We start from the raw sequence: 56,379 nt of genomic DNA, 5'->3' as shown, positions 1-56,379 counted from the left end.
ACAGCCTGTCCAAGCGCTCCAACCTGCCCGGCCTGCGCTCCGGTTTCGTGGCCGGCGACGCCGACATCCTCAAGGGCTTCCTGCTGTACCGCACCTATCACGGCTGCGCGATGCCGGTTCAGACCCAACTGGCAAGCATTGCCGCGTGGAACGACGAAGTGCACGTACGGGCCAACCGCGCGCTTTACCGGGAAAAGTTCGATGCGGTGCTGGAAATCCTCAGCCCAGTGCTGGATGTGCAACGCCCCGATGGCAGCTTCTACCTGTGGCCGAACGTGGCGGGCGATGACGCAGCCTTCTGCCGCGACCTGTTCGAACAGGAACACGTGACGGTCGTGCCCGGCTCTTACCTGTCCCGCGAAGTAGATGGCGTCAACCCAGGCGCCGGGCGCGTGCGCATGGCCCTGGTCGCGCCATTGGCTGAATGCGTGGAAGCGGCGGAGCGAATCCGCGCGTTCATCCAGCGTCGGGGTTGATGGCTGTATCGGGGCTGTTGTGGCGAGGGGATTTATCCCCGCTGGGCTACGCAGCGGCCCCAGCAAGTCAACTCAATTTGCCTGATAGAACCGGGCCCCCTGGGTTTTGGGCCGCTTCGCGCCCCAGCGGGGATAAATCCCCTCGCCACAGGTTCAGTGCTTCACAGGTATTTTTGTATTTGCCTTTCGATTTATCGCGAACAAGCTTTGCTCCCACCGTGGAGTTGTGTGGCTCACACAACCTATGATCGATACCGGATCCTGTGGGAGCAAAGCCTGCTCGCGATGAGGCCGGCACTTATTGCATCAAGTCCGAAGCTCTACCCGATCCAGGCACTTGTTCGCCAACAACATCCCCAACTCAATCATCTGGGCCACCCCCAACGCTACATGCCGTCGCGAGCCGTCCTGATCGAAGGCGAGGTCGTTGAGCATTGCATTGGCCGAAGCCAGGGTTTCGCTGAGATTGGCCAGCAACACTTCCGTGTCGATACCGTCAGCCACAGTGAATAACTGTACTGAGGGTTTGGGTTCCGACTTGCTGTCGTCATCAGGCTTGAGATATTGATCCAGCACACGGTCAGCTGCCTCTTGCAGCTTTTCGGGAGCATAGTCGCCGTAGGGAAAAGTGGAGGCAGATTTTGGTGGGTTTGGAGTTTCTTTGATCATTTGGATGCTTCTTGGGTGTTGGAGCCGCCACAAAGCCTTCTCACGGACTAGAGAGTGGCAGCCGTACGCGGGGTGAGAATCCGGGTCAAACACCCACTAAATACCCGGCCATGTCGAAACATGCCCGCGCACAGCCGCCATAACATGATGTATGGACGAAACGCGCCTGCACTTTATATGGCGGGCGCTTATGCGCATAGTGGGTATTCGGATTCTCACGTCCGGCCGCTGAATTGGCAGCGACACCCAGAGGCTAGAGCCCTCGCTTCCGACGGACAACCTTAAAAACTTGTCGGAAACTTCGGCGCGTCTGACAGACGACAATCTGTCTGCTCAGACAAGAAAAGACATAAAACCTACCGCGGACGCCAAGCCTTTGATTTCGCTAAAGTTGTACACCGAAAGACCTCATTTAACCCTGTGACGAGGGTTCAAGCTGGCTTGAATTCGCTATTGCCGGTAGCCATAATCGACCCCGTCACCAGCGAGAGCTGGCAGGAGTCTGGGTCCCTCTCGGGGTTGACCCAGCGGCGCAGAAAGGGCGAAGCAAGCTCAACTGCGTGCCGATTGAAGCCGCCTTCGGGCGGCTTTGCTTTTTCATGAGGATAAGGAATGCCTCTTTATTACCATCCCAAGCAAGGCGATGTTCTTCTTTGCGACTTCAAGCGAGGCTTTGTCGCGCCTGAAATGCTGAAAATCCGCAAGGTGGTGGTGATCTCCCCGACTGCCACACACAGTCGCAAGCTCTGTACCGTAGTGCCGATTTCCTCCACAACGCCACAGACTCAGCAGGACTGGCACCACCTGCTCCGCAACAATCCCCTCCAGTCCGATGGCTACAAAGAACTGTGGGTGAAGTGCGACATGATCTATACGGTGAGTTTTGAACGTCTGGACAAGCTGCACAAAAAGACTCGATCCAAGGGTCGAGAGTACTTCGTTCCTCGCCTGGGCTCTGAAGACATGCAAGGCGTGATCGCCGGTGTGAAGGCCTACCTTCCGCTCTGACCCTGCCGTTATTTACCCAACCCCAAATTCGCCTCCGCCAAATCCAACTCCCCCAGCACCTCACGCAACACATCATCGCCAATCTGGTGATGACGGCTGAGGCGATACAACTCCAACCGCTGCGCCCGATAAGCCTTCAAGCGCAGCCGGCGTTCCAGCAGGTCCATCTCCAACGCCAACGCCTGCGCTTCGGCGGAGTCGTTGAACACCTTCAACTGATGGCGATACTCAGACATCAGCCGCGCCTTGACCTCGGTCGCCAGCGCCGCCTGGGCCGCATCCGGCGTACTGGTCGCTTCGGTCGGCTCCTCCACTTCCAACGCATGGATCGCCGCTTCAGCAGTTTTACGCCAAGCCTCGCGAACTTCGTTGCGACGCTTGTCGTCGGGGCTTTTCTCGATACCTCGCAGCAGCAACGGCAAGGCGATACACGCCGCTATCAACGACAACAGAATCACCCCGGCGGCGATGAAGATCAGCAGGTCCCGCTCGGGAAACGCCTCCCCCGCCCCCAGCAGCAACGGCACCGACAGCACGCCCGCCAGCGTCACCGCCCCGCGCACCCCGCCAAACGTCAGCAGCCAGCAAGAGCGCGCGGTCGGCACCAGGGTCAACTCGCCCTTGCCGCGCCAGCGGCGCAACAGCCCGGACACGCGCCAGATGCTTTGCACCCAGACAAACCGCAGCACCAACAACACCAGGAAAATCGCCACCACCTCAAGGCAGCGATAGAACAGGATTGGCCACAATGTCGTCTCGTGGCTGGTCACTGCCTTGATGATGTCCGGCAGTTGCAAGCCCAGCAGCAGGAAGATCAAGCCATTGAAGGCGAATTCCAGCAGCGACCAGACGCTGCGATTGAGCAACCGCGTGCCGGTCTGGCGCGGCAGCAGGTCGAGCCAACTCTGCATCATCCCCGCAGCCACCGCCGAGAGAATTCCGGAAGCGCCCAAGCGTTCGGCCAGCACATAGGCGGCAAACGGCAACAGGAGCATGAACACCACGTGGGTGGCCGGATCGTCCCAGCCCCGGGCGATCATCCCGGCCCGCAAGCGGCCCACCAGCCAACTCAACGCCACGCCCACCAACAGGCCGCCGACCGCCACCAGGACGAAAGCCAGGCTCGCGCCCGCCAGGGAAAACACGCCGGTGATCGCCGCTGCCAGGGCAAACTTGAAGGTCACCAGGCCCGACGCATCGTTCATCAGCGCTTCGCCTTGGAGCATGTGCATCAACGGCGCAGGCAGGCGGTCGCGGGCGATCGCCGAGACCGCCACGGCATCGGTCGGCGACAACACCGCCGCCAGGGCGAAGGCCACCGGCAATGGGATACTCGGCAAGAGCCAATGAACGAAATACCCCGCACCAACTACCGTAAACAGCACCAACCCCACCGCCAGCGTCAGGATCGGCCCGCGCAGGCGCCACAACTCGCGCTTGGGCATGCGCCAACCGTCGGAGAACAGCAGCGGTGGCAGGAAGAGAAACAGGAACAACTCAGGATCAAGGGCCACATGCAGGCCCAGGGACGGCCAGGCCAGCAAGGCACCGGCACCGATCTGCACCAGAGGCAGCGGCAATGGGATCAAGCGTCCAATCAGGCGCGACACGCCCACCAGCATCAACAGGATCAGGACGGTATAGGCGCTTTGCATAACGGACTTCCACTGACAGCCATACACATCTCCGGCAACAGCTGGCCGGTGAAGTGCCATATTAACTGCCAAGACGAACCGCTGCCGTTGCACATTGGTCGCACCTCAACGGTGCCAATGCGCAATCGCCTCTTGGCCGCTCCCAACCTCCACGCGGCAGGAGCGACCGGCGACTATCCGAAGCTAAACAGCTCGTTCAGCGGCACTGAGGGTCGAGCGGGCCGAGACGAAATCAACGCTGTCGCCTTCATTGTCACTGTCTTCCCCGGTCTGTTCGGCCATCGACGTTTCGACCAAGGGCAACATTCCCTGTAGCTCATCCTGATGGGCTGGACCGGTGGAAAGCCTGTCCAACGCGGCGGAAGCCTTGTCCGCCAACGGCTGGGTCATCACAGCCGTGGTCACCCAGGCGGCGAGTACCGGGGCCATCGTGGCGGTGACGGTCGCCTTGCCAGCCGCCGCGACACCCGCGGGCGAGAACCCGGCGTTCCTGGCCGCGTTGACAGCGGCGGTCTGGGCCATGCCGATCGCCGTAATACCGCCGGCCAACGCGCCGAGACCACTGACCAAGCCAGTCGGCGTAACCAGGGCTTGCAGCGATTTGCTGCCATCGCGCATCGCGTCCAGCGGCAGGCTGCCAACCCGCTTGGCAATACCCATCGCGGCATTCCCTACGCCATAATTCTTGAGGTCCTTGTAACGCTGGTGCCAGTCTTGACGACCCAACAGGTATTCCGGGCCGATCCGGTGTTTCGATTTGTCGATGGAATGCTGCAGGTCGTAGGCAGCCATGCCTGAAAGTGGAGACCCGACGGCGGCTATCACCGAATCCACCTTGCTGCCCGTCTGCGCATCGACGGTCTTCGTCACGACGGGCTGGACGACCGTGCGCAGTACATTCCGCGCGGTAAAGGTCTGGAAGGTCAGGCTGCCCTCGAGGGCCTGGGTCCCCAGGCTCGGCTTCACCGCCTCGGCGGCCTCCTGCATGACTGGTTCCAGCTCGGCATGTTCGGCCACCAGCCACTGGGTGTCGCTGGTGGCGCGTTTCATCAGGCCATTGCCGACCGTGTCGGTAGCGCTGCTGACCAGGCCGGCAATCGCCGACAGCGCCAACGGGGCGGTGATCGAGCCATTGCCGGTCACCGCCGGGGCGAAGTCCAGCGCGATGGACGCTGCGCCGAAGGGCACCGAACGAAGAAATCCAACAGTGTCATGGGCCGCGCGATCCAGCCGCGAGCCCTTGGTCAGGACGGCATCGACGCTTTCAGCGGTTTCGCCATCATCGGCCAAGGTACGCGAACGATCATCGATCAGTGCTTCGAAAGCCTCGCGATTGGCGCCGTTCATATGCGGCTCGAACACCCGGGTGAGCTGGGCCTTGATGGCGCCAGTCCGATTTGCAAGGTCCTGTGCAGCCGTAACAGGTCCGATCGGGACGGATGCAACGGTCCCGGTGGTCGACGTTGTGGAAGGAGGCGGGAGTGTGTCTTCAGGTTGACTCGTCAATGTGTGGTGCGGTGTCAGGGGGATCAAATCCATGGGCGGGGCCTCTTGTGCGCAAAAGTGCTGGGTGTACCCGTGCTGTGTGGTGGCCCCCATCCCATTGGTTCCGCCTCGTCCGATCCGTCGCGACAGTCAGGGCACTGAAAGCAATGACGTGGCATAATCGTCGGCTGATTTTCAGGACGATACCGGGAACGTTTTGGAGGAGCATTCATGCCCAATGAAAACAAGCACTTACAGCTCTTCGGCATCAAAGCCTGCGATACCATGAAAAAAGCACGCACCTGGCTCGATGAGCACGCGGTGAGCTACGACTTTCACGATTACAAAATTGCCGGCATCGACCGTGAGCACCTGACCCAATGGTGCGACGAGCATGGCTGGCAAGTGGTGTTGAACCGCGCCGGTACGACCTTTCGCAAACTCGACGACGAACGCAAAGCCGATCTCGACCAGACGAAAGCCATCGAACTGATGCTCGCCCAACCCTCGATGATCAAGCGCCCGGTGCTCGATCTCGGTGACCGAACCCTGATTGGCTTCAAGCCAGATATTTATGCGGCAGAGATCAAGTAAGCCTGCCCAGTTCATTTCGTAGAGGTAATTTCATGTCCACTACCCTGTTCAGCCTGGCCTTCGGCGTCGGCACCCAAAACCGTGAAGGCGCCTGGCTGGAAGTCTTCTACGCACAGCCATTGCTCAACCCAGCAGCCGAGATTGTCGCAGCCATCGCGCCAATCCTTGGCTACAGCGAAGGCAACCAGGCCATTACCTTTACCACCGCCCAAGCCTCACAACTGGCCGAGGCACTGCGTAGCGTCGATGCCGCGCAAGCCAAGCTGCTGACCCGCCTGGCCGAAAGCCACAAGCCACTGGTCGCCACCCTGCTGGCCGAAGACGGCCAACTGAGCTCCACCCCTGAGGCGTACCTCAAGCTGCACCTGCTGTCCCATCGCCTGGTCAAGCCCCACGGCCTGAACCTGGCGGGCATTTTCCCACTGTTGCCGAACGTGGCCTGGACCAGCCAGGGCGCGATCGACCTGGCGGAACTGGCCGAGCACCAGCTCGAAGCCCGCCTGCGCGGCGAGCTGCTGGAAGTGTTCTCGGTGGACAAGTTCCCGAAAATGACCGACTACGTGGTCCCGGCCGGCGTGCGCATCGCCGATGCCGCGCGTCTGCGCCTGGGCGCCTACGTGGGCGAAGGCACCACGGTCATGCACGAAGGTTTCGTCAACTTCAACGCCGGCACCGAAGGCCCGGGCATGATCGAAGGCCGTGTCTCGGCGGGCGTGTTCGTCGGCAAGGGTTCGGACCTGGGCGGCGGTTGCTCGACCATGGGCACCCTGTCGGGCGGCGGCAACATCGTGATCAAGGTGGGCGAAGGCTGCCTGATCGGCGCCAATGCCGGCATCGGCATCCCGCTGGGCGACCGCAACACCGTGGAGTCGGGCCTGTACGTGACCGCTGGCACCAAAGTGAAGCTGCTGGACGAAAACAACCAACTGGTGAAAGTGGTCAAGGCCCGCGACCTGGCCGGCCAACCCGACCTGTTGTTCCGCCGCAACTCCGAGACCGGCGCGGTGGAATGCAAGACGCACAAGTCGGCCATCGAGCTGAACGAAGCACTGCACGCACACAACTAAGCTCCCCCCTCACCTGTGGGAGCGAGACAGCTCCCACAGGGTCCGGCGTAACTCCAGCAGGGCCCGAAAGCATGTTGATTCAATCCCCCTGGCGTGCCGATTTCCCGGCCGTCGCTGCCCTGCAACGGCAAGGCCAGACTTACCTGGACAATGCCGCCACCACACAAAAGCCCCAAGTCCTGCTCGACGCACTGGCGTATTACTACGCCAACGGCGCCGCCAATGTGCACCGGGCTCAACACTTGCCCGGCGCCCTGGCCACCCAGGCATTCGAAGACAGTCGCGCCAAGGTTTCGCAATGGCTCAACGCGGGAGACTGCGGGCAGGTGGTTTTCACCCACGGCGCCACTTCGGCGTTGAACCTCCTCGCCTACGGATTGGAACATCTGTTCAACCCGGGCGATGAGATTGTCATCAGCGCCCTGGAGCATCACGCCAACCTGCTGCCCTGGCAGCAACTGGCCGAGCGGCGCGCGTTGACGCTGGTGGTGCTGCCGCTGGACACCGACGGCATGATCGACAGCACAGCCGCCGCAGAGCTGATCGGACCGCGCACACGCCTGTTGGCCGTCAGCCAGTTATCCAATGTTCTCGGCACCTGGCAGCCGCTGCCGGCCCTGCTGGCGATGGCCAAGGCACAGGGCGCGCTGACGGTCATTGATGGCGCCCAGGGCGTGGTCCACGGCCGTCATGATGTGCAGGCCTTGGGCTGCGATTTCTACGTGTTCTCCAGCCACAAACTCTACGGCCCCGAAGGCTTGGGCGTGCTGTTCGGCCGCACAGAAGCGCTCAGTCAGCTGCGTCACTGGCAGTTTGGCGGCGAAATGGTGCAGCAAGCCGACTACCACAGCGCAACCTTTCGTGTGGCGCCGCTGGGTTTGGAAGCGGGGACGCCGCCCATTGCCAGCGTGATCGGCCTGGGGGCGACGCTGGATTATCTGTCCAATCTGGACGGGCAAGCAGTCTTGGACCATGAAGCAGCGCTGCACGACTATTTGATTGGCGGCCTGTTGGCGCGCAACGGCGTGCGCCTGGTGGGCAATCCACAACTGGCCCTGGCCAGCTTCGTGGTCGAAGGCATCCACAACGCTGACCTGGCGCACCTGCTGACTGAGCAAGGCATTGCCGTGCGTGCCGGGCATCACTGCGCGATGCCGCTGTTCAAGCATTTGAAGCTTTCCGGGGCAATCCGGGTGTCGCTGGCGTTGTACAACGACTCCGCCGATATCGAGCGTTTCTTCGAGGCCTTGGACCAGGCCCTGGAGATGTTGCGATGAACTTGCCTGACGATGCTGTCGCCGCTCTGCAGATTTTCCAGGACGCCTCAGGCTGGGAACAACGCGCCCGAATGCTGATGCAATGGGGCGAACGCCTGCCGCCACTGAACGACGCAGACAAGTGCGAGGCCAACCTCGTCCATGGCTGTGAAAGCCAGGTCTGGCTGGTGGGGCGGTTGCACGACGGGCACTGGCAGTTTGCCGCCAACAGCGATGCGCGGTTGATCCGGGGGTTGGTGGCGTTGCTGCTGGCGCGGGTCAATGGCTTATCCACTGAAGAATTACGGCAGGTGGACTTGTCGGACTGGTTCAATCAGCTGGGGTTGTCGCGACAGTTGTCACCGTCGCGCAGCAATGGCTTGAATGCGGTGCTACAGCGGATGCGCGAATTGGCGCAATAGCTGTGGCGAGCGGTCACTGTTCGGGCTTGACCCTGTCTGTCGGCCGCCGCACGCCCGCCACGATCTTATCCACAGCCTTGGTCGCCGCGACCATGCCAAACGTCGCCGTGACCATCATCACCGCGCCAAACCCTCCGGCGCAGTCAAGCTTGACGCCGTCACCGACAAAACTTTTCTGCAAGCAAATGCTGCCATCGGGTTTCGGATAGCGCAGTTGTTCGGTGGAGAACACACAAGGCACGCTGTAATGACGGGTCACGGTGCGGGAGAAACCGTAGTCGCGGCGCAAGGTAGAGCGCACCTTCGAGGCCAGCGGATCGTTGAACGTGCGATTGAGGTCGCAGACCTGGATCAGCGTCGGGTCGATCTGCCCGCCCGCACCGCCGGTCGTGATGATCTGGATCTTGCGGCGCTTGCACCAGGCGATCAATGCGGCCTTGGCGTTGACGCTGTCGATGCAGTCGATCACACAATCGATGTTCGGCGTGATGTACTCGGCCATCGTGTCACGGGTCACGAAGTCCGCCACCGCGTGCACGGTGCAATCGGGATTGATGCCGCGCAGCCGCTCGGCCATCACCTCGACCTTGGGCTTGCCGACGGTGCTGTCCAGGGCATGCAACTGGCGGTTGGCGTTGCTGACGCAGACGTCGTCCAGGTCGAACAGTGAAATCTCGCCCACGCCGCAACGGGCAATGGCTTCCGCTGCCCAGGAACCGACGCCACCAACGCCGACAATCGCCACATGGGCCGCCCGCAAGCGCTCCAGGCCATCGAGGCCATACAAACGGGCAATGCCGGCAAACCGTGGATCTTCTGTACTCATGACCATTACCCCAAAAACCGGCGCGCATTATAGGGCTTTGCCGCAAGTTTTGTGTTCCAACTGACGGGAGCGCAGGCCCATGCCGGTCGTTTTGCTATAAGATAACCGCCATTTTGCGCGAGCCAGCCCGCTCCCGCACCAGCCTTGCGTCCACATTCTTTTCCGGAGCTTCCATGACGGCCCACGCCGACCTCTCGCCGACCTTGCAACTCGCCTGCGACCTGATCCGCCGCCCGTCCGTGACGCCGGCGGATGCCGACTGCCAGAAACTGATGATGCAGCGCCTGGGCGACGCCGGTTTCAAGCTCGAGCCGATGCGCATCGAGGATGTGGATAACTTCTGGGCCAGCCATGGCAAGCATGACGGCCCGGTGTTGTGCTTCGCCGGTCACACCGATGTGGTGCCCACCGGTCCGGTGCAGGCTTGGCAGCTCGACCCGTTCGACGCGGTCATCGACGAACACGGCATGCTTTGCGGTCGTGGCGCAGCGGACATGAAAGGCAGCCTGGCGGCAATGGTCGTGGCGGCGGAACGGTTTGTCGCCGATTACCCGGACCACAAGGGCTCGCTGACCTTCCTGATCACCAGCGATGAAGAAGGCCCGGCCCACCACGGCACCAAGGCCGTGGTTGAACGCCTCAAGGCCCGCCAGGAACGACTGGACTGGTGCATCGTCGGCGAGCCGTCGAGTACCACGTTGGTGGGCGATGTGGTCAAGAACGGCCGTCGCGGTTCCCTCGGCGCGAAGCTGACCGTGCGCGGCAAGCAAGGCCACGTGGCGTATCCACACCTGGCGAAGAACCCGATCCATCTGGCCGCGCCGGCCCTCGCCGAGTTGGCCGCCGAGCATTGGGACCACGGCAACGATTTCTTCCCGCCGACCAGCTTCCAGATCTCCAACCTCAATTCCGGCACCGGCGCGACCAACGTGATCCCCGGCGACCTGGAGGCGATCTTCAATTTCCGTTTCTCCACCGAGTCCACTGTCGAAGGCCTGCAACAGCGCGTCGCCGATATCCTCGACAAGCATCAGTTGGACTGGCACATCGACTGGGCCTTGTCCGGCCTGCCGTTCCTGACCGAGCCGGGTGCGCTGCTGGATGCCGTGTCGTCGAGCATCAGGGACGTGACGGGGCGTGAGACCAAAGCTTCCACCAGCGGCGGCACCTCGGATGGTCGTTTCATCGCCACCATGGGCACGCAAGTCGTGGAACTGGGGCCGGTCAACGCGACCATCCACCAGGTCAACGAACGCGTATTGGCGGCCGATCTCGACGTGCTCACCGAGATCTACTACAAGACGCTGATCAAGTTGCTCGCCTGATGCTCGCCTGCCCAATCTGCAGTGAACCGCTGAACCCGGTGGACAACGGCGTGGTATGCCCCGCCGGGCATCGGTTCGACCGTGCGCGGCAGGGTTACTTGAACCTGCTGCCGGTACAGCACAAGAACAGCCGCGACCCTGGCGACAACCAGGCGATGGTCGAAGCCCGCCGCGACTTTCTCAACGCTGGGCACTACGCCCCGGTCGCCCGGCGCCTTGCCGAGCTGGCCGCCGAACGCGCGCCTGGACGCTGGCTCGACATCGGTTGCGGCGAAGGCTATTACACCGCGCAGATCGCCGACGCCCTGCCTAACGCGGATGGCTACGCCCTGGACATCTCTCGCGAGGCGGTCAAGCGCGCCTGCAGACGCAACCCGCAACTGACCTGGTTGATCGCCAGCATGGCCCGGGTACCGCTGGCCGACGGCTGCTGCCAGTTCCTCGCCAGCGTGTTCAGCCCGCTGGACTGGCAAGAGGCCAAGCGCTTGCTCAGCCCCGGCGGCGGCCTGATGAAAGTCGGCCCCACCGCCGGCCACCTGATGGAGTTGCGTGAGCGCCTGTACGACGAGGTGCGCGAGTACAGCGACGACAAACACCTGGCCCTGGTGCCGCCGGGCATGGCGCTGGATCACAGCGAAACGCTCGAATTCAAACTGGTGCTCACCCAAGGCCAGGACCGCGCCAACCTGCTGGCGATGACGCCTCATGGCTGGCGCGCCAGCGCCGAGCGCCGCGCCAGCGTGATCGAGCAGGCCGAACCGTTCGAAGTCACGGTGTCGATGCGCTACGATTATTTCATTCTTCAATAATTAACCTTGGGCCCCGGGCGATTGCCTGGGGCCAGTTAAATCCGCGAATGGATTTTTCAAGACCGCAGCGAGGACATCCATGCGCCAACCCGATATCGAGATTTACCTGAAGGACGCCGACGTCGACCACAAGGCCATCGCCCATTGGCTCGGCGAGGCACTGGGCCCGTGCAGCGACTGGGTGCAGAAAGGCCAGACCTACAAGTGCAAGGCCGGCGGTATCCCGGTGACCTGGCTACCCAAGGCCGTAGGGAAATGGAACAGCTTGTACCTGGAAAGCGACCAGACCCCGTGGGAAGACGATATCGCCTGCGCCCGCGCCGCCTTCGCCGCGTTGAACGTCGAAGTGCGCTGTGCACCGGGCTCGTGGGTGGAGGAAGAAGGCGAGGAATCGGCAGACCGCTGGATTCGGATCAGCGCCGATGGAGAAGAAGAGATTACCTGGAAGACGGCGTGACGTTGATTTAGCGCCTGGCGATGGTTCCATGTGGGAGCGAGCCTGCTCGCTCCCACAATGGGTTTTGTGTTGCCAGTGAGTATGGCTTACAACCCCACCACATCCTCAGCCTGCAAGCCCTTCTGCCCTTCCACGACCGCGTATTCGACCTGCTGGCCTTCGGTCAGTGAACGGTGGCCTTCGCCACGGATCGCGCGGTAATGCACGAACACATCCGCGCCGCCTTCGCGCTGGATGAAGCCGTAGCCCTTCGCGTCATTGAACCACTTCACACTGCCGGTTTCCCGTGCTGCCATGATGCTCACTCCGATTTTTATTTTTAGAGTCGGCTTTTCCCGCCCAACCGCAAAAGGCGAAGCCGTACGAACCAAGTTACCGTCCGGCCATCCATGGAAGGCCGGAGCAGCTACTGGCCGAGTATATGACACACGCAAAAACTCTCAACTGACTTTACTTCGCTGCTTTTTTGCCGATTTTCGACGAATCCGGCACACTGGCGCCCGCGTCATCCCATCCACTCATGCAGAAGCCGTATGACCCGCTCCCCGTTCCGCCGTCTTGTGTTTGGCACCCTGCGCCGACTGTTGTACCTCTGGGTTCGCTCCGAGACGATCAACCAGTCGTCCTTCACCCTCAACCTCGACCGCAGCCGTCCGGTGTTCTACGTCCTGCAAGATCCTTCGCTTACCGACCTGGCGGTGCTCGATACCGAGTGCACCAAGGCCGGTCTGCCACGCCCGGTGCTGCCGGTCGCGGTGGGCAACCTGCTGGAGCCGGCGGCGTTCTTCTACCTGACACCGGCGCCGGACTGGCTCGGGCGCCAGGACAAGCGCGGTGCGCCGCCCACCTTGACGCGGCTGGTCGACGCCCTGACCCATGACGCCGCCGAAGACGCGCAAATCATCCCGGTCAGCGTGTTCTGGGGCCAGTCGCCGGACAGCGAATCCAGCCCATGGAAACTGTTGTTCGCCGACAGTTGGGCCGTCACCGGGCGCCTGCGTCGGCTGTTGAGCATCATGATCCTGGGGCGCAAGACGCGTGTGCAATTTTCCGCGCCGATCCACCTGCGCGAACTGATCGAGCACGATAAAGGCCATGAACGCACGGTGCGCATGGCCCAGCGGATCCTGCGGGTACACTTCCGCAATCTGAAAGCGGCTGTCATCGGCCCTGACATTTCCCATCGACGCAACCTGGTCAAGGGCCTGCTGAACCAGCCACTGGTCAAGCAGGCGATTGCCGAGGAAGCCGAGCGGGAAAAGATCTCCCCGGAAAAAGCCAAGGCCCAGGCCCTGCGCTACGGCAACGAGATCGCCTCGGACTATACCTACACCGCGATCCGCTTCCTGGAGGTGGTGCTGAGCTGGTTCTGGAACAAGATCTACGACGGCATCAAGGTCAACCACATCGAAGGCGTACAGAACGTTGCCCAAGGCCACGAAGTCATCTACGTGCCGTGCCACCGCAGCCACATCGATTACCTGCTGCTGTCGTACCTGCTGTTCCGCAACGGCCTGACGCCCCCGCACATCGCCGCCGGCATCAACCTCAACATGCCGGTGATCGGTAGCCTGCTACGCCGTGGCGGGGCGTTCTTCATGCGCCGCACCTTCAAGGGCAACCCGCTCTACACCGCGGTTTTCAACGAATACCTGCATACGCTGTTCACCAAAGGCTTCCCGGTGGAGTATTTCGTCGAGGGCGGTCGCTCGCGCACCGGGCGCATGCTGCAACCCAAGACCGGCATGCTTGCCATCACCCTGCGCAGCTTCCTGCGTTCATCGCGCATGCCGATCGTGTTCGTGCCGGTCTACATCGGTTATGAACGGGTGCTGGAAGGCCGCACCTACCTGGGCGAATTGCGCGGGGCGAGCAAGAAAAAAGAATCGATTTTCGACATCTTCAAGGTCATCGGCGCGCTCAAGCAACGCTTCGGCCAAGTGGCGGTGAACTTCGGCGAGCCGATCAAACTGGCGGAATTCCTCGACGGCGAACAACCCGGTTGGCGCCAGCAGGAACTGGGCCCTCAGTTCAAGCCGGCCTGGCTCAACGCGACCACCAACCGTCTGGGTGAGCGCGTAGCCCGGCACCTGAACGAAGCCGCAGCCATCAACCCGGTCAACCTCGTCGCGCTGGCATTGTTGTCGACCAGCCGCCTGGCCCTGGACGACCAGGCCATGGCCCGGGTGCTGGACTTGTACCTCGCGTTGCTGCGCAAAGTGCCTTACTCCCCCCACACCACCTTGCCTGAGGGCGATGGCCGGGCGTTGATCGAGCACGTCAAAGGCATGGACCTGCTGTCGGAACAGAGCGATGCCCTGGGCAAGATTCTGTACCTGGACGAGCAGAACGCGGTGCTGATGACCTACTACCGCAACAACGTACTGCACATCTTCGCGCTGCCGGCGCTGCTGGCGAGCTTCTTCCAGAGCAGCTCGCGTATGAGTCGCGAACAGATCCTGCGCTATACCCACGCGCTGTATCCGTACCTGCAATCGGAGCTGTTCATTCGTTGGTCGACGGAAGAACTGGACGGCGTGGTCGACCAATGGCTCGAGGCATTTGTCGAGCAAGGCCTGCTGCGTTTCGAGAAAGACCTTTATTTGCGTCCGGCGCCAAGTTCGCGGCACTTCGTGCTGCTGACGCTGCTGTCAAAAAGCATCGCCCAGACCTTGCAGCGCTTCTACATGACCGTGTCGCTGCTGCTCAACAGCGGGCAAAACTCCATCAGCGCCGAAGAGCTGGAAGATCTCTGCACCGTCATGGCCCAGCGCCTGTCTATCCTGCATGGCCTGAATGCGCCGGAATTCTTCGACAAGAGCCTGTTCCGCCACTTTATCCAGACAATGCTCGACCTCGACGTACTGCGCCGCGACGAGGCCGGCAAACTCAGCTACCACGAGCTGCTCGGCGAACTGGCCGAAGGAGCAGCCAAGCGCGTGCTGCCGGCGGAGATTCGTTTGTCGATCCGCCAGGTAGCGCTACATCGCAGCGAAGATGCCACGCAGATCGCCGTCAGCCCTGACATCTGAAATTTACCAAGGACTCATCGTGAGCATGGAACGCTTGCGGTGAGTGGCTGGGTACTCGAGAGGCATACTCCGACGCTTCGCAGCGGCCGAGGCGACGTCAAACGGAGAAAAGACCTACAGAAAATTTGGGCGCAGCGCTCTAGGATGAACTCACGTCAACATCGACGTATTGAAAAGGAATTCAACATGAGCCAACACACCATCCAAGCGTCCATTCACTTGCCTGACAATGTTCAACTCCCTGAAAGCGGAGGCACATACGTCACTTTCGAAACGCCGCATACCTCCAGCGGCCATGGCGGCAACCAGATACCGAAAAAGCCATGGATCGTCAGTTTTACCATCGACAGCGACATCGCCACCGAAGGCGAAGAATTTTCGGTGACCGCGCAAATCAACGCCCCTGGTCCCCTTTTCCTGAACACTGCGCACACGTTCATCTGGAACGGCGGCGATCAGAAAGTTGATATCAATCTGACTCTTGCGCAAGTAACGGACACCGAAGAGGCTCTGCCATTCACGTTCGGCTCCTGAGTCGCAACGTTCAGGTGGATTTATTAGCCTAAATCCTCCAGATTCCCTTTGGCGCCGGCATGTCGCTGGCGTCAAAGGGAAAGGTAATGACCCATGAAAAAATTTGCTCTGCTTACCTCCATGGCCTTACTGGCCGCTTGCCAATCGGCAACGCCACCCACCGCAACCGTCGAATCCCTTGACGGTGAAGTCTTTTACTTGCAACGCATCGCCTTGCCGCCCACGGCAACCTTGACCGTGAGCCTGCAAGACGTTTCCCTTGCCGACGCCGCAGCGGTGGTGATCGATGAGCAGCGTGGCCAGGTCGAAGGACAGGTCCCTTTACCATTCAAGCTCAGTTATGATCCGGCGCAGGTCAAGCCCGGCCATCGTTATGCCGTGAGCGCCCGCATCGAAGTCGACGGCCAGTTGATGTTCATCACCACTGAACAGCACACCGTGCAGCTCGATGGCAAAGATCCGCAGCCGTTGAAGATCCGCGTCAACGCCGCACGCTGAGTCCTGTTCCACTCCTCAAGGAAGCTGCCATGCTCCGTTCTACCCTTCGCTTCACCGGCTTGTGTGCCGGCCTGTTGATTTGCGCCAATGCCATGGCCCTGTCCCTGGGTGACCTGTCCCAGAAGGACGCCACTGGCGGCCTCAAGGATGCCCTGACCCAAGGAGCCCAGGTCGCCGTCAAGCAACTGGGCGCGCCGGGCGGGTTCAGCAACAACCCGGACGTAAAAATCGAATTGCCCGGCAAGCTCGGCAAAGTGGCCGGCAAGATGAAAGCCTTTGGCATGGGTGAGCAGGTCGATCAACTGGAAACCAGCATGAACCAGGCGGCCGAAGCCGCCGTGGTCCAGGCCCAGCCGATCCTCGTCGATGCGGTGAAGAACATGAGCGTGGCTGATGCCAAGGGCATCTTGAGCGGTGGCAATGATTCGGCCACCCAATACCTGAACAAGAGCAGCCGCGAGCAGATTCGCGCCAAGTTCCTGCCCATCGTCAAGCAAGCCACCGACAAGGTCGGCCTGGCCCAGAAATACAACGCCTTCGCCGGTCAGGCCGCCACCTTCGGCGTGCTGGACGCCAAAAGCGCCAACATTGAAAACTACGTGACCGAGCAGGCGCTGGACGGGTTGTTCGAGATGATCGGCAAGCAGGAAGCCACCATTCGCCAGAACCCGGCGGCAGCGGCGACCAGTTTGGCGAAGAAGGTTTTCGGCACGCTCTGAGCCTATCCGGCAGACACGATCCCCGTGGCGAGGGCGCTTGCTCCCGCTCGGTTGCGCAGCAAGCGCATGAGCTTGGGGCCGCGGCGCGGCCCAGCGGGAGCAAGCTCCCTCGCCACAGATCCGGTGTGCACCTGTTGATCAGGTCTTCTTGACCCTGAACCACGCCGCATACAACGCCGGCAGGAACAACAGCGTCAACGCTGTCGCCACGATCAATCCCCCCATGATCGCCACCGCCATCGGTCCGAAGAACAGGCTGCGCGACAGCGGGATCATCGCCAGCACTGCCGCCAGTGCGGTGAGCACAATCGGACGGAACCGTCGTACCGTCGCTTCAATGATCGCCTGCCACGGGGCAAGCCCGGCCTTGATGTCCTGCTCGATCTGGTCCACCAGAATCACCGAGTTGCGCATGATCATCCCGGACAGCGCGATGGTGCCGAGCATGGCGACGAAACCGAATGGCTGGCGGAACACCAACAGGAACAGCGTGACGCCGATCAACCCCAGCGGCGCGGTGAGGAACACCATCGCCGTACGTGAGAAGCTGCGCAGTTGCAGCATCAGCAACGTCAGCACCACCACGATGAACAGCGGTACGCCGGCATTCACCGATTTCTGACCGCGGGCCGAGTCTTCCACAGTGCCCCCCACCTCAAGCAGGTAGCCGTCTGGCAGTTCCGCTTGTATCGGATCCAGGGTCGGGAAAATCTGCTGCACCAGGGTCGCCGGTTGTTCCTTGCCGTAGATATCGGCCCGGACAGTCACGCTCGGCAGCCGGTTGCGGTGCCAGATCACGCCCTCTTCAAAGCCATACTCCAGCGTCGCGATCTGCGACAGGGCAACGCTCTGGCCATTGTCTGTCGGCACCGCCAGGCTCGGCAGCAGCGACAATTCGGTGCGCTCGTGCACGGTGCCGCGCAGCAGTATCTCGATCAGCTCGTTGTCTTCCCGGTACTGGCTGACGCTGGATCCGGTAAGGGAGCTTTGCAGGAAGCTCGACAGATTGGCAGTGGTCACGCCCAGGGCCCGGGCGCGGTCCTGGTCGATATTCAAGTACACCACTTTGCTCGGCTCTTCCCAGTCCAGATGCACGTTGACGACGTAAGGATTTTCGCGAACCTTAGTCGCGACTTTCCGCGCCAAGGCCCTGACCTCCTCGATGTGCTCGCCCGTCACGCGAAACTGCACCGGGTAGCCCACCGGCGGACCGTTCTCCAGGCGTGTCACCCGTGAGCGCAAGGTCGGGAACTGCTCGTTCAGAGTGCTGATCAGCCAACTGCGCAGGGGCTCGCGGTCCTCGATGGTCTTGGCCAGCACCACGAATTGGGCAAAGCTCGGCGCAGGCAGTTGCTGGTCCAGCGGCAGATAGAAACGCGGTGAACCGGTGCCGACATAGGCCACGTAGTTGTCGATGCCGGCGTGATCCTTGAGCAACGCTTCCAGGCGCTTGACCTGCTCGGCGGTGTTCACCAACGAAGCGCCTTCGGCGAGTTTCAGGTCGACCATCAGCTCCAGGCGCCCCGATGCCGGGAAAAACTGCTGTGGGACAAAACGGAACAGCACCACCGAGCCCAGGAACAACAGCACGGTCATTGCGATGACGGTCTTGCGCCGGCGCACGCACCATTCCACCAGTCGCCGCACACGCTGATAAAACGGCGTGCCGTAGGGATCAGGCTGGCCATCTACCGTGCCATGCTTGGCCGCATGAATCTTCGCCAGGTCCGGCAGGAATTTTTCCCCCAGGTACGGCACGAACACCACGGCAGCGACCCAGGACGCCAACAACGCAAGGGTCACCACCTGGAAAATCGAACGGGTGTACTCGCCCGTGCCCGATTGGGCGGTGGCGATCGGCAGGAAACCCGCCGCCGTGATCAAGGTGCCGGTGAGCATCGGAAACGCCGTGCTGGTCCAGGCGTAGCTGGCCGCCCTGATCCGGTCGAAGCCCTGCTCCATCTTGATCGCCATCATCTCCACGGCGATGATCGCGTCGTCCACCAGCAACCCCAGCGCCAAGACCAGCGCGCCGAGGGAGATCTTGTGCAGGCCGATGCCCAGGTAATACATCGCCGCGAAGGTCATCGCCAGCACGAGCGGGATCGCCAGTGCCACCACCATTCCCGTGCGCAGCCCCAGGGAGAAGAAGCTCACCAGCAATACAATGGTCAGCGCTTCCACCAGCACTTGGACAAACTCACCGACGCCGGTCTTCACCGCCGCCGGTTGGTCCGAAACCTTGCGCAACTGCATCCCCGCCGGCAACGTGTTCTGGATCCGGGCGAACTCGACTTCCAGGGCCTTGCCCAGCACGAGGATGTCACCGCCCTCTTTCATCGCCACGGCCAGGCCGATGGCATCTTCACCCATGAAACGCATGCGCGGCGCCGGTGGATCGTTGAAGCCGCGACGCACCTCGGCCACATCGCCGATGCGGAAGGTGCGGTCGGCCACACGGATCGGAAAATCACGGATCTCTTCCACCGTCTGGAAATTCCCGGAAACCCGCAGCTGCAATCGCTCGCTGCCGGTCTCGAAGAAGCCGGCGGTGGACACCGCATTCTGCGCTTCCAGGGCTTGCTGGACAGCCGCGAGCGGCAGGCCGAGGGTCGCCAGTTTCACGTTCGACAATTCGACCCAGATCTTCTCGTCCTGCAGGCCGACCAGCTCGACCTTGCCCACATCCTTGACCCGCTGCAGCTGGATCTGGATGCGGTCGGCATAATCCTTGAGCACGCCGTAATCGAAACCGTCACCGGTGAGCGCGTAGATATTGCCGAACGTGGTGCCGAACTCGTCGTTGAAGAACGGCCCTTGGATACCGGGCGGCAATGTATGCCGGATGTCGCTGATTTTCTTGCGGATCTGGTACCACAGCTCGGGAATCTGCTTGGAATGCAGGGAGTCACGGGCCATGAACGTCACCTGGGATTCGCCTGGGCGCGAGAACGAGACGATTTTTTCGTAATCGCCGGTTTCCATCAGCTTCTTTTCAATGCGCTCGGTGACTTGGCGCGACACTTCCTCGGCCGTTGCGCCGGGCCAGATGGTACGAATGACCATGGCCTTGAACGTGAACGGTGGGTCTTCGCTCTGGCCAAGTTTGGTGTAGGAAAGCGCGCCGACGATTGCCAGCAACAGCATCAGGAACAGTACGATCTGGCGGTTGCGCAACGCCCATTCGGAAAGATTGAAACCCATCGGGGATTACTCCTTGGCCGCCAGGTTGACCACGCGGTTGGAGCGATCCACCGGCCGGACCTGCTGGCCGTCGAGGAGCACATGTACGCCAGCGGCCACCACCCAGTCGTTGGCACCCAGGCCTTCGAGCACCGGCACGGTTTTTTCACCGAAGGCACCGACGCGCACCGGGACTTTTTTCAAGGTGTTGTCGGGATTGACCACCCAGACGTAGGTCGCGCCGTTCTCAGCGGTAAGGGCCGACAGCGGCACTGACAGCGGGACCTTTTCGGCATTCTGGATAAACACCCGGGCGCTCTGGCCCAGCTCCGCCGGGACGCTGCCGGCGGTGAACGCAACACGCGCGGCGAAGGTGCGCGATTTCGGGTCCGCGGCCGGCGACAGTTCGCGGATACGCCCGCTGAAGCGCTGATCAGGCTGGCTCCACAGTTCGACCGAAACCGGCTGGCCGATCTTGAAACGCCCGAAACTTTGCTCCGGCAGGCTGATCAATACTTCGCGCTCACCGTCGGTGGCCAGGGTGAAGACTGTTTGACCGGCCGACACGACTTGACCGACTTCCACCGAACGCCGGGCCACGACGCCATCCTGAGGGGCACGCAGTATGGAATAGCTGGCCTGGTTGCTGGCGACATCGAATTCAGCCTTGATCTGCTTGAGCCGCGCGGCACCGGAGCGATAGAGATTTTCGGCGTTGTCGTATTGGGAGCGGCTGACCATCTGCCGCTCCATCAAGGTCTTGTAGCGGTCGCGCTCGGCGCGCACCAGGCTCAGGTTGGCCTCGGCGGCCGCGACTTGGGCCCGGCTCGCTTCCAGTTGCAGGCGCACGTCTTCGGGATCGAGTTCAGCCAGGGGCTGGTTGGCCTTGACCCGCTGGCCCTCTTCGACCAGCCGTCGGCTGACTTTGCCACCAATGCGGAAGGCCAGATCCGGCTCGAATCGCGCCCGCACTTCACCGGGATAACTGTCCATCGCCTGGGCCGAAGGCTCGGGCTTGACCACCATGGCGGGGCGGACGGTGACGGCCACCGGCTCCTCGTGGCCACACGCAGACAATAAAAAGGCCAGGCTGACTGGCACGGCGAGGGGCAGGACATAGCGGAACATGGTGGATGACCTTTCGCTAATGATGCTTGGAATAATTATACTGGCGGGTATGTTATTAATAGCAAACTCACCAGTCCAGTATTAAAAGCGAATAATGTCGAACAATCCTCCCCCTCCCAGCGGCCCTGGCCGTCCGAAGGATCTGGCCAAGCGCCAGGCCATTCTCGATGCGGCGAAAAATCTATTCCTGAGCCTGGGTTACGCCAGTACCAGCATGGATGCCGTCGCGACCGAGGCCGGCGTGTCGAAGCTGACCGTCTATAGCCATTTCAACGATAAGGAAACGCTGTTTTCCGCCGCCGTGATTGCCAAGTGCGAGGAACAAGTGCCGCCGCTGTTCTTCGAATGGGCGGATGGCGTCCCGATCGAACACGTGTTGTTGAACATCGCCCGTGGCTTCAATCAACTGATCAACAGCGATGAGTCGGTGAACCTGCATCGGCTGATGGTGGCCCTGGGTAGCCAGGACCCGAAGCTCTCGACGATTTTCTACGAGGCCGGCCCGCAACGCATGCTCTCAGGCATGGAACGGTTGCTGAGCAAGGTCAACCAGAGCGGCGCCTTGAGCATCGATAAACCGCGAAATGCCGCCGAGCATTTTTTCTGCCTCATCAAGGGCGCGGCGAACTTCCGGTTGCTGTACGGCTGCGACGGGCCGCAGGACGCCGAAGCGGCCGAGGCTCACGTGCAGGAAGTGGTGGGGTTGTTCATGCGGGCATATCGGCCCTAGATTCCGGAGGCATCACCTGGGCTTTCTTCGTCGGATCGCGCCCGGAGCAGGCTCGATTCTCACGCCTTGAGCGCTTTCTTGGGATAGATATCGTACCGACTGGACTTGCCCTCCAGTCCATGGCTCGGCTTTGGCCCTTCGATGCATGGCGCCTTGCGCGGGCGCTTGACCACCACCCGGTGGGTCGCCAGTGCCAGCGCCGCAGCCAACAGCGCCGGTGCGTCATTGTCATCGCCCACCAGCGGCCGGAACAGGCGCATTTCCTTCTTCACCAGGGCGGTTTTCTCCCGATGAGGGAACATCGGATCCAGGTAGATCACCTGGGGCGGCTCGCCTTCCCAGTTGCGCATCAGCTCGATGGAATTGCCCTTGAACAAACGCATGCGTGCCACGATCGGCGCCACGTCGAAGTCCTCGGCGCCGCGCGCCAGGCCATCTTCCAGCAAAGCGCCGATCAGCGGCTGGCGCTCGATCAGGCTCATTTCGCAGCCCAGGCTCGCCAGCACAAACGCGTCCTTGCCCAGCCCCGCCGTGGCGTCGAGCACTCGAGGACGCACGCCTTGGGCGACACCGACGGCCTTGGCGATCATCTGGCCGCTACCGCCGCCATACAAGCGCCGATGGGCCGCGCCACCCTCGACGAAATCCACCCGCACCGGGCCCGGCGCGTCCGGCCCCAGTTGCTGCAGTTGCAACCCCTGCTCGCCGACCTGCAAGGCAAACTCGCCGTCGTCCATTTGCAAAGGCAGGCCAAGCCGCTCGGCCCACTGTTCGGCCTGCGTTTGGAAGGCCGGGGCCAGGGCCTCGACATGGATGCGGCAGGTCGCAGGTTGCTCAATCATGAAAACACGCCCAAAAAATTAAGGATCGGCAAAATCGGCCGATAACAACGGTGAACGGCATTTTGCCAGAGCTGAGCGTCGACCGAGAAAAATGTCAGACATTCAATCCACATCGATAGGCGTTATCTCCCCTTACGGCGATTACAGCCTGCGTAACACCCAAGCGCTGAGCGGCGTCAGTCACCTGTGGCAGGATTTCTTTGCCCGGGCCCTGGCCGATCAACTGGGTGAAAACGCACCGGCGCCTGGCAGCTACCAGCCCGTCGCCCTCGATGAAGCGGTTGAACCGACCCTCGGCGCCGAATTGCTGGACCACATCGTCAGCCAGCGCACCTGCGACGTGACTGAAACCCAGGTCAAGCCACCAGAGCCATTGTTCCTGCCAATTGCCGAATTCGAACTCGACTTGCTGGACAAGCCGTTCCCACCCTTCCCGCCGGAAGAAATCGTCGCCCAGCAAAAACAGCAAACCTTCGAGAGCAACTGGGTTCGCCCGATCGTTCTCACCGCCGGCCAACCATTGCCAGAACCAGGCCCGGCGCCACAACCGCGTCCGTTGCACCTGCCGATTGCCGAATTCGAACTCGACTTGCTGGACAAACCCTTCCCGCCGTTCCCGGAAGAGGAGTTGGTGGCACAGCAGAAACAACTCGATTTCGATACCCGTTGGGCACGTCCGATCGTGCTGCAGAACCTGCGTATCGCCGCCTGACTCTTACCGACAGATCCACCACGGCCCCACATCCAGATGGAAATGGTTTCGGTGCGCTTCGTTGTAGTCCGGGCTCAACACCACACTGAACATGTCACAGGCACCGTCCCGCACCTGCCGCAGGAACTGCGCGTTGGTGTTGTCCTTCGGCCAGTCCTTGAGCACGCTGATCGCCCGCCCATCGGCCAGGCGAAACCCGGCGATGTCGAGCGCGCTGGCGGTAGCATGCTGACTGCGCGACCCGCTTTCACGACCGTACATGTTGCGACAGGCAAAGCTGCCCAAATGATCGACCCGCGTGACTTTCTGCCCATAGAGCGCCGTTGCCGCCGGTTGCAGCGCATGGCGCTCGAACAACGCGAAAGCCACGGCCAGCGGGCAACTGGCGAGGAAACTGCTGCTCAGCGCCACCTCGCCGCCCTGCACCCGCAACACGTTGGTCAATGGACACGTCGTGTTGGCCCCGCTGTCCGCCTGGCGAGCGGTGCGAAGCCCGGACGTGGCGAGCGCCTGGTCACACAGTTGCGGGTCGTTGCGCAGGGCCATCAGCTTGTAGCGGGTCAGCAGATTCGGCGGAGCGTTGATGTCCAAAGGCGCCCAGGGATTCCATTGCGGCGGCACCGACAACCAGCCACGCCAGACGCCAAGCACTGCGCCGCCAACGATCAGCGCCAAAATAACCAAACCTTTGAAAAACCGCACGACAACGCCTCGGGCATCAGCCCTTGAATAATTGATTGGCCTGGCTGAACGGCATCGAACGACGGGTAAAAGTGAACGTCCCCTGCTGCTGGATTTCTTCGGCGGCCCGGAAGAATTCGCCATAGGCCGCCAATGCCAGCGCCGATCCAACGCTGATGCGCTTGACACCCAGTTCGCTCAACTGCGCCACGGTGAGGTCCAGCGCGCCGGACATCAGCACGTTCACCGGCTTCGGCGCCACGGCCTGTACCACGGAGAGGACCTGTTCGGCGCTGCTCAGCCCAGGCGCATAAAGCACGTCTGCACCCGCGTCGGCGAAGGCCTTCAGGCGTCGGATGGTGTCGTCCAGGTCGGGTTTTCCGTGCAGGAAATTCTCCGCCCGGGCGGTCAGCAAGAAGGGAAACGGCAAGCTGCGCACCGCGTCGGCCGCGGCCTTGACCCGCGCCACTGCGTGATCAAAGCAATAGATCGGACTGTCCGGGCGTCCGGTGGCATCTTCGATGGAGCCCCCCACCGCCCCGGCTTCTGCCGCACGCAACAAGCTACGGGCACACGCTTCAGGCGCATCGTCGAATCCGTTTTCCAGGTCGACGGCCACTGGCAAATCCGTGGCCGCCACGATCGCCCGCACGTTAGCCAGCGTGTCATCCAGGCCCAGCGCCCCATCGGGTCGCCCCAGGGAAAAAGCGTGGCCGGCACTGGTGGTCGCCAAGGCTTCAAAGCCAAGGCTGGCGAGCATCTTGGCTGAGCCGGCATCCCAAGGATTGGGAATGACAAAAGCCCCTTCGCGTTCGTGCAAGGCCTTGAACGCCTGGGCTCGCCGGGTTTGTGCATCCATGAAAGTCGCTCCTGAGCAGTGGACGGGTTTGCCTCAGAGCAAACCCAGTTGCTCGGCGGCGGGTTCTCTATATAGCTCAGGCAGCGCCGGCAAGCCAGGCAAACGGTTCATCAAGCGGCTGTGAAAATGCATCGCGAGTTTTGCCGCCAGGAGGTTGTCGGCGGTGTGCAGGAACATATAGGGCGTGCGCCCTTCTTCGATCCACTCGGCGACCTTTTCCACCCAAGGCGTCAGGAACGGCTCGTTGGCTTCCACCACTGGATGACCGACGAAGCGCACCTGGGGGCATTGAGTGAAGGCCGCTGGTCGCGTAGGCACCCGCGGCTTCTTGTATTGAGCATGGATCACCGAAGGCTCGGTCGAGGCGCAACTGAACAAGCCCCGTGGATCGAGGCAGATGCGCTCCACGCCGCGATCAAGCAGCAGGCGATTGAGCTGGCGCTCGGCATCGCCCTTGGCGAAGAACTCATCGTGACGAACCTCGACCGCCAGCGGACGCGGGAAGGCGTCGATGAAGGCCGCCAATTCCTGCAACCGATTGGGCGTGAAGGCCTTGGACAACTGCAGCCAGAACGGCGCGACCCGTTCGCCCAGCGGGCTGAGCAATTGAACGAAGGTTTCGGTGGCGGTCAGGTGTTCCCGCAAGTCACCGCCATGGCTGATGTCACCGGGGATCTTGGCGGTGAAGCGAAAGTCCTCGGGCATGATTTCTGCCCAGCGCTGGACGGTGGACTCAGACGGGCTCGCATAGAAGGTCGTGTTGCCTTCCACGGCGTTGAATACTTGGCTATAGAGATTCAGGAAGTCGGAGCTTTTGGCATCCTGGGGATAAAGATAATCGCGCCAGGCATTTTCGCTCCAGGATGGGCAGCCGAGGTAGTAAGGCAACCGCATCAGATATAGAGGTCGAGTCCCAGCACTTCCATATCCCAATCGACGAAGCCGGCAGTGCTCAAGTAACTGGCAAGGGCCGTGGCGACGCTGCGGCTCATGGCGCGGTGATACAGCATGTCCTGCTGCCGGGCGGGAAGATTGCTCAGGCGTTGCGCCGAGGCTTTGGCAGCGCGGGCGGCCAGTTGCTCTTCGGACGGAAATTCCAGGTCGCCATCGAGGTCATCGAAGTTTTCGGGCTCAACGGCTTTACCCGTACGAGGCCGACGCTTGATGGGGTAGGACTGAGATGAAACGCCGTCTATACGCATGACAGAATGCTCGGTATCAATGATGGCAATTTAGCGGCACATTCGTAGCCGCGCAAATGCGCAAGTGATAACTAGAACACATAAAGCCAAAAAGGTTTAAAAACGGACTAAAAAAGTGACGACTGGCAAGGTCGGGTGTGACTTTCGGGTGGGAAATGACTTTTTGGTTTGGGTTTCCGGGATCAGGTATTACGGTGTGGCGAGGGGATTTATCCCCGCTCGAGTCCGCAGCACTCGCCAGATCCGCATCTGACGCAACAATGTCGGGGGCGCTACGCGTCCAGCGGGGATGAATCCCCTCGCCACAATTGTGCTCGGCTTGGGATGGGGTGATGCCGGTTAGCGCTCGGATTTGGGCGTTGCGACCTTGTCCCGCAGGTAAACCGGCTGCGCCTCATCGGCCGGGATGGCCTCGCCGCGTTCCCAGGCGAAGCGTGCGAGCGCCAGCAAGTCTTCGGCATGAGGCAACATGGAGGCGTCCTCGCCGGCAACGCGGGCACCGATCCGTTCACCATAACCCCAGCCCGTACCGGCGCCGAACCACTCGCCACTCGCCTCAACCGGCAACGCCGCCGATTCGGGCGGCAATACCGCTTCAGCACCGACCAGGCGCATCTCGCCGTCGGTTTCGCGATAGCAGCCCCAGTACACCTCGTCCATGCGTGCATCGATCGCGGCCGCCACCTGATGCGCACCGTGTTCGCGCAAGGCACGCTGGGCCAGCACCGCCAGGTTCGACACCGGCAATACCGGGCGTTCCAGGGCAAAGGCCAACCCTTGCACGACACCGATGGCAATACGCACGCCGGTGAACGCGCCAGGCCCGCGACCGAAGGCGATTGCATCCACTGCCTGCAAGGTGATGCCAGCATCGGCAAGCAGTTGCTGGATCATCGGCAGCAATTTTTGCGCATGCAAACGCGGGATCACCTCGTAATGGCTCGTGACCTTGCCGTCATGCAGCAAGGCAACGGAGCAAGCTTCGGTCGCGGTGTCCAGGGCCAGCAAGGTGCTCATCGATGTGTCCGTAAATCAGGTGGGGAAAAAGTGCGCCAGTATAAACAACTACGGCCCGCAAGCGGGCCGTAGTTGATGCAGCGGATCAGGCTTTTCAGCTCAGCGCTTCAAGCACCTTGCCGGTAATCGCATCGACCGAGCCAACGCCCGGGATGTGGCTGTACTTCGGCTTGCCGCCGGTTTTCTCGGACAGCTTCTGGTAAAAGTCCACCAGCGGCTTGGTCTGGGAATGGTAGACCGACAGGCGATGACGCACGGTTTCTTCGGTATCGTCCTTGCGCTGCACCAGCTCTTCGCCAGTCAGGTCGTCCTTGCCGGCAACTTTTGGCGGGTTGTAGACGGTGTGATAAACACGGCCCGACGCTTCATGGACGCGACGGCCGGCAATGCGCTGGACAATTTCTTCGTCATCGACGGCGATCTCGACAACATGATCGAGCTCGACACCGGCAGTCACCAAGGCTTCCGCCTGGGGAATGGTGCGCGGGAAACCGTCGAACAGGAAACCGTTGGCGCAGTCAGCTTGAGCGATACGATCCTTGACCAGGGCGATGATCAGGTCATCCGACACCAGGCCGCCGGCATCCATGATGCTCTTGGCTTGAACGCCCAATGGGGTGCCAGCCTTGACCGCGGCACGCAGCATGTCGCCGGTGGAGATTTGCGGGATACCGAATTTCTCGGTGATGAACTTTGCCTGAGTACCTTTACCGGCCCCGGGAGCTCCCAGCAGAATGACGCGCATCGATGTGCTCCTCAATTTTTTTATGTAAACGCTCGGATTCGCCTCGTGGGGCCAATCTCGGAAAACTGGATCGTGACCGCCCAAACGGCCAAAGGCTGATCAAGATACACAGCAGGCCCGACCCACACAAGCCGCCGAAAGTCGGAGGAACCCGCGTCGGACGCGACCTTCGTACGAGGTGGCGAGAGTCGCAACCGGGCAACAAACTGTCGCCTGGTCGACCTGCCCTTCCCCGCAAATGGCTACGCCCGGACGAGCCGGGCGAGCGGTTTCAGGCAGCGACCCGACGTCAGCCGGTGTTGCGCAAACCGGCGGCGATCCCGGCTACAGACACCAGCAACGCCTGTTCCACGGGGCTGCCCTGGGCAACATCCTGCTGCCGCGAACGTGCCAGCAGTTCGGCCTGCAACAGGTGCAGCGGGTCCAGGTAAGTGTTGCGCAGGCGAATGAATTCCAAGGTATCTGGGCTATGTGCCAGTAGTTGCGACTGGCCAGTCAACCCCAGGACCACCGAGCAAGCCTGCGACAATAGGTCGCGTAAATGCTCGCCCAACGGCAGCAACGCAGGTTCAACCAGACGCTCATCGTAGGACAACGCGATGTCGGCGTCGGCCTTGGCCAGCACCATCTCCAGCATATCGATGCGGGTGCGGAAGAATGGCCATTGCTCGCGCATCTGCCCCAGCAACTCACCCTCGCCGCGCTCCAGCGCCTTGCCCAGGGCGGTTTCCCAACCCAGCCAGGCAGGCAGCATCAGGCGAGTCTGGGTCCAGCCGAAGATCCATGGAATCGCCCGCAAGCTCTCGATTCCCCCGGCACGGCGCTTGGCCGGCCGACTGCCCAGGGGCAGCCGGCCCAACTCCTGCTCCGGCGTGGACTGGCGGAAATACTCGACGAATTGGGGATTTTCCCGAACCACGGCGCGGTAGGCACGGACACCGTCGGCAGCGAGTTCGTCCATCAGGTGCCGCCATTCTGGCGTAGGCGGCGGCGGTGGCAACAGGGTCGCCTCCAGCACCGCAGCGAGGTAAAGATTGAGGTTCTGTTCGGCGATGTCCGGCAGACCAAATTTGAAACGAATCATTTCGCCTTGTTCAGTGGTGCGGAACCGTCCCGCTACCGAACCCGGCGGCTGCGACAAGATCGCCGCGTGGGCCGGGCCGCCGCCACGGCCCACCGTGCCACCGCGACCATGGAACAGCAGCAGTTCGACTTGCTGCTCGCGGCAGATGTCCACCAGTCGTTCCTGGGCCCGATATTGCGCCCAGGCCGCCGCCGTGGTCCCCGCGTCCTTGGCCGAGTCGGAATACCCGATCATCACTTCCTGAGGCCCTTGCAGGCGCGAGCGATAGCCCGGCAGCGACAACAGGCGCTCCATCACCGGCCCGGCGTTGTCCAGGTCGGCAAGGGTTTCGAACAGCGGCACCACCCGCATCGGCCGCAGCACGCCAGCCTCCTTGAGCAGCAGCTGCACCGCCAGCACATCGGAAGCCGCGCCGGCCATGGAAATCACGTAGGAGCCCAGGGACGCCGCCGGTGCCGCTGCAACTTCCCGGCACGTCGCCAGGACTTCGGCGGTATCGGCCGACGGCTTGAAATGTGGCGGCAACAAGGGACGGCGGTTATTCAGCTCATCCAGCAGGAAACCGATGCGCTGCTCTTCGTTCCAGTCTTCGTAGCGGCCCAGCCCGAGGTAATCGGTGATTTCGGTCATTGCCATGGTGTGGCGCGTCGAATCCTGGCGCACATCTAGACGCACGAGGAACAGACCGAACGTCACCGCGCGGCGCAGGCAATCGAGCAGCGGCCCGTCGGCAATCACACCCATGCCGCATTCGTGCAAGGACTGGTAGCACAGCTCCAATGGATCAAGCAGTTCACGGTTGTTCTGCAACACCTCGGCAGAAGCCGGCGTGCTGGCTTTCAGGGAGGCCTGGGCCCAATTGCGGGTGGCCCGCAGGCGCTCACGCAATTGCTTGAGCACCGCGCGATAGGGTTCGGCGCTGTCGCCGGCCTGGGCGCGCAAGGCCGCGCTGGCGTTCTGCATGGACAGGTCGGCGGCCAGGTGATCGACGTCGCGAAGGTAGAGGTCCGCCGCCATCCAACGGGCCAGCAACAGCACCTCACGGGTGACTGCGGCAGTGACGTTCGGATTGCCGTCGCGATCGCCGCCCATCCACGAGGCAAAGCGGATCGGCGCGGCCTCCAGCGGCAGGCGCAGCCCGGTGGCGGCATGCAGGGCCTGGTCGGCCTTGCGCAGGTAATTGGGGATGGCGTGCCACAGCGAATGCTCGATCACCGCAAAGCCCCACTTGGCCTCGTCCACGGGCGTTGGCCGGGTGCGGCGAATTTCTTCGGTGTGCCAGGCTTCGGCGATCAATCTCTGCAAGCGCTGGTGGATCTGAGAACGCTCGGCACTGGTGAGGTCGCGGTGATCCTGGGCCGCCAACTGCGCGGCGATGGCATCGTATTTCTGGATCAGTGTGCGCCGGGCCACTTCCGTGGGGTGGGCCGTGAGGACCAATTCGATATCCAGCCGCCCCAATTGGCGGGCCAGCGATTCGGCGCTGTGGCCTTCGGCGCGCAAGCGCGCCAGCAGCTCGGGCAGCACCCTTGCTTCGAAGGGCGCGGGCTTGGATTCTTCGCGCCGATGAATCAACTGGTATTGCTCGGCGATGTTGGCCAGGTTCAAGAACTGGTTGAACGCCCGCGCCACCGGCAGCAGTTCCTCCTCGCTCAACTGATTGAGGCTGGCGCTCAGTTCGGCGTCCATGGAACCACGTCGGTCCGCCTTGGCGCCCTTGCGGATCTGTTCGATCTTGTCGAGAAAGGTGTCCCCGTACTGGTCGCGAATGGTGTTGCCCAGCAGTTCGCCGAGCAGGTGGACGTCCTCGCGCAAGCGGGCATCGATATCGGTCATCAGCAGTTCTCCAGCAAAAAGGTCCGGACAGCTTTGTAGAAGAGAGTGCCGATGCCAGTCGTTAATGACAAGCGACGAAGGGACTTTAAACCTTGTCGGACAAAGCTAGTCTCATGGATAAGCCACACGACGGCTTGTCACTATCGCGCCTGCCAAAAGCAGGACTATTGAGGTCATCATGAAAATCCGTGAGCTTGCCCAGCATTGGGAAGAAAACGCCAAGGGACGCCTGACCCAGACCGGCTACACGATTCATCTCGACGTCGAGGCCGCGGCGCGCCTGGCGGCCATTTGCGACATGTACCCCAAGCGCCAGCCCGAAGAACTGCTCGGGGAGCTGATCGGCGCGGCGTTGGAAGAACTGGAAGCCAGCTTCCCGTACGTCAAGGGATCGCAAGTCGTGTCGACCGATGAAGAAGGTGATCCGCTGTACGAAGACGTGGGTCCGACCCCGCGATTCCTCGCATTGTCGCGCCGGCACTTGCGCGAACTTTCCTCCCACGGCGACAAATCCAAACACTGATCGCCGTCCTTTCCCGGGTGCAAACTTCCAGCGCGTAGCCTGTTCCAGCCGCGCTGGAATACCGCTGCGCGCCTTGAAAGTTCAGCTTTTCTGCACCTGACCAAGCAGTCAGTATTTCTTTTGGCTAATGGCCACCCTCGCCTGAACTTTTGAAAAAAGCCTCGGGTCACACCGAGTAACCATACTGGAACGGCCGTTTAAATAAACGCGCCCTGGCGCCAGCGCCAAAACAGACGTCACGGCTTCGGTCCCAGCATGGAATGGTGTTTTTTTTCAGGAGTTTTCCAATGGAGTTGAAGCCTATGAATACCTGCACTGCCAAACCCTCATCCACCGGCCTGCGCGGCCTGAAGTTGGCTGCCCTGGCGATCGGTAGCAGCTTCATCCTGGCCGGTTGTGCCGGCAATCCACCTTCGGAGCAATACGCGGTCACGCAATCGGCGGTCAACAGCGCGGTCAGCGCCGGCGGCACCGAGTTTGCCGCGGTGGAAATGAAATCGGCCCAGGACAAACTCAAGCAAGCCGAAATCGCCATGCACGACGAGAATTATGAAGAGGCCAAGCGTCTGGCCGAACAGGCTGAATGGGATGCCCGCGTCGCCGAGCGCAAGGCCCAGGCCGCCAAGGCCGAACAGGCCCTCAAGGACTCCCAGAAAGGGGTTCAGGAACTGCGTCAGGAAGGCATGAACAAGGTCCAGTGACCCGGTTCCAGCCACGACGTACTTCTCATCGATAAAAGGACGACAGACTATGACGCACAAACATTTCATGATGCCCGCCCTGCTTGCCGCCTGCGTAGCCCTGGCCGCTTGCTCCCATGATCCGAACGCCAACCTGGAACAGGCCCGCACCAACTACAACGGTTTGCAGGCCGATCCAGCCGCCACCAAGGTCGCGGCCCTGGAAACCAAGGACGCCGCCGATTTCCTGGCCAAGGCCGACAAGGCCTACCTGGATAACGAGGACGAAGCCAAGGTTGACCAACTGGCTTACCTGACCAACCAGCGCGTAGAAGTGGCCAAGCAGACCATTGCCCTGCGCAACGCCGAAGCCGAGCTGAAAAACGCCGGTGACGAACGCGCCCGTGCCCTGCTAGAAGCGCGCAACGCTCAGATCAAGCAGTTGCAGGACAGCCTCAACGCCAAGCAGACCGAGCGCGGTACGCTGGTGACTTTCGGCGACGTGCTGTTTGCCACCAACAAGTCCGACCTGCGTGCCAGTGGCATGACCAACGTGAGCAAGCTTGCGCAGTTCCTCCAGGAAAACCCTGACCGCAAGGTGATCATCGAAGGCTATACCGACAGCACCGGTTCGGATTCCTACAATCAGTCGCTGTCCGAGCGCCGCGCCAGCTCCGTGCGCACCGCCCTGGTGAAAATGGGCGTCGATCCGGCCCGCATCGTGACCCAGGGTTACGGCAAGGAATTCCCGGTCGCCGACAACACCAGCGTCTCGGGCCGCGCCATGAACCGTCGCGTGGAAGTCACCATCTCCAACGACAACCAGCCCGTCGCCCCGCGCTCGACCATGAGCGCCAATTGATCGGCTGAGTGCAATGCAAAAGCCCCGCCTGGCTTCAATCAGGCGGGGCTTTTTCGTGGCCGAATATATCTGGCTATACACATTCCTTGTGGGGGCGAGGCTGCTCGCGCCCACGATGGAATGGATTGATTATGGCTGAAGCTGCTGCGGTGTCTCCTGCCCCATGCACCGCACTGCACGCTTCTTCTCGTTGATCAGCACGCCGGTCAGGCCTTTCTGCTCGGTGTCGAACAGCACCAGCACGCCATCGATGCATTGCGCGACCTGCGGCGCCGGTTCCAGGGCGACTTTGTAGTCCTCGCCCGGCACGGTCTTGAGCATGGTGAATTCGTTGAGCAGCAACGCATCCTCGGGCTTGGCGAAATGCAGGTAGCCGTAGTACCAGAGCACCGCGACAGTGCCGAGGATACTGCAGATACCAGTGATGATCAGGGGGATGGCGTTACGTTCTTCGCTCATTGCGGGTTCTCTGAAGATTCAGCGGATGATTGTGGATAATTCGGCACCTCGCCCAGGCGGCGAAGGCCGTCGAAGTGCAGGGGGTCGTCGAGGTAGCGCAGCATCACGGTTCGCCAGGTCGGGTCGGCGAAGGTCTGCACGTGCCCGCCGCGGGTCAGTTGCAACACGCGGGGCGGCGGCGCAGCTTGATACAAGCGGATGCCATTGGAAAGGGGCACGATCGGGTCGTCGAGGCTGTGGTAGATCAGTTTCGGCACGCCAGTCAATTGTGCGATCGAGCCGATGGCGCTGTCGCCGTCCGGCACCAGCCACGACAGCGGTACCTGGAACGCCCAGGTCAGCCATGACGTGCCCAAGGCAAAACGCCCTACATCGCGATAACTGGCGGGCACGCCGTCGAGCACCAGTGCCTTGAGCTGCCGTTGGCGCTGCGGGTGATCGACCAGGTAATGCACCGCCAGCGCGCCACCCAGGCTCTGACCGAGCAGCACCAACGGCTTGCCCCGGACTTCGGGCGCCTGGTCGAGCCAGTTGAACGCGGCGTCGATGTCCTGGTAAATCGCCGGCAGGCTCGGCTCGCCTTCGGAAACGCCATAGCCGCGATAATCGACCATCAAGACTTGATAGCCCTGCTCCGGCAACCACCAGCTCCCGCCGAGGTGCCAGGCCAGGTTGCCGCCGTTGCCGTGCAGATGCAGCACCGTGCCTTTGACCTCCACGCCCGGCTTCACCGGCAGCCACCAGCCCCGCAGTTTCAAGCCGTCAGCGGTGGTCAGGGTGACGTCGCGGTATTCGAGCCTGGCACGCTCCGGCGTAAAGGGCAGGCCGCGTTCGGGGTAGAACAGCACGGAGCTGCAGCCGGTCAGGGCCAGCAGCAGGCAGATGATGCCGAGGGTTCGCATCCGATGAAGCCTCGTAGAAAACCAGAGGTTATACACACCCCATTGTGGAGCCAGCTTGCTCGCTCCACAGGGGATGGGTGGCGTCGTCAAAGAATATTCGAATAATCCGCTTCGATCCGATCCAGGCTCAGGTGGTTCAGGAAGTTGGAGAAACACATCCAGGCCGACAACGCGTTCATGTCGCGAAATTGCTCGGGCAGGTATTTGGGTGGCACGACCAGGCCTTCATCCACCAACTGGCGCAATGTGCGCATGTCCTCCAGGGTGGTCTTGCCGCAGAACAACAGCGGCACCTGTTCCAGCTTGCCCTTGCGCACGGCCAGCTGAATGTAGTTGTAAACCATGATGAAGCCCTTGAGATAGGACAAGTCTTTGGTGAATGGCAGCCCGGTGGGCACCGAGCCACGGAAAACCCGGCTGGCGTTGCCGTAGCTTTCGGCCATTTCAAAGCCCTGCTCACGGAAGAAATCGTAGACCTGGAGGAAATCGGCGCCCTCTTCCACCATATGAATCGCCCGGGTTCGGTTGGTGAGCTTGCGCAGGCGACTCGGGTAGGAGGCAAAGGTGATGATTTCCATGAGGATCGCCAGGCCTTCCTGGGTCACCGTCGAGGAGGGCGGGCCCTTGGACAGGAAAGTGCAGATCGGCTGGTTCAGGCCGTTGAGCGTGGTGCCGACGTGCACCAGCCCTTCGTGGACCTCCAGCGCCCGCACGTCGCGCTCGTTGAACATCGCGTCGGTACGGATCTTGATGTAGTCGGCGCCCGCCGCCGCGTCGGCCACGATGCCGTCGGACTCGAACACCCGGATGGTTTCCTCGGCCTCGCCGAACACCCGGTTGAGGCGGTGTTGCAGCAGGCTGACAGCTTCCTTGGCGCTGAGGACCTTGGGCTCGTCCTTGAGGTCCCCGCGGCCATCGATATTGTTCAGGTAATCGGACAGCATCAGGCCCAGGTCGGCCAGGGTCGGGTCGCCGGCGTGGAAGGCGTCGGATGCGGCGCCATACAGCTCTTGGGAGATCAGCCCGAAATCCTCGGTGCCACGCGCTTCGAGCATGCGCACCACCATGCGGTATTCCTTGCACATGCGGCGCATGATCTGGCCAACCGGGTTGAATTGCCCCAGTTGGCGGGTGATGTCGCGCTCGATGTTCTGGAATTCAAGCTTTACCTTGCTGGAGTCGAACGACAGCGGTCGGTTGAGGTAATAATCGCGGTCGACCGCCGGCATTTCCTTGCCCTTGGCCTTGAGAAAACCCTTACGGATGTTCTCATCCCACTTCACCGCGTCGAGAATGCGAATCGGCGTCTGCGCCAGCACAATGCGATCGGACAAGGTGCGTATCGTCTGCTGGTAATCGTCCACCCGGAACTCCTGTGAAAAAACGTCCGCTTGATGCAGTTTATTGGGATTTGGCCAATCGCTGGTAGCGCACGGCCTCCGAGAACACATCGGAATTGGCCGGGTCGTCGAGGTAGCTGAAAACCTTGCGCATGTCGCTGTCCACCAACACGCCGTCGCCCTCTTCGCTCGGGTTCGGCTGGCCACTGAGCAGCTTCTGGCCGATGGCCTGGTTGATCTGTTCCATGTCCAGGTTGTAGACCACCAGTTCCTGCTTGTCGGTCAGTTCGAAACCGGCGATGACGAAATGTCCGCCGAACCGGGCCGGCACCTTCGCCGACAGGTACCAACGGCTGCCGTGCCGGGACACCGTCACAGGGATGGCTTCGCGTTCCTGGGGCTTGGCCCTGAAGTAGCTGACGGCCTGGTAGCGGTGCTTGCCGACTTCCGACAGCTCCAGGTTCAACGGTTCACCCCAGGCATTGGTGCTGGTCCATTGGCCAAGCAGGCCCTTGGGCGCGGCTTCACTTTCAGGCAATGGCGCCTTGAAGGACACCAGGCAACCACTGAGCAGCAGCAACGACACGGCCAGTACAATGGCGGGCCAGGCTTTCATTTGAAACTCCCTATGGCAGGCGCCTTGTCCTTTGGCGAGGGGATCTATCCCCCCGCCAAAGGGACTGTTCTAACCCGAAAAGGGTTACACCGACGCCAGTACCAAGTGCATATAACGGGTCAGGATGCCGAGCATGTCCTCTTCGGCTACCGGCTCGGCGCCATTGAGCAAGCCCTGATATTCCATCCGTCCGATAATCGCCGTCAACACTTTGGCATCCTGTTGCGGCTCGCGCGAGCCCAGGACCTGGAAAAACTGACACGTGCCGTGCAACAGGATTTGCTGGTGGGAGCGTACCAACTCCGCCAGGCGCGGGTTGAGCAGCGCTTCCTGGCGGAAAGCCTGTTCGGCCATCAAGTAGTCGCGACGACTGTGCAATTGATGCTGAACGTAGTCGGCTGTCATCCGCGCAATGTCGTCGGCCAGTTGCGAGCGTGACTCGGCGCTGCCGTCCCCATAGGCGACCATCTCGCGTAGCAGCCCTTCGTTGTTGGTCCACAGCTTGGCCATGAACGCCGCGCTGCGCTCCACGTACTGGGCGAAAGTATCGGTGAGCAGGTCATCGATATCCTTGAAGTAGTAAGTGGTGGCAGACAGCGGCACGCCCGCTTCGGCGGCTACCGCGCGGTGTCGCACGGCCCGCACGCCATCGCGCACGACAATGCGCATGGCCGCGTCGAGAATGTCCTGGCGGCGCTGTTCACTGCCCTGTCGGCTGGCCTTGCGGCCTTGGTACTGAACACTTTCAGCGACAGCAGTGGCGACGCCTGCTGCACCTTCTGGAGCCATTGCACGATTCACGACAGGTCTTTCCTCGCTATTTCAGAAGTAACCAATTGATACGTTTGTACCAGACAGGCAATAAAAAGCCGCCCATCGAGGCGGCTTTTTAATTGAAGCATTTACGCTTGGGGCCGCATGTGCGGGAAAAGGATGACATCGCGGATCGACGGTGAGTTGGTCAACAACATCACCAGGCGATCGATGCCGATGCCTTCGCCGGCTGTGGGCGGCATGCCGTACTCGAGGGCGCGCACGAAATCGGCGTCGTAGTGCATGGCTTCATCGTCGCCTGCGTCCTTGTCGGCCACTTGGGCCATGAAGCGCTCGGCCTGGTCTTCCGCGTCATTGAGCTCGGAATAGGCGTTGGCGATTTCACGACCACCGATGAACAGCTCGAAGCGATCGGTCACGCTTGGGTTTTCGTCGTTGCGACGGGCCAGCGGCGACACTTCGAACGGGTACTGGGTGATGAAGTGCGGCTGCTCCAGCTTGTGCTCGACCAGTTCCTCGAAAATCATCACTTGCAACTTGCCCAGGCCCTCGAAGCCCAGCACCTTGGCGCCGGCCTTCTTGGCGATGGCGCGGGCCTTGTCGATGTCGTTCAGGTCATCGGCAGTCAGTTCAGGGTTGTACTTGAGGATCGAGTCGAACACCGACAGGCGCACGAACGGCTCGCCGAAGTGGAACACCTTGTCGCCGTAGGGCACGTCGGTCGTCCCGAGAACAAGCTGCGCCAGCTCGCGGAAGAGCTCTTCGGTCAGGTCCATGTTGTCTTCGTAGTCGGCATAGGCCTGGTAGAACTCGAGCATGGTGAACTCGGGGTTGTGCCGGGTCGAAACGCCTTCGTTACGGAAGTTGCGGTTGATCTCGAAGACTTTTTCGAAGCCACCCACGACCAAGCGCTTGAGGTACAGCTCCGGCGCGATGCGCAGGAACATTTCCATGTCCAGGGCGTTGTGGTGGGTTTCGAACGGCTTGGCCGCCGCACCGCCAGGGATGGTCTGCAGCATCGGCGTCTCGACTTCCAGGAAGTCACGCTTCATCAGGAAGCTGCGGATGTGGGCAATGACCTGCGAGCGCACGCGGAAGGTCTGGCGCACGTCTTCGTTGACGATCAGGTCGACGTAGCGCTGGCGGTAGCGCTGCTCGGTGTCGGTCAGGCCGTGGTGCTTGTCCGGCAGCGGGCGCAGGGACTTGGTCAGCAGGCGCACGTTGGTCATTTCGACGTACAGGTCGCCCTTGCCGGAGCGGGCCAGGGTGCCTTCGGCGGCGATGATGTCGCCCAGGTCCCAGGTCTTGACGGCGGCCAGGGTTTCTTCCGGCAGGGTCTTGCGGTTGACGTAGACCTGGATGCGACCGGTCATGTCCTGGATCACCATGAACGAACCACGATCGAGCATGATGCGACCGGCAACCTTGACCGGAATCGCCGCCTCGGCCAGCTCTTCCTTGGTCTTGTCCGCGTACTTCTTCTGCAAGGCGTCGCAGTACGAATCGCGACGGAAGTCGTTGGGGAAGGCCTGGCCCTTGGCGCGCTCGGCAGCAAGCTTTTCCTTGCGCAGGGCGATCAGGGAGTTTTCTTCCTGTTGCAGGGCTTGCGGGTCGAGTTCTAGGTCGCTCATGTCTTTAAGGTTTCCATCACAGGTTCGTTGCCCCCGGCCCCGGGCCGGAGTTTGCGGGCAGGCCTCGCTCCCATGGAAGCGTGCCTGCCCGCCGCGTGGGTGTCGCGTTACAGCCCTTGCTTGAGGCTGGCGATCAGGTATTCATCGATGTCGCCATCGAGCACTTTGTCGCAGTCGCTGCGTTCGATGCTGGTCCGCAGGTCCTTGATCCGCGAGGCATCGAGCACGTACGAACGGATCTGGTGCCCCCAGCCGATGTCGGACTTGGTGTCTTCCAGGGCCTGGGAGGCGGCGTTGCGCTTCTGCACTTCCTGCTCGTACAAGCGGGCCCGCAGCATCTTCATCGCGGTGTCTTTGTTGGCGTGCTGGGAGCGTTCGTTCTGGCAACTGACCACGGTGTTGGTCGGTACGTGGGTGATCCGCACGGCCGAGTCGGTGGTGTTGACGTGCTGGCCACCGGCACCGGAGGAGCGGTAGGTGTCGATGCGCAGGTCGGCCGGGTTGATCTCGATTTCGATGTTGTCATCGATTTCCGGCGAGACGAATACCGCCGAGAATGAGGTGTGGCGACGGTTGCCGGAGTCGAACGGGCTCTTGCGCACCAGGCGGTGCACGCCGATCTCGGTCCGCAGCCAGCCAAAGGCGTATTCGCCCTTGATGTGCACGGTGGCGCCCTTGATCCCGGCGACTTCACCGGCCGACAGCTCCATGATGGTGGCGTCGAAACCGCGCTTGTCGGCCCAGCGCAGGTACATGCGCAGCAGGATGTTGGCCCAGTCCTGGGCTTCGGTGCCACCGGAGCCGGCCTGGATGTCCAGGTAGGCGTTGTTCATGTCCATCTCGCCGCTGAACATGCGGCGGAATTCCAGCTTGGCGAGGTTCTCGTCCAGGCGGGTCAGCTCGGCGACGACATCGCCGACCGCGCCTTCGTCGTTTTCTTCAACGGCCATGTCCAGCAGGTCGCGGCAATCGGCCAGGCCGCTGGACAATTCATCCAGGGTCTCGACGATCTGCGCCAGCGCAGAACGCTCGCGGCCCAGTTCCTGGGCGTACGAAGGGTTGTTCCAGACATTCGGATCTTCAAGCTCGCGATTGACTTCGGTCAGGCGCTCATGCTTTTGATCGTAGTCAAAGATACCCCCGAATAGTTTCGGAGCGCTCGGACAGGTCCTTGATGGTGTTCAGGATCGGGTTGATTTCCATGGCGGGCAGCACTCGTTGGCGAACTTTTGAAAGCCGGCGAGTATAACGTAATCAAGCGCCAGCGGCAGCCCGCCTGGCGGCTTTAGAGGCAATGAAACCCAGTGGCATGATTAAACACTGCCCCGGTGGCGAGGGAGCAAGCTCCCTCGCCACAAAAGCACTCTCGCCAGGCAACGGGTTTATTCAACCCCAACCCGATTACGGCCATTGTGTTTGGCCAGGTACAGCCCTTTGTCCGCCGCCGAGATCAGTTGCCGGCTGTCGCCGCCCTGCTGGGGCGTGAAGGTCGCGATGCCGATGCTGATGGTCAGGTTCTCGCCGCCGTCGGGCGTGGCATGGGGAATTTTCAGGGCAACGACGCTCTGGCGCAGTTTCTCCGCCATCAGCCGGGCGCCGCCAGGCGAGGTGCCGGGCAATACCAGGGCGAACTCCTCGCCGCCATAGCGGGCCGGCAGGTCGGAGGGGCGACTGCACGCCTCGCGGATGGCCGTGGCGACTTTGCGCAGGGCTTCGTCGCCCTCCAGGTGGCCGAAATTGTCGTTGTAGGATTTGAAGTAATCCACGTCGATCATCAGCAACGACAATTGGGATTGATCCCGCAGCGCCCTTCTCCACTCCAACTCCAGGTATTCATCGAAGTGCCGCCGGTTGGACAACCCGGTCAGACCATCGGAATTCATCAATCGTTGTAGCACCAGGTTGGTGTCGAGCAGCTGCTGCTGGCTCACCCGCAGGGCACGATAAGCCGCGTCGCGCTGTAACAGCATCATGTAGGAACGTGAGTGATAGCGAATGCGCGCCACCAGCTCGATGTTGTCCGGCAACTTGACCAGATAGTCGTTGGCCCCTGCACCAAACGCCGCGCTCTTGATCAGCGGGTCTTCCTTGGTGGACAAGACGATGATCGGGATGTCTCGGGTGGCCGGGTGATTGCGGTATTCGCGTACCAGGCTCAGGCCGTCGAGGCCTGGCATCACCAGGTCCTGGAGGATCACCGTCGGCTTGATGCGCACCGCATGGGCGATCGCCTGGTGGGGGTCGGAGCAGAAGTGGAAATCGATGTTCTGTTCGTTCGACAGCCCGCGTCGTACCGCCTCGCCGATCATCGCCTGGTCGTCGACGAGCAGGACCATGGCGGCATTCTCATCGCGCTTGAAATCGTCGAGTTGTAAATCATTCATGGGGGCTCACCTGAATACTGCCTGGGGTGCGGGGGTTCGTCATTGGGTGAAAATCTCCACCAAGCGTGGCGCTATTCTATCCAGCGCAAGGACCTGCGTTGCCGCATCGATGGCGACCGCTGCCTTGGGCATGCCATACACCGCGCTGCTCTGCTGGTCCTGGGCGATCGTCACGCAGCCCTGCTGGCGCATGAGTTTAAGCCCTTGCGCACCGTCGCGCCCCATGCCGGTGAGCAAGACGCCCACCGCATCACCGCTCCAGAAACGGGCGACACTCTCGAAAAACACATCGATGGAGGGCCGATAGATCTCGTTGACCGGCTCGGCGGTGTAGGCCAGCGTGCCGTTTTTCAACAGGCGCAGATGGTGGTTGGTCCCGGCCAGCAGCACCGTCCCGCCTTGCGGCGCCTCACCCTCGCGGGCCAGGCGGACGTTGAGCCCCGACACGCCGCTGAGCCACTCGGCCATGCCGGCGGCAAACACCTCGTCGACATGCTGGACCAGCACGATGGCCGGGGCAAAATCCCGCGGCAATCCCTTGAGCAGTGCCTCCAATGCGGCCGGGCCACCCGCCGACGACCCGATCGCCACCAGGCTCTTGCTTGACGCCGATGCCCGATGCGCAGCCGGCGCGGCGTGGTCGCGGCCACCACGATCACCGATCAGCCAGCCGATGTTGGCGATCTTGCGCAGCAGCGGTGCCGCGGCGTCTTCGGGCTTGCCGACGCCCAGGGCCGGCGTGTCGACCACGTCCAGGGCGCCATGGCCCATGGCTTCGAACACCTGGTGGACGTTCTGCCGGCTGTCACCGGTGACAATCACGATGGCACACGGTGTGTCGGCCATGATCCGCCGGGTCGCCTCCACGCCATCCATGATCGGCATGAACAGGTCCATCAGGATCAGGTCCGGCGTGTATTCGTGACAACGTTGCACCGCCTCGGCACCGTTGGCGGCGACCCACACCAACTGATGCGCCGGCTCCAGCGCCAGTGCGCGGCGCAGGGCTTCGACCGCCAGGGGCATGTCATTGACGATGGCGATCTTCAAGCGCGTGCTCCTCCGATCAATTCGACCACGGCGTCGAGCAAGGCGTCGTCATGGAAACTTGCCTTGGCGAGATAGTAGTCCGCGCCGGCATCCAGGCCACGGCGGCGATCTTCTTCGCGATCCTTGTAGGAAACCACCATCACCGGCAGCGATTGCAGGCGGCTGTCGCGCCGCAGCAACGACACCAGCTCGATACCGTCCATGCGCGGCATGTCGATGTCCGTGATGAGCAAGTCGAATTCCTCCGAGCGCAACGCATTCCAGCCGTCCATGCCGTCCACGGCCACCGCCACGTCATAACCGCGATTGAGCAACAGCTTGCGCTCCAGTTCACGCACGGTCAGGGAGTCGTCGACGACGAGGATCCGCTTGCGCGGCGCCTGGGCCTCGTTCTGCCGGGCGATCCGCTCCAGTCGCCCGGTGTCGAGCAACTTTTCCACCGAGCGCAGCAGATCCTCGACGTCGACGATCAACACCACCGAGCCATCGTCGAGCAAGGCACCGGCGGAAATATCCTGGACCTTGCCCAAGCGCTCATCCAGGAGCAGGACCACCAGCGTGCGCTCACCGATGAACCGCTCCACCGCCACGCCATAGATCACCTCCCGCTCGCGGATCACCACGACCTTAAGGGCCTGGCCACTGTTGGGCGTGACCGGACGGTTGAGCAATTGCGTCGCTGCAACCAGGCCCACGTGCCGGCCTTCGTACCAGAAATGCTGGCGGCCCTCGACCTGGACGATGTCATCGGGCGCCAGGTCGCACATGCGTTCGATGTGGGCCAGCGGGAAGGCGTAGGCTTCGCCGCCGACTTCCACCACCAGGCTGCGCACCACCGAAAGCGTCAGCGGCACCTCGAGATGAAAACGACTGCCCTCGCCCGCCGTCTGCTCCAGCACCACCGCACCGCGTAACTGGCGGACCATATGCTGGACCGCATCCAGGCCGACACCGCGGCCGGACACCTCGGTGACCTTGTCCCGCAGGCTGAAGCCCGGCAGGAACAAAAACGCCAGCAGTTCTTCTTCGCTCAGGCTGGCGGCGGTCTGCTCGGGAGAAAGCCCTCGCTCCACAATGGTTCGGCGCACCCGCTCCAGGTCCACGCCGCCGCCATCGTCCGACAGTTCCAGCACCAACAGGCCGGCCTGGTGTGAGGCGCGCAGGCGAATCAGCCCTTCGGCGGGCTTGCCGGCCGACAGCCGCTGCTCCGGCATTTCGATACCGTGGTCCACGGCATTGCGCAGCAGATGAGTCAGGGGCGCTTCGAGCTTCTCCAGGACATCACGATCGACCTGGGTTTTTTCCCCTTCGATTTCCAGGCGCACCTGTTTGCCGAGGTTGCGGCCCAAGTCACGGACCATCCGCACCTGGCCCGAGAGCACATCGGCAAACGGTCGCATGCGACAGGCCAACGCCGTGTCGTACAGCACCTGGGCGCGCTGGCTGCCCTGCCAGGCGAATTCGTCCAGCTCAGCGATCTTTTGCACCAGCACTTGCTGGGTTTCGGCCAGCAGGCGTCGGGCATCGTTGAGCGCTTCCTGGGCCTGGAGGCTCAAGGCGTGATCCTTGAGATGCACGTTCAAATCTTCAAGGGCGCGCAGGCCACCGCTTTGCTGGCGCTTGAGGCGTTGCATCGTCGCCAGCCAAGGCTTGAGGCGCTGGGTTTCCACCAGGGACTTGCTCGACAAGTCCAACAGGCTGTTGAGGCGGCCCGCCGTGACCCGCAAGACCCGCTCGCCATCTTCGGTGACACGTTTTTTTCGAGCGACCGGCTCGCCGGGCTCCATGGACGCAAAATCAGGCATTTCGACGCGCACGGGCTCGACGGGTATTTCGATCCGCGGCGGCGCGGCCGTTGGTGCCGACGGGTCCAGCAGGCGCCCCAACAGGGCGACATAGGCCTCGATATCCTCGGCTCCGACGTTGTTGCCAGGCGTCGCGATGCGGGTCAACAGGTCAGTGCCCTGGAGCAAGGCGTCGATATGTTCGGCGCGCAACACCATCCGCCTTTCCTGGGCACTGACCAGGCAATCCTCCATCACGTGGGCCACGCTGACCCCGGCATCGACCCCGACAATTCGCGCCGCGCCCTTGAGCGAATGGGCCGCGCGCATGCACGACTCCAGGTGATCGGCCTGAGTCGGGTCACGCTCCAGAGCCAGCAGGCCGGTGCTCAACACCTGGACCTGGGCTTCGGCTTCCAGGCTGAACAGTTCCAGCAGCGAGGCGTCGCGCATCTGATCGGGGGTCATGACAGGCTCCGGGACACGGCGGCCAACAGTTGCTCTTCATCCAGCCAACGCAGGCTGCGACCTTTGTAGGGCAGCACGCCACGGGTGTATTTGCCCTTCGATTGCGAAGCGCCGGCCAGGATGCGTTCGTCGATGGCATGAATGCCGTCCACCTCATCCACCGGCATCAGCACCGGCCCGCCCTGCGCGGCGACGATCAGCATGCGTGGCATGATCCGTCCACCGGAGGACGTCGCCGAACCCGGCTCCAACCCCAGCAGCTCCACCAACGACAAGCAGGCCACCAGGGCGCCGCGCACGTTCGCCACGCCCAACAGGGCGCGCGAGCGCTGGTGGGGCAACGAATGGATAGCCTGCACTGGCGCCACTTCCACCAGGCTGCGGGTGCTCAGGCCGAGCCACTCTTCGCCGAGGCGAAACATCAATAACGAGCGAGTGACGACATCGCTGTCCACCGGAGCGTGGGCCCGGTCATGATCGTCCTGGCGCAGGGCGTAACGGTCGAGCAAGCGTGTGGCGGCGGCCGAGTACACCGAGCAGTTTCGGCAATGGATATGCTCGGCCAGCAGCGGGCAGGACTTGTCGCCATGGACGCCGATGCGGTTCCAGCAGTCATCGATGGCCAGGGCATCGTCATGGGTCACGTTATAGGAAGCCGAACCGCTCATCGTTTGTGCTCACTGTTTGCCGTGCGCCCACTGCGGGCCGCGCGGTCCTGCAATCGACGGGCGCCGGCCGCGTCTCCCTGGGAAGCCAGCAGCGCCGCCAGGTGCACCAGGGCCTCGGCGTGTTGCGGCTCAAGATACAGCGCCTTGCGATAGAAACCCTGGGCTTGGAGCGCATTGCCCGCCATGTCGCTGAGCAGCCCCAGCCAATAGAACACTTGGGCGTTGGGTGCGTGGCTGCGCAAGTATTCTTCGCAGGCCGCACGGGCCTCGACGCTTTTCCCGCCGTTGGCGAGGGCGGCAATACTGGCCAGCAGCGTCGCGGCGTCGTTGTTTTTCGCCTCGGCAATCGGCCTTACGGCGCTGGCGAAGGGTCGAGGCCGCATGACGGGCGGAACAACCCGTGGCGGCGGCTGGCGAATCGGCAATGGCGTCGGCATCAATGCCGGCAGCGGCTGCGGCTCGGGGGCGCCCTGGCGGCTGAACGCGAATGACTGGGCGATGCCGATCGAGCGCATGCCTAGCCGTCCCAGCAGACTGCCTTCGGCGGGGCCGATGAACAGAACGCCGTCCTGATGGGTCAGGCGCTTGAGGACTTCGAACACTTGTTGTTGGGTCGGCTGGTCGAAATAGATCAGCAGGTTGCGGCAAAAGACGAAATCATAAGGCGCCTCGTTTACCAGCAGGGCCGGATCAAGCAGGTTGCCCACTTGCAGGCGCACCTGTTCGCGCACGCGCTCGTCGAGGCGATAGCCCTCGTCTTCGGCGTTGAAGTACCGTTCACGAAAGCCGAGGTCGGCGCCCCGGAAGGAGTTCCTGCCGTAACGCGCTTGCCTGGCTTTATCGACGGACAGGGGGCTGACGTCCATGGCATCGACCTTGAACTGATGGGCCCCGAGGCCCGCGTCAAACAGCGCCATGGCGATCGAATACGGTTCTTCGCCCGTGGAGCACGGCAGACTGAGGATGCGCAGGGCGCGCAGGTGCTTGATGTCGGCGAGGCGCCGGGTGGCCAGTCGGGCCAGCGTCGCGAAGGATTCAGGGTAACGAAAAAACCAGGTTTCCGGGACGATCACGGCCTCGATCAGCGCCTGCTGCTCCTGCGCAGAATGCTGCAGGGACTGCCAATACTCATCGGTGGTTCGCCCGGGGACGGCGAGCACGCGTTGGCGCACAGCCCGCTCGATGATGGCGGTGCCGACGGAGGTCACGTCCAGGCCGATGCGCTCCTTGAGGAAATCGAAAAAACGCTGGTCGTTATTCATGGCCGTTCCTCGAAGCCATCGAGGCTCAGCGGCGGCGAGGGAAACAGCATTGCGCGAACCGACTCGTCGAGCAAATCATTGACCCGCACCCATTGCAGCATGCCTGGGGCATCTTCGCGTACCGGACCGAGGTAAGGCGCCTGGCAGTTGTCCAGGCCATAGGGTTTGAAATCCGCCGGATCGCAGCGCAAGGTGTCGGTGGCCTGTTCCAATATCAAGCCCAGCACCTGTCCGGTTTCCTGCCCCTGCGGCCGATAATGCACGAGCACGAGCCGGGTACTGGTGCGCGCCTCGGCGTCCTGGCCGAAGGTCAGGGCGCACAGATCGATCACCGGCACCACGACCCCGCGCCAGGCAAATATGCCGGCCACCCAGGACGGCATCCGGGCAATCGGCTTGAGCGGCAGGCGCGGCAGCACTTCCACCACATCGATGGCTTGCAGGGCGTAGCGCTCGTTACCGATGCAGAACACCAGGAACAACGTTTGCCGGGCCGCCGGCGCGGCGCCACGGCGGGCTTCTGGCTCGCCCATCAGACTTTGAAACGCGAAACGCCGCTGCGCAGTCCCACGGCCACCTGACTGAGTTCGTCGATGGCGGAACTGGCCTGGCGCAGGGATTCCACGGTCTGGCTGCTGGCATCGCCCAGTTGCACCAAGGCGTGGTTGATCTGCTCGGCCCCGGTGGCCTGGGCCTGCATGCCCTCGTTGACCATCAGCACCCGCGGCGCCAGCGCCTGGACCTGATGGATGATCTGCGACAGCTGCTCGCCCACCTGCTGTACCTCGGCCATGCCACGGCGTACTTCTTCGGAAAACTTGTCCATGCCCATCACACCGGCCGACACAGCGGATTGGATCTCGCGGACCATCTGCTCGATGTCGTAGGTGGCGACGGCGGTCTGGTCGGCCAACCGCCGCACTTCGGTGGCGACCACGGCAAAACCGCGACCGTACTCGCCCGCCTTCTCGGCCTCGATGGCGGCGTTGAGCGACAGCAGGTTAGTCTGGTCGGCGACCTTGACGATGGTCACCACCACCTGGTTGATGTTGCCGGCCTTCTCGTTGAGGATCGCCAGTTTGGCGTTGACCAGGTCGGCCGCGCCCATCACTGAATGCATGGTTTCTTCCATGCGCGCCAGGCCTTGCTGGCCCGAGCCGGCCGCCACCGAGGCCTGGTCGGCGGCGGTGGACACTTCGGTCATGGTGCGAACCAGGTCGCGGGACGTGGCGGCGATTTCGCGGGATGTCGCGCCAATCTCAGTGGTGGTGGCGGCGGTTTCGGTGGCCGTGGCCTGCTGCTCCCGGGAGGTAGCGGCGATCTCGGTGACCGATGTGGTGACCTGCACGGAAGAGCGCTGGGCCTGGGACACCAGGGAAGTCAGCTCGGCCATCATGTCGTTGAAGCCGGTTTCGACGGCGCCGAATTCGTCTTTGCGGGCCAGGTTCAGGCGTCGGCTCAGGTCGCCGCTGCGCATGATCTCGAGAATCTCGACGATGCGGTTCATCGGTCCCATGATCGCGCGCATCAACAACAAGCCGCACAACACCGCGACGAGCACCGCGACCAGGAACGACAAGCCCATGGCGACCTCGGCGCCCGTCACCGCACGGCCAATGGTCAGGGAGGCTTGCTCCGCCAGCTCACGATTACGCTCGATGATCTGGTTCAAGTGCACACGACCACCCAACCATGCAGGCGTCAGTTCTTTTTCCAAGGCCAGCCTTGCGCCTTCGTATTCCTTGCGCTGATAGAGGTCCAGCACCTTGGCCAAGGCTTTGTTGAAGTCCTGGTGGTTGACTTCGAATTCATCGAACGAAGCCTGGTCCGCCGGGTCCTCGATGAGTTTTTGATAGTTCTGGATTTCCTCACGCAGGTGTTTTTCATAACCCTGGTAGAGCGCCTGGTCCTCGGCGGTGATTTCCCGCTGGCCGGAAAGGCCGACGAGTTGCTGGGTCTTGACGTAGCTGTCGACCCAGCCGCCCCGGATCATGGAGCTGAAATACACCCCTGGCACGGCGTCGGTACGCACTTCCTGTTCACTGGACTCGATCTTCAACAACCGGGAGTACGTGACAACCACCATCAGCAGCATGATGGCGATGATCACAGCAAAACTCGCCAGGATGCGTTGGCGCAACGTCCAGTTCTTCACAGTAAAACCTCGGGGCACTTTGAATTGCCGGGAGTATAGCCGAGGGCGGTGGGGCGTCTGCATGGCGGTTATGGGAGATTTTTCAGGCGCCGTTTCGTACAGAGTGGCGATGCACCTCGTGGCAAGGGGGCTTGCTCCCGTTCGACGGCGCAGCCGTCGTCAAACAGCCGACAAGATCCTTCGGCCAGCGCATTTTTTTGGGGCGGCTTCGCCACCCAGCGAGAGCAAGCTCCCCCGCCACGGGTATCGTGCCGCGATGGTCAGGCAGCCGCCTGGCGCACCTGTTTCTCCAGCTCTGCCTTCAACCCAGGCTCCAGCTTCAATTGCCGCGCCAGTTCGTCCAGGTAGGACTTCTCCATGAAATTCTCTTGGTCCACCAACATCACGCTGGCGATGTACATTTCGGCGGCGATTTCCGGCGTGCTTGCGGCGCGGGCCACATCCGTGGGGTCCAGCGGTTTGTTGAGCTCGGCATGCAGCCACTGTTGCAGTTCCTGGTCGTTATCAAGCTTGGTGAATTCGCCTTCGATCAGTTGCCGCTCGCGGTCGTCCACATGGCCGTCAGCCTTGGCCGCCGCGACCAGGGCCTTGAGAATCGCCTGGCTGTGCTGCTCGACCTGCCCCGCCGGGACGCGATCCAGGGTCTGCGGTTCGGTTTTCGGCGCGCTGCCCTGTTGGGCCTGCCAATTGCCGTAAGCCTTGTAGGCGATCACGCCAAGGGCAGCCAGCCCACCGTAGGCCAAGGCCTTGCCACCGAAGTTGCGGGCTTTCTTGTTGCCCAGCAGCATACCCATGGCACTCGCCGCCAATGCCCCGCCTCCCGCGCCGGACAGCATGCCGCCCAGGTTACCGGAGCCGCCGAGCAACCCGCCCAGGCCACCGGATGATGACTTGCCCTGTGAACCACCGGCCTTGTTCTGCAGCATTTCCTGACCGGACTTGAGTAACTGATCGAGCAATCCACGGGTGTTCATTTCCTGCCTCCACGCATTCGGGTTAACCGGATCATAAGGCCCCAAGCCTAGAACGAAAGTGCCCCGTTGCCCTTGGGCAGATTGCTTCGAGATGTTGCCTGCGCAGTCCAGCCAGGTCTCGTCGCAGTCATTCGATAAAAACGATATACACTTCTGGATCTCGATAAATTCGATCCAAGGATGTGCGTCATGATGACCTTGCGCCAGATCCGCCATTTCATCGCGGTGGCCGAGACCGGCTCGATCTCTGCCGCTGCTCAGACCGCATTCATTTCCCAATCCACCCTGACCCTGGCGATCCAGCAACTGGAAGAGGAAATCGGTGTCAGCCTGTTCAACCGCCACGCGAAGGGCATGACGCTGACCCATCAGGGGCATCAGTTCCTGCGCCAGGCCCATCTGATCCTCGCCACTGTCGACAACGCCAAGCGCAGCCTGCAGCAGAGCACTGACCAGGTGGCCGGCCAGGTGACCATCGGCGTGACCAGCCTGGTCGCCGGCTATTACCTGGCGGACCTCCTGACCCGTTTCCAGCGCGCCTACCCCAATGTGGCGATCCGGGTGATGGAGGACGAACGCCCTTATATCGAGCATCTGTTGGTCAGCGGCGAGATCGACGTCGGCGTGCTGATCCTCTCCAACCTGGAGGACCGCCACGCCCTGCAGACCGAAGTGTTGACCCACTCCCCCCATCGTTTGTGGCTGCCGGCCCAGCACCCATTGCTTGAACACGACAGCATCCACCTGGCGGATGTCGCCCGGGAACAGCTGATCCAATTGAACGTCGATGAGATGGATCGTAACGCGCAACGCCTGTGGCGCGGCGCCGGCCTGCAACCGCAAGTCACCTTGCGTACCGCGTCGACCGAAGCAGTGCGCAGCCTGGTGGCGGCCGGCCTGGGCGTTTCGATCCAACCAGACATGACCTACCGCCCCTGGTCGCTGGAAGGCGACATCATCGAGGCTCGCCCTATCGCCGACCTCAACCAGACACTGGATGTCGGGCTGGCCTGGCGCCGGGGAACCGCCCGGCCGGCCTCGGTCGACCCGTTCCTGGCCGTTGCGCGGGAACAATCCCATGGTGGACGCAAGCCATCGATTTAATCGAACGCAGCCTTGAGTATTTCGAATTTGTCGGTCTTGCGGGCGCGCACTAGTCTTGTTGAATCCTCAAGGCTCCGACAACCGAGAAAATAAAACATGGCTGGCGCGCAACCCCCAGTGTGTACCGCGTTGTTGATCAATGGAGAATGGGTCCCCGGCGAGGGCTTTGCCGAGCCGATTCTCAACCCGGCCACGGGTGAAGTGGTGGCGCACATCGCCGAGGCCAGCATCGAACAGGTCGAAAGCGCTATCCTCGCGGCTCATCACGCTTTCGACGGCTGGTCACGCACCACGCCGCAACAGCGCTCCAACCTGCTTTTGGACATCGCCAGCGCCATCGAAAAAAACGCCGACGACCTGGCCCGTCTCGAATCCTTGAACTGCGGCAAGCCCTTGCACCTGGCCCGCCAGGATGATCTGAGCGCCACGGTGGATGTGTTCCGTTTCTTTGCCGGCGCCGTACGCTGCCAGACTGGCCAGCTCAGCGGTGAATACCTGCCCGGCTATACGAGCATGGTGCGCCGCGACCCGATCGGCGTGGTGGCGTCCATTGCGCCGTGGAACTACCCGATCATGATGGCGGCCTGGAAGATCGCCCCGGCCCTGGCCGCCGGCAACACCTTGGTCTTCAAGCCCTCGGAGCACACGCCACTGTCGATCCTGGCCCTGGCGCCGATGCTGGCCGAGATCCTGCCGCGCGGCGTCATCAATATCATCTGCGGTGGCGGCGAAGGTGTGGGCAGCCATCTGGTCAGCCATCCGAAGGTACGCATGGTCTCGCTGACCGGCGATATCGTCACCGGCCAGAAAATCCTCCAGGCGGCGGCAAAAACCCTCAAGCGCACGCACCTGGAACTGGGCGGCAAGGCGCCGGTGATTGTCTGCGACGACGCCGACATCCAAGCCGTGGTCGATGGCGTGCGCACCTATGGTTATTACAACGCCGGACAGGATTGCACCGCCGCCTGCCGGATTTACGCACAGGCCGGGATCCACGACCGGCTGGTGGCCGAACTCGGCGCTGCGGTTGGCAGCCTGCGTTTTGCCGGCAAGCGTGACGCCGACAATGAAATCGGCCCATTGATCAGCGTGCGCCAGCGCGACCGCGTCGCCAGTTTCGTCGAGCGCGCCCTTGGCCAGCCGCATATCGAACGCATCACCGGCGCCGCGGTGCATTCCGGCGCCGGTTTCTACTATCAACCGACGCTGCTGGCCGGCTGCAAGCAAAGCGATGAGATCGTCCAACGGGAAGTGTTCGGCCCGGTGGTCACCGTGACCCGCTTCGACGAGCTCAGCCAGGCGGTGGACTGGGCCAACGATTCGGAATATGGCCTGGCCTCCTCGGTATGGACCCAGAATCTCGACAAGGCGATGCAGGTCGCGGCGCGGCTGCAATACGGCTGCACTTGGATCAACAGCCATTTCATGCTGGTCAGCGAAATGCCCCACGGCGGCCTGAAACGCTCAGGCTACGGCAAGGATCTGTCCAGCGATTCGCTCCAGGACTACAGCGTGGTGCGCCATATCATGGCCCGCCACAGCCAGCATCTGTAAGCAACAGCACTACTCTAATAACAGGCCCTTCGTGGCGCTTCACCGGTTCAAAACTGCCCCGACCATAATTAAAGCAAGAGGGATTTCCATGTACGCGCACAAGACCGTATTGCTCAGCGCAATGACCACGGCGCTGCTGACCAGCGTCAGTCTCCAGGCCGTCGAGCCGCTCAAGGCCGTTGGCGCCGGCGAAGGCCAATTGGACATCGTCGCCTGGCCGGGCTACATCGAACGCGGTGAAAGCGACAAGGCCTACGACTGGGTCACGGGGTTCGAGAAGGAAACCGGCTGCAAGGTCAACGTCAAGACCGCCGCCACGTCCGACGAGATGGTCAGCCTGATGACCAAGGGCGGCTACGACCTGGTCACCGCCTCGGGCGATGCTTCGTTGCGGCTGATTGCTGGCAAGCGCGTGCAGCCGATCAACACCGCGTTGATCGCCAACTGGAAAAATCTCGATCCGCGTCTCAAGGACGCGCCGTGGTACGTGGTCAACCAGCAGACCTACGGCACGCCTTATCAGTGGGGCCCGAACGTGTTGATGTACAACACCAGCGTGTTCAAGCAGGCGCCTACCAGTTGGAGCGTGCTGTTCGAAGCGCAGGACCTGCCCGATGGCAAGCCGAACAAGGGTCGCGTGCAAGCCTACGATGGCCCGATCTACATCGCCGACGCAGCGTTGTACCTCAAGACCGCCAAGCCTGAACTGGGCATCAAGGACCCGTACCAGCTCGACGAAGCCCAGTACAAGGCCGTGCTTGAATTGCTACGGGCCCAGCAGCCGTTGATCCACCGCTACTGGCATGACACCACCGTGCAGATGAGCGACTTCAAGAATGAAGGCGTGGTCGCCTCCGGTGCGTGGCCGTACCAGGTCAACGGCCTGATGAACGAGAAGCAACCGATCGCCTCGACCATTCCCAGGGAAGGCGCCACGGGTTGGGCCGACACCACCATGCTGCATGCCGAGGCCAAGCATCCGAACTGCGCCTACAAGTGGATGGACTGGTCGCTGCAACCGAAAGTCCAGGGTGACGTGGCCGCGTGGTTCGGCTCCCTGCCGGCCGTGCCCGAGGCGTGCAAAGGCAGCGAACTGCTGGGTGCCGAAGGCTGCAAGACCAACGGCTTCGACCAGTTCGACAAGATCGCCTTCTGGAAAACCCCACAGGCCGAGGGCGGCAAGTTCGTGCCGTACAGCCGCTGGACCCAGGATTACATTGCGATCATGGGTGGGCGCTAGATCGATCTAACTCCGTGGCGAGGGAGCTTGTTCCCGCTGGCGTGCGAAGCGCGCCCAAACGGACCGACGCGGTATTGCCTGACACACCGTACAGGCTGGTTTGGGATGGCTGCGCCATCCAGCGGGAGCAAGCTCCCTCGCCACGGGTTCGAATTCCAACATTCTTCGCGCCCCGCTTTCTGGAGCCCAGCACCATGACGCTTGCAGTCCAATTCAGCCACGTTTCCCGTCAGTTCGGCGATGTGAAGGCCGTTGACCGGGTCTGTATCGATATCCAGGACGGCGAGTTCTTTTCCATGCTGGGCCCTTCCGGCTCAGGCAAGACCACCTGCCTGCGGCTGATCGCCGGGTTCGAGCAGCCCAGCGCCGGCTCGATCCGTATCCATGGCGAAGAAGCTGTGGGACTGGCGCCCTACCAGCGGGACGTGAATACGGTTTTCCAGGACTACGCCCTCTTCCCCCACATGAACGTGCGCGACAACGTCGCCTACGGCTTGAAGGTCAAAGGCGTCGCCAAGGCCGAGCGCATCCAGCGCGCCAACGAAGCGCTGGAGATGGTTGCCCTGGGCGGCTACGGCGAGCGCAGGCCGGTGCAACTTTCCGGCGGCCAGCGCCAGCGTGTCGCCCTGGCCCGCGCGCTGGTCAATCGCCCTCGGGTATTACTGTTGGACGAGCCTCTGGGCGCCCTCGACTTGAAGCTGCGCGAACAGATGCAAGGCGAGTTGAAGAAGCTGCAACGCCAGTTGGGCATCACCTTCATCTTCGTCACCCACGACCAGACCGAAGCGTTGTCGATGTCCGATCGGGTGGCGGTGTTCAACAAGGGCCGCATTGAACAGGTCGATACACCGCGCAATCTCTACATGAAACCGGCCACCACCTTTGTCGCCGAATTCGTCGGCACTTCCAACGTGATCCGTGGCGAACTGGCGCGCCAACTGAGCGGTTATCCACAGCCGTTCTCGATTCGTCCGGAACATGTGCGTTTTGCCGAAGGCCCGCTGGCGAGCCATGAAATCGAGGTCAGCGGCCTGCTCCACGACGTCCAGTACCAGGGCAGTGCGACACGCTACGAATTGAAGCTGGAAAACGGCCAGACCCTGAGCCTCAGCCAGGCCAACACCCAGTGGGGCGACAACGGCACCGGGCATCAGGCCGGCCAGCACCTCGCCGTGCGCTGGGCCCGCGAAGCGATGGTTGCCCTGCACGACACCGTCGGCGGCGAGGCCTGAGATGAGCACCCTGGCCATGACTCACACAGCGACACACGGCTCTGCGCTGCGGCGGTTTTCGAACCTGCTGTACCGACGGCCCAATCTCTACCTGTCGATGCTGCTCGTGCCTCCCCTGCTCTGGTTCGGCGCGATCTACCTGGGTTCGCTGCTGACCTTGCTGTGGCAGGGTTTCTACACCTTCGACGACTTCACCATGGCGGTCACGCCGGACCTGACCCTGGCGAATTTTGCAGCGCTGTTCCAGCCGTCCAATTTCGACATCATCTGGCGCACCCTGAGCATGGCCATCGCGGTGTCCATCGCCAGTGCCATCGTCGCGTTCCCGATTGCCTACTACATGGCACGCTACACCAGCGGCAAGACCAAGGCATTTTTCTACATTGCGGTGATGCTACCGATGTGGGCCAGCTATATCGTCAAGGCCTATGCCTGGACACTGCTGCTGGCCAAGGGCGGTGTGGCGCAATGGTTCATCCAGCACCTGGGCCTGGGGCCGCTGTTGCAGTTCGTACTGGAAATCCCGGGCGTGGGCGGCAGCACGTTGTCCACCTCGCACCTGGGGCGCTTCCTGGTGTTCGTCTACATCTGGCTGCCGTTCATGATCCTGCCGATCCAGGCGTCCCTGGAACGCCTGCCGCCATCGTTGCTGCAGGCCTCGGCGGATCTGGGCGCCAAGCCACGCCAGACGTTCATGCAGGTGATCCTGCCGTTGTCGGTCCCGGGTATCGCAGCGGGTTCGATCTTCACCTTCTCGCTGACCCTGGGGGATTTCATCGTGCCGCAACTGGTGGGCCCGCCGGGCTACTTCGTCGGCAGCATGGTCTACGCCCAGCAAGGCGCCATCGGCAACATGCCCATGGCCGCGGCGTTCACGCTGGTGCCGATCGTGTTGATCGCCGTCTATCTATCCATCGTCAAGCGACTGGGGGCTTTCGATGCACTCTGACTCTCGAGCGTCGTGGGGCTTGCGGATCGCGGCATGGGGCGGGCTGGTGTTCCTGCACTTTCCGATCCTGATCATCTTTCTTTATGCGTTCAATACCGAAGACGCTGCGTTCAGCTTCCCGCCCAAGGGCCTGACCTTGAAATGGTTCAGCGTGGCCTTTTCGCGCCCGGACGTGCTGGAAGCGATCAAGCTATCGTTGCAGGTCGCGGCCATTGCCACGCTGATCGCCATGGTCCTCGGCACGCTCGCCTCGGCGGCGTTGTATCGTCGGGATTTCTTTGGCAAACAAGGCATTTCGCTGATGCTTATCCTGCCGATCGCCTTGCCAGGGATCATCACCGGCATTGCCCTGCTGGCTACGTTTAAGACCTTGGGCATCGAACCCGGCATGTTCACCATCATTGTCGGCCACGCGACCTTTTGCGTGGTGATCGTCTACAACAACGTCATCGCCCGCCTGCGCCGCACGTCCCACAGCCTGATCGAGGCATCGATGGATCTGGGCGCCGACGGCTGGCAGACCTTTCGCTACATCATCTTGCCCAACCTGGGGTCGGCACTGCTGGCCGGCGGGATGTTGGCATTCGCGCTGTCGTTCGATGAAATCATCGTCACCACCTTTACCGCCGGCCACGAGCGCACCTTGCCGCTCTGGTTGCTCAACCAGCTCAGCCGCCCGCGCGACGTGCCGGTAACCAACGTCGTGGCGATGCTGGTGATGTTGGTCACGATGTTGCCGATTCTCGGTGCGTATTACCTGACCCGCGGGGGTGAGAGTGTGGCGGGGAGTGGTGGGAAGTAAATGTCACTGTGGAACCGAATCCCACAGCAGTCACAAACCCGATTCAAGAGGACATGGACATGCAAACCAAACTGCTGATCAACGGGCACCTGGTCAACGGCGAAGGCCCCGGCCA

55 protein-coding genes (2 of these 55 cut by a window edge) are annotated in these 56,379 nt (G+C 62.1%); 25 read left to right on the top strand and 30 right to left on the bottom strand.

What is annotated here, in order from left to right; genetic code table 11:
- Positions 1–476, top strand: the 3' portion of a protein-coding gene (gene dapC / locus JZ00_RS17185) for a succinyldiaminopimelate transaminase (RefSeq protein ID WP_039591987.1). 724 nt of this gene lie to the left of the window's left edge; only the last 476 of its 1,200 coding nucleotides appear in the window; its start codon lies off the left edge, out of view; it ends in the stop codon at positions 474–476.
- A 306-nt stretch (positions 477–782) separates the two neighbouring features.
- Here the strand turns inward: dapC and JZ00_RS17180 are convergent, their stop codons facing one another.
- The gene (locus tag JZ00_RS17180; RefSeq protein WP_039591988.1) at positions 783–1,145 is read right to left on the bottom strand and encodes a DUF6124 family protein; all 363 of its coding nucleotides are present in this window, start codon (positions 1,143–1,145) and stop codon (positions 783–785) included.
- Positions 1,146–1,757: 612 nt separating this feature from the next.
- Between JZ00_RS17180 and JZ00_RS17175 the strand changes: the two genes are divergently transcribed.
- On the top strand, positions 1,758–2,153 hold the full coding sequence (locus JZ00_RS17175) for a type II toxin-antitoxin system PemK/MazF family toxin (protein WP_039591991.1): 396 nt from the start codon (positions 1,758–1,760) through the stop codon (positions 2,151–2,153).
- 8 nt (positions 2,154–2,161) lie between these two features.
- Here the strand turns inward: JZ00_RS17175 and JZ00_RS17170 are convergent, their stop codons facing one another.
- Complete coding sequence (locus tag JZ00_RS17170) at positions 2,162–3,808, bottom strand: Na+/H+ antiporter (RefSeq protein ID WP_039591992.1); 1,647 nt, start codon at positions 3,806–3,808, stop codon at positions 2,162–2,164.
- 183 nt (positions 3,809–3,991) lie between these two features.
- Entirely contained in the window at positions 3,992–5,155 is a 1,164-nt protein-coding gene (locus JZ00_RS17165) for a type III effector protein RopAA (protein ID WP_230633436.1), read from the bottom strand.
- A gap of 369 nt (positions 5,156–5,524) precedes the next feature.
- Here JZ00_RS17165 and JZ00_RS17160 point away from each other — a divergent pair, with 369 nt between their 5' ends.
- The 4 genes from JZ00_RS17160 to JZ00_RS17145 all read left to right on the top strand — a co-directional run bounded on the left by JZ00_RS17160 (position 5,525) and on the right by JZ00_RS17145 (position 8,632).
- Positions 5,525–5,887: an ArsC family reductase gene (locus JZ00_RS17160; protein ID WP_039591994.1), complete on the top strand. Its 363-nt coding sequence runs from the start codon at positions 5,525–5,527 to the stop codon at positions 5,885–5,887.
- 32 nt (positions 5,888–5,919) lie between these two features.
- Entirely contained in the window at positions 5,920–6,954 is a 1,035-nt protein-coding gene (dapD, locus tag JZ00_RS17155) for a 2,3,4,5-tetrahydropyridine-2,6-dicarboxylate N-succinyltransferase (RefSeq protein WP_039591995.1), read from the top strand.
- 71 nt (positions 6,955–7,025) lie between these two features.
- Positions 7,026–8,231 carry an aminotransferase class V-fold PLP-dependent enzyme gene (locus JZ00_RS17150; protein WP_039591996.1) on the top strand — a complete coding sequence of 402 codons (1,206 nt, stop codon included), beginning with the start codon at positions 7,026–7,028 and terminating at the stop codon, positions 8,229–8,231.
- Positions 8,228–8,632: a SufE family protein gene (locus JZ00_RS17145; RefSeq protein ID WP_039591997.1), complete on the top strand. Its 405-nt coding sequence runs from the start codon at positions 8,228–8,230 to the stop codon at positions 8,630–8,632. Before JZ00_RS17150 ends, JZ00_RS17145 begins: the two co-directional genes overlap by 4 nt.
- 13 nt (positions 8,633–8,645) lie before the next feature.
- Here the strand turns inward: JZ00_RS17145 and tcdA are convergent, their stop codons facing one another.
- Entirely contained in the window at positions 8,646–9,464 is an 819-nt protein-coding gene (gene tcdA / locus JZ00_RS17140) for a tRNA cyclic N6-threonylcarbamoyladenosine(37) synthase TcdA (RefSeq protein ID WP_039591998.1), read from the bottom strand.
- A gap of 167 nt (positions 9,465–9,631) precedes the next feature.
- Here tcdA and dapE point away from each other — a divergent pair, with 167 nt between their 5' ends.
- From dapE to JZ00_RS17125, 3 genes are all read left to right on the top strand, one after another.
- Entirely contained in the window at positions 9,632–10,783 is a 1,152-nt protein-coding gene (dapE, locus tag JZ00_RS17135) for a succinyl-diaminopimelate desuccinylase (RefSeq protein WP_039591999.1), read from the top strand.
- Entirely contained in the window at positions 10,783–11,592 is an 810-nt protein-coding gene (locus JZ00_RS17130; RefSeq protein ID WP_039592000.1) for a putative RNA methyltransferase, read from the top strand. Before dapE ends, JZ00_RS17130 begins: the two co-directional genes overlap by 1 nt.
- 79 nt (positions 11,593–11,671) lie before the next feature.
- Positions 11,672–12,049 carry a hypothetical protein gene (locus JZ00_RS17125; protein WP_039592001.1) on the top strand — a complete coding sequence of 126 codons (378 nt, stop codon included), beginning with the start codon at positions 11,672–11,674 and terminating at the stop codon, positions 12,047–12,049.
- An 86-nt stretch (positions 12,050–12,135) separates the two neighbouring features.
- On the opposite strand, the gene JZ00_RS17120 is transcribed toward JZ00_RS17125, so the two are convergent.
- On the bottom strand, positions 12,136–12,345 hold the full coding sequence (locus JZ00_RS17120) for a cold shock domain-containing protein (protein ID WP_003198198.1): 210 nt from the start codon (positions 12,343–12,345) through the stop codon (positions 12,136–12,138).
- Between the two features lie 237 nt (positions 12,346–12,582).
- On the opposite strand from JZ00_RS17120, the gene plsB reads away from it, so the two are divergent.
- From plsB to JZ00_RS17100, 4 genes are all read left to right on the top strand, one after another.
- Positions 12,583–15,081 (top strand): glycerol-3-phosphate 1-O-acyltransferase PlsB, encoded by a 2,499-nt coding sequence (gene plsB / locus JZ00_RS17115; RefSeq protein ID WP_039592003.1) that lies wholly within the window; start codon positions 12,583–12,585, stop codon positions 15,079–15,081.
- Between the two features lie 186 nt (positions 15,082–15,267).
- A complete protein-coding gene (locus JZ00_RS17110) occupies positions 15,268–15,615 on the top strand; it encodes a hypothetical protein (RefSeq protein ID WP_039592006.1) in 348 nt (115 codons plus the stop codon).
- Between the two features lie 93 nt (positions 15,616–15,708).
- On the top strand, positions 15,709–16,113 hold the full coding sequence (locus JZ00_RS17105) for a YbaY family lipoprotein (RefSeq protein ID WP_039592007.1): 405 nt from the start codon (positions 15,709–15,711) through the stop codon (positions 16,111–16,113).
- 29 nt (positions 16,114–16,142) lie between these two features.
- Entirely contained in the window at positions 16,143–16,832 is a 690-nt protein-coding gene (locus tag JZ00_RS17100; RefSeq protein WP_039592008.1) for a DUF4197 domain-containing protein, read from the top strand.
- A gap of 138 nt (positions 16,833–16,970) precedes the next feature.
- On the opposite strand, the gene JZ00_RS17095 is transcribed toward JZ00_RS17100, so the two are convergent.
- Complete coding sequence (locus tag JZ00_RS17095) at positions 16,971–20,036, bottom strand: efflux RND transporter permease subunit (protein WP_039592009.1); 3,066 nt, start codon at positions 20,034–20,036, stop codon at positions 16,971–16,973.
- Between the two features lie 6 nt (positions 20,037–20,042).
- On the bottom strand, positions 20,043–21,143 hold the full coding sequence (locus JZ00_RS17090; protein WP_039592010.1) for an efflux RND transporter periplasmic adaptor subunit: 1,101 nt from the start codon (positions 21,141–21,143) through the stop codon (positions 20,043–20,045).
- Positions 21,144–21,237: 94 nt separating this feature from the next.
- On the opposite strand from JZ00_RS17090, the gene JZ00_RS17085 reads away from it, so the two are divergent.
- Positions 21,238–21,873: a TetR/AcrR family transcriptional regulator gene (locus JZ00_RS17085; RefSeq protein WP_039592011.1), complete on the top strand. Its 636-nt coding sequence runs from the start codon at positions 21,238–21,240 to the stop codon at positions 21,871–21,873.
- A 59-nt stretch (positions 21,874–21,932) separates the two neighbouring features.
- On the opposite strand, the gene JZ00_RS17080 is transcribed toward JZ00_RS17085, so the two are convergent.
- Positions 21,933–22,715: a class I SAM-dependent methyltransferase gene (locus JZ00_RS17080; protein ID WP_039592012.1), complete on the bottom strand. Its 783-nt coding sequence runs from the start codon at positions 22,713–22,715 to the stop codon at positions 21,933–21,935.
- A 91-nt stretch (positions 22,716–22,806) separates the two neighbouring features.
- Between JZ00_RS17080 and JZ00_RS17075 the strand changes: the two genes are divergently transcribed.
- Positions 22,807–23,427, top strand: coding sequence for a hypothetical protein (locus tag JZ00_RS17075; protein ID WP_039592013.1), 621 nt, complete (start codon positions 22,807–22,809; stop codon positions 23,425–23,427).
- A gap of 3 nt (positions 23,428–23,430) precedes the next feature.
- On the opposite strand, the gene JZ00_RS17070 is transcribed toward JZ00_RS17075, so the two are convergent.
- The 7 genes from JZ00_RS17070 to ppc all read right to left on the bottom strand — a co-directional run bounded on the left by JZ00_RS17070 (position 23,431) and on the right by ppc (position 30,851).
- On the bottom strand, positions 23,431–24,129 hold the full coding sequence (locus tag JZ00_RS17070) for an extensin-like domain-containing protein (RefSeq protein WP_039592014.1): 699 nt from the start codon (positions 24,127–24,129) through the stop codon (positions 23,431–23,433).
- Between the two features lie 16 nt (positions 24,130–24,145).
- Positions 24,146–24,967 carry an isocitrate lyase/PEP mutase family protein gene (locus tag JZ00_RS17065; protein WP_039592016.1) on the bottom strand — a complete coding sequence of 274 codons (822 nt, stop codon included), beginning with the start codon at positions 24,965–24,967 and terminating at the stop codon, positions 24,146–24,148.
- A 33-nt stretch (positions 24,968–25,000) separates the two neighbouring features.
- A complete protein-coding gene (locus tag JZ00_RS17060) occupies positions 25,001–25,861 on the bottom strand; it encodes a DUF72 domain-containing protein (RefSeq protein WP_039592017.1) in 861 nt (286 codons plus the stop codon).
- Entirely contained in the window at positions 25,861–26,169 is a 309-nt protein-coding gene (locus JZ00_RS17055; RefSeq protein ID WP_039592018.1) for a hypothetical protein, read from the bottom strand. Before JZ00_RS17055 ends, JZ00_RS17060 begins: the two co-directional genes overlap by 1 nt.
- Positions 26,170–26,508: 339 nt before the next feature.
- Complete coding sequence (gene tsaB, locus JZ00_RS17050; RefSeq protein ID WP_039592019.1) at positions 26,509–27,186, bottom strand: tRNA (adenosine(37)-N6)-threonylcarbamoyltransferase complex dimerization subunit type 1 TsaB; 678 nt, start codon at positions 27,184–27,186, stop codon at positions 26,509–26,511.
- A 94-nt stretch (positions 27,187–27,280) separates the two neighbouring features.
- Positions 27,281–27,931, bottom strand: coding sequence for an adenylate kinase (gene adk / locus JZ00_RS17045; protein ID WP_039592020.1), 651 nt, complete (start codon positions 27,929–27,931; stop codon positions 27,281–27,283).
- A 289-nt stretch (positions 27,932–28,220) separates the two neighbouring features.
- Entirely contained in the window at positions 28,221–30,851 is a 2,631-nt protein-coding gene (gene ppc, locus JZ00_RS17040; protein WP_039592021.1) for a phosphoenolpyruvate carboxylase, read from the bottom strand.
- A gap of 178 nt (positions 30,852–31,029) precedes the next feature.
- Between ppc and JZ00_RS17035 the strand changes: the two genes are divergently transcribed.
- The 3 genes from JZ00_RS17035 (at position 31,030) to JZ00_RS17025 (ending at position 32,916) form a co-directional block, all read left to right on the top strand.
- Positions 31,030–31,374: a hypothetical protein gene (locus tag JZ00_RS17035; protein ID WP_039592022.1), complete on the top strand. Its 345-nt coding sequence runs from the start codon at positions 31,030–31,032 to the stop codon at positions 31,372–31,374.
- A gap of 287 nt (positions 31,375–31,661) precedes the next feature.
- Positions 31,662–32,075 carry a DUF4398 domain-containing protein gene (locus tag JZ00_RS17030; protein WP_014336761.1) on the top strand — a complete coding sequence of 138 codons (414 nt, stop codon included), beginning with the start codon at positions 31,662–31,664 and terminating at the stop codon, positions 32,073–32,075.
- A 49-nt stretch (positions 32,076–32,124) separates the two neighbouring features.
- Positions 32,125–32,916, top strand: a complete 792-nt coding sequence (locus JZ00_RS17025) for an OmpA family protein (protein ID WP_039592023.1) — start codon at positions 32,125–32,127, stop codon at positions 32,914–32,916.
- Between the two features lie 129 nt (positions 32,917–33,045).
- Here JZ00_RS17025 and JZ00_RS17020 read toward each other — a convergent pair whose 3' ends face one another.
- The 15 genes from JZ00_RS17020 to JZ00_RS16950 form a co-directional block, all read right to left on the bottom strand.
- Positions 33,046–33,375 carry a hypothetical protein gene (locus JZ00_RS17020; protein ID WP_039592024.1) on the bottom strand — a complete coding sequence of 110 codons (330 nt, stop codon included), beginning with the start codon at positions 33,373–33,375 and terminating at the stop codon, positions 33,046–33,048.
- The gene (locus JZ00_RS17015) at positions 33,372–34,277 is read right to left on the bottom strand and encodes an alpha/beta hydrolase (protein ID WP_039592025.1); all 906 of its coding nucleotides are present in this window, start codon (positions 34,275–34,277) and stop codon (positions 33,372–33,374) included. Before JZ00_RS17015 ends, JZ00_RS17020 begins: the two co-directional genes overlap by 4 nt.
- Before the next feature lie 86 nt (positions 34,278–34,363).
- On the bottom strand, positions 34,364–35,641 hold the full coding sequence (locus JZ00_RS17010; RefSeq protein WP_039592026.1) for a flavohemoglobin expression-modulating QEGLA motif protein: 1,278 nt from the start codon (positions 35,639–35,641) through the stop codon (positions 34,364–34,366).
- Positions 35,642–35,678: 37 nt separating this feature from the next.
- Positions 35,679–36,233: a hypothetical protein gene (locus JZ00_RS17005; RefSeq protein WP_039592027.1), complete on the bottom strand. Its 555-nt coding sequence runs from the start codon at positions 36,231–36,233 to the stop codon at positions 35,679–35,681.
- Between the two features lie 84 nt (positions 36,234–36,317).
- Positions 36,318–37,034 carry a TetR/AcrR family transcriptional regulator gene (locus JZ00_RS17000; protein ID WP_039592028.1) on the bottom strand — a complete coding sequence of 239 codons (717 nt, stop codon included), beginning with the start codon at positions 37,032–37,034 and terminating at the stop codon, positions 36,318–36,320.
- A gap of 101 nt (positions 37,035–37,135) precedes the next feature.
- Complete coding sequence (gene lysS / locus JZ00_RS16995; protein WP_039592029.1) at positions 37,136–38,638, bottom strand: lysine--tRNA ligase; 1,503 nt, start codon at positions 38,636–38,638, stop codon at positions 37,136–37,138.
- 107 nt (positions 38,639–38,745) lie between these two features.
- Positions 38,746–39,841 (bottom strand): peptide chain release factor 2 gene (gene prfB, locus JZ00_RS30915; RefSeq protein ID WP_095963568.1). Its coding sequence is split into 2 segments (ribosomal slippage): positions 38,746–39,768 and positions 39,770–39,841, totalling 1,095 coding nucleotides; the frame shifts between segments, so codons are not numbered across the junction.
- Between the two features lie 179 nt (positions 39,842–40,020).
- Positions 40,021–41,022, bottom strand: a complete 1,002-nt coding sequence (locus JZ00_RS16985) for a diguanylate cyclase domain-containing protein (protein WP_039592031.1) — start codon at positions 41,020–41,022, stop codon at positions 40,021–40,023.
- Between the two features lie 39 nt (positions 41,023–41,061).
- Positions 41,062–42,072 (bottom strand): chemotaxis response regulator protein-glutamate methylesterase, encoded by a 1,011-nt coding sequence (gene cheB, locus JZ00_RS16980; protein WP_039592032.1) that lies wholly within the window; start codon positions 42,070–42,072, stop codon positions 41,062–41,064.
- Positions 42,069–44,324, bottom strand: a complete 2,256-nt coding sequence (locus JZ00_RS16975) for a hybrid sensor histidine kinase/response regulator (RefSeq protein WP_039592033.1) — start codon at positions 44,322–44,324, stop codon at positions 42,069–42,071. The genes cheB and JZ00_RS16975 overlap by 4 nt, the downstream gene beginning before the upstream one ends.
- A complete protein-coding gene (locus tag JZ00_RS16970) occupies positions 44,321–44,992 on the bottom strand; it encodes a chemotaxis protein CheW (protein WP_039592034.1) in 672 nt (223 codons plus the stop codon). The genes JZ00_RS16975 and JZ00_RS16970 overlap by 4 nt, the downstream gene beginning before the upstream one ends.
- Positions 44,989–46,254: a CheR family methyltransferase gene (locus JZ00_RS16965; protein ID WP_039592035.1), complete on the bottom strand. Its 1,266-nt coding sequence runs from the start codon at positions 46,252–46,254 to the stop codon at positions 44,989–44,991. The genes JZ00_RS16970 and JZ00_RS16965 overlap by 4 nt, the downstream gene beginning before the upstream one ends.
- The gene (locus tag JZ00_RS16960; RefSeq protein WP_039592036.1) at positions 46,251–46,787 is read right to left on the bottom strand and encodes a chemotaxis protein CheW; all 537 of its coding nucleotides are present in this window, start codon (positions 46,785–46,787) and stop codon (positions 46,251–46,253) included. Before JZ00_RS16960 ends, JZ00_RS16965 begins: the two co-directional genes overlap by 4 nt.
- Positions 46,787–48,409 carry a methyl-accepting chemotaxis protein gene (locus JZ00_RS16955; protein ID WP_039592037.1) on the bottom strand — a complete coding sequence of 541 codons (1,623 nt, stop codon included), beginning with the start codon at positions 48,407–48,409 and terminating at the stop codon, positions 46,787–46,789. Before JZ00_RS16955 ends, JZ00_RS16960 begins: the two co-directional genes overlap by 1 nt.
- A gap of 260 nt (positions 48,410–48,669) precedes the next feature.
- Complete coding sequence (locus JZ00_RS16950) at positions 48,670–49,383, bottom strand: tellurite resistance TerB family protein (RefSeq protein ID WP_039592038.1); 714 nt, start codon at positions 49,381–49,383, stop codon at positions 48,670–48,672.
- 189 nt (positions 49,384–49,572) lie between these two features.
- Between JZ00_RS16950 and JZ00_RS16945 the strand changes: the two genes are divergently transcribed.
- From JZ00_RS16945 to JZ00_RS16915, 7 genes are all read left to right on the top strand, one after another.
- Positions 49,573–50,487, top strand: a complete 915-nt coding sequence (locus tag JZ00_RS16945) for a LysR family transcriptional regulator (RefSeq protein WP_039592039.1) — start codon at positions 49,573–49,575, stop codon at positions 50,485–50,487.
- 96 nt (positions 50,488–50,583) lie between these two features.
- Entirely contained in the window at positions 50,584–52,041 is a 1,458-nt protein-coding gene (locus JZ00_RS16940; RefSeq protein ID WP_039592040.1) for a gamma-aminobutyraldehyde dehydrogenase, read from the top strand.
- Between the two features lie 88 nt (positions 52,042–52,129).
- The gene (gene ydcS / locus JZ00_RS16935) at positions 52,130–53,281 is read left to right on the top strand and encodes a putative ABC transporter substrate-binding protein YdcS (RefSeq protein WP_039592041.1); all 1,152 of its coding nucleotides are present in this window, start codon (positions 52,130–52,132) and stop codon (positions 53,279–53,281) included.
- A gap of 194 nt (positions 53,282–53,475) precedes the next feature.
- On the top strand, positions 53,476–54,513 hold the full coding sequence (locus JZ00_RS16930; protein ID WP_039592042.1) for an ABC transporter ATP-binding protein: 1,038 nt from the start codon (positions 53,476–53,478) through the stop codon (positions 54,511–54,513).
- A gap of 1 nt (position 54,514) precedes the next feature.
- A complete protein-coding gene (locus JZ00_RS16925; protein ID WP_039592043.1) occupies positions 54,515–55,462 on the top strand; it encodes an ABC transporter permease in 948 nt (315 codons plus the stop codon).
- Positions 55,452–56,264: an ABC transporter permease gene (locus tag JZ00_RS16920; RefSeq protein WP_039592044.1), complete on the top strand. Its 813-nt coding sequence runs from the start codon at positions 55,452–55,454 to the stop codon at positions 56,262–56,264. The genes JZ00_RS16925 and JZ00_RS16920 overlap by 11 nt, the downstream gene beginning before the upstream one ends.
- 59 nt (positions 56,265–56,323) lie before the next feature.
- Positions 56,324–56,379: the 5' portion of a gamma-aminobutyraldehyde dehydrogenase gene (locus tag JZ00_RS16915; protein ID WP_039592045.1), read on the top strand. 1,369 nt of this gene lie beyond the right edge of the window; 56 of the gene's 1,425 nt are visible here — the first part of the coding sequence; its start codon is at positions 56,324–56,326; the stop codon falls past the right edge of the window.

The organism is Pseudomonas frederiksbergensis (assembly GCF_000802155.2).
GTDB classification, from domain to species: domain Bacteria; phylum Pseudomonadota; class Gammaproteobacteria; order Pseudomonadales; family Pseudomonadaceae; genus Aquipseudomonas; species Aquipseudomonas frederiksbergensis_A.
The sequence above is the reverse complement of the archived record's forward strand: the minus strand, read 5'-3'. Positions and strand labels throughout refer to the sequence as shown.

Bases quoted from the DNA above. Each gene is read 5' to 3' on its own strand.
- JZ00_RS17180 (WP_039591988.1), bottom strand. From the start codon at position 1,145: ATGATCAAAGAAACTCCAAACCCACCAAAATCTGCCTCCACTTTTCCC.
- JZ00_RS17175 (WP_039591991.1), top strand. From the start codon at position 1,758: ATGCCTCTTTATTACCATCCCAAGCAAGGCGATGTTCTTCTTTGCGAC.
- JZ00_RS17170 (WP_039591992.1), bottom strand. From the start codon at position 3,808: ATGCAAAGCGCCTATACCGTCCTGATCCTGTTGATGCTGGTGGGCGTG.
- JZ00_RS17165 (WP_230633436.1), bottom strand. From the start codon at position 5,155: ATGAACGGCGCCAATCGCGAGGCTTTCGAAGCACTGATCGATGATCGT.
- JZ00_RS17160 (WP_039591994.1), top strand. From the start codon at position 5,525: ATGCCCAATGAAAACAAGCACTTACAGCTCTTCGGCATCAAAGCCTGC.
- dapD (WP_039591995.1), top strand. From the start codon at position 5,920: ATGTCCACTACCCTGTTCAGCCTGGCCTTCGGCGTCGGCACCCAAAAC.
- JZ00_RS17150 (WP_039591996.1), top strand. From the start codon at position 7,026: ATGTTGATTCAATCCCCCTGGCGTGCCGATTTCCCGGCCGTCGCTGCC.
- JZ00_RS17145 (WP_039591997.1), top strand. From the start codon at position 8,228: ATGAACTTGCCTGACGATGCTGTCGCCGCTCTGCAGATTTTCCAGGAC.
- tcdA (WP_039591998.1), bottom strand. From the start codon at position 9,464: ATGGTCATGAGTACAGAAGATCCACGGTTTGCCGGCATTGCCCGTTTG.
- dapE (WP_039591999.1), top strand. From the start codon at position 9,632: ATGACGGCCCACGCCGACCTCTCGCCGACCTTGCAACTCGCCTGCGAC.
- JZ00_RS17130 (WP_039592000.1), top strand. From the start codon at position 10,783: ATGCTCGCCTGCCCAATCTGCAGTGAACCGCTGAACCCGGTGGACAAC.
- JZ00_RS17125 (WP_039592001.1), top strand. From the start codon at position 11,672: ATGCGCCAACCCGATATCGAGATTTACCTGAAGGACGCCGACGTCGAC.
- JZ00_RS17120 (WP_003198198.1), bottom strand. From the start codon at position 12,345: ATGGCAGCACGGGAAACCGGCAGTGTGAAGTGGTTCAATGACGCGAAG.
- plsB (WP_039592003.1), top strand. From the start codon at position 12,583: ATGACCCGCTCCCCGTTCCGCCGTCTTGTGTTTGGCACCCTGCGCCGA.
- JZ00_RS17110 (WP_039592006.1), top strand. From the start codon at position 15,268: ATGAGCCAACACACCATCCAAGCGTCCATTCACTTGCCTGACAATGTT.
- JZ00_RS17105 (WP_039592007.1), top strand. From the start codon at position 15,709: ATGAAAAAATTTGCTCTGCTTACCTCCATGGCCTTACTGGCCGCTTGC.
- JZ00_RS17100 (WP_039592008.1), top strand. From the start codon at position 16,143: ATGCTCCGTTCTACCCTTCGCTTCACCGGCTTGTGTGCCGGCCTGTTG.
- JZ00_RS17095 (WP_039592009.1), bottom strand. From the start codon at position 20,036: ATGGGTTTCAATCTTTCCGAATGGGCGTTGCGCAACCGCCAGATCGTA.
- JZ00_RS17090 (WP_039592010.1), bottom strand. From the start codon at position 21,143: ATGTTCCGCTATGTCCTGCCCCTCGCCGTGCCAGTCAGCCTGGCCTTT.
- JZ00_RS17085 (WP_039592011.1), top strand. From the start codon at position 21,238: ATGTCGAACAATCCTCCCCCTCCCAGCGGCCCTGGCCGTCCGAAGGAT.
- JZ00_RS17080 (WP_039592012.1), bottom strand. From the start codon at position 22,715: ATGATTGAGCAACCTGCGACCTGCCGCATCCATGTCGAGGCCCTGGCC.
- JZ00_RS17075 (WP_039592013.1), top strand. From the start codon at position 22,807: ATGTCAGACATTCAATCCACATCGATAGGCGTTATCTCCCCTTACGGC.
- JZ00_RS17065 (WP_039592016.1), bottom strand. From the start codon at position 24,967: ATGGATGCACAAACCCGGCGAGCCCAGGCGTTCAAGGCCTTGCACGAA.
- JZ00_RS17060 (WP_039592017.1), bottom strand. From the start codon at position 25,861: ATGCGGTTGCCTTACTACCTCGGCTGCCCATCCTGGAGCGAAAATGCC.
- JZ00_RS17055 (WP_039592018.1), bottom strand. From the start codon at position 26,169: ATGCGTATAGACGGCGTTTCATCTCAGTCCTACCCCATCAAGCGTCGG.
- tsaB (WP_039592019.1), bottom strand. From the start codon at position 27,186: ATGAGCACCTTGCTGGCCCTGGACACCGCGACCGAAGCTTGCTCCGTT.
- adk (WP_039592020.1), bottom strand. From the start codon at position 27,931: ATGCGCGTCATTCTGCTGGGAGCTCCCGGGGCCGGTAAAGGTACTCAG.
- ppc (WP_039592021.1), bottom strand. From the start codon at position 30,851: ATGACCGATATCGATGCCCGCTTGCGCGAGGACGTCCACCTGCTCGGC.
- JZ00_RS17035 (WP_039592022.1), top strand. From the start codon at position 31,030: ATGAAAATCCGTGAGCTTGCCCAGCATTGGGAAGAAAACGCCAAGGGA.
- JZ00_RS17030 (WP_014336761.1), top strand. From the start codon at position 31,662: ATGGAGTTGAAGCCTATGAATACCTGCACTGCCAAACCCTCATCCACC.
- JZ00_RS17025 (WP_039592023.1), top strand. From the start codon at position 32,125: ATGACGCACAAACATTTCATGATGCCCGCCCTGCTTGCCGCCTGCGTA.
- JZ00_RS17020 (WP_039592024.1), bottom strand. From the start codon at position 33,375: ATGAGCGAAGAACGTAACGCCATCCCCCTGATCATCACTGGTATCTGC.
- JZ00_RS17015 (WP_039592025.1), bottom strand. From the start codon at position 34,277: ATGCGAACCCTCGGCATCATCTGCCTGCTGCTGGCCCTGACCGGCTGC.
- JZ00_RS17005 (WP_039592027.1), bottom strand. From the start codon at position 36,233: ATGAAAGCCTGGCCCGCCATTGTACTGGCCGTGTCGTTGCTGCTGCTC.
- lysS (WP_039592029.1), bottom strand. From the start codon at position 38,638: ATGAGCGACCTAGAACTCGACCCGCAAGCCCTGCAACAGGAAGAAAAC.
- JZ00_RS16985 (WP_039592031.1), bottom strand. From the start codon at position 41,022: ATGAATGATTTACAACTCGACGATTTCAAGCGCGATGAGAATGCCGCC.
- JZ00_RS16975 (WP_039592033.1), bottom strand. From the start codon at position 44,324: ATGACCCCCGATCAGATGCGCGACGCCTCGCTGCTGGAACTGTTCAGC.
- JZ00_RS16970 (WP_039592034.1), bottom strand. From the start codon at position 44,992: ATGAGCGGTTCGGCTTCCTATAACGTGACCCATGACGATGCCCTGGCC.
- JZ00_RS16965 (WP_039592035.1), bottom strand. From the start codon at position 46,254: ATGAATAACGACCAGCGTTTTTTCGATTTCCTCAAGGAGCGCATCGGC.
- JZ00_RS16960 (WP_039592036.1), bottom strand. From the start codon at position 46,787: ATGGGCGAGCCAGAAGCCCGCCGTGGCGCCGCGCCGGCGGCCCGGCAA.
- JZ00_RS16950 (WP_039592038.1), bottom strand. From the start codon at position 49,383: ATGAACACCCGTGGATTGCTCGATCAGTTACTCAAGTCCGGTCAGGAA.
- JZ00_RS16945 (WP_039592039.1), top strand. From the start codon at position 49,573: ATGATGACCTTGCGCCAGATCCGCCATTTCATCGCGGTGGCCGAGACC.
- JZ00_RS16940 (WP_039592040.1), top strand. From the start codon at position 50,584: ATGGCTGGCGCGCAACCCCCAGTGTGTACCGCGTTGTTGATCAATGGA.
- ydcS (WP_039592041.1), top strand. From the start codon at position 52,130: ATGTACGCGCACAAGACCGTATTGCTCAGCGCAATGACCACGGCGCTG.
- JZ00_RS16930 (WP_039592042.1), top strand. From the start codon at position 53,476: ATGACGCTTGCAGTCCAATTCAGCCACGTTTCCCGTCAGTTCGGCGAT.
- JZ00_RS16925 (WP_039592043.1), top strand. From the start codon at position 54,515: ATGAGCACCCTGGCCATGACTCACACAGCGACACACGGCTCTGCGCTG.
- JZ00_RS16920 (WP_039592044.1), top strand. From the start codon at position 55,452: ATGCACTCTGACTCTCGAGCGTCGTGGGGCTTGCGGATCGCGGCATGG.